This is a genomic window from Mesorhizobium sp. Primo-A (assembly GCF_003997175.1).
Taxonomy (GTDB): domain Bacteria; phylum Pseudomonadota; class Alphaproteobacteria; order Rhizobiales; family Rhizobiaceae; genus Mesorhizobium; species Mesorhizobium ciceri.
Window position 1 is genome coordinate 1 of sequence record NZ_RZTG01000003.1, and the last position, 55514, is coordinate 55514.

Annotated in this window: 60 protein-coding genes and 1 pseudogene (1 of these 61 running past the window's edge); 38 read left to right on the forward strand and 23 right to left on the reverse strand. The window is 61.4% G+C overall.

Annotated elements, in window-relative coordinates:
* The 7 genes and pseudogenes from EOC83_RS05350 to plsY form a co-directional block, all read left to right on the forward strand.
* The coding region (locus EOC83_RS05350; RefSeq protein ID WP_206516552.1) for a 2-oxo acid dehydrogenase subunit E2 at positions 1–299 on the forward strand (299 nt) is incomplete at its 5' end.
* Between the two features lie 149 nt (positions 300–448).
* Positions 449–1084, forward strand: a complete 636-nt coding sequence (locus EOC83_RS05355) for an SGNH/GDSL hydrolase family protein (RefSeq protein WP_013531484.1) — start codon at positions 449–451, stop codon at positions 1082–1084.
* 12 nt (positions 1085–1096) lie between these two features.
* Positions 1097–2542 carry a dihydrolipoyl dehydrogenase gene (gene lpdA / locus EOC83_RS05360; protein ID WP_063168048.1) on the forward strand — a complete coding sequence of 482 codons (1446 nt, stop codon included), beginning with the start codon at positions 1097–1099 and terminating at the stop codon, positions 2540–2542.
* Between the two features lie 89 nt (positions 2543–2631).
* A complete protein-coding gene (locus EOC83_RS05365) occupies positions 2632–2889 on the forward strand; it encodes a GlsB/YeaQ/YmgE family stress response membrane protein (protein ID WP_013531486.1) in 258 nt (85 codons plus the stop codon).
* 138 nt (positions 2890–3027) lie between these two features.
* On the forward strand, positions 3028–3993 hold the full coding sequence (gene lipA / locus EOC83_RS05370; RefSeq protein ID WP_024505190.1) for a lipoyl synthase: 966 nt from the start codon (positions 3028–3030) through the stop codon (positions 3991–3993).
* A 12-nt stretch (positions 3994–4005) separates the two neighbouring features.
* Entirely contained in the window at positions 4006–4461 is a 456-nt protein-coding gene (locus tag EOC83_RS05375) for a type II toxin-antitoxin system RatA family toxin (protein ID WP_013531488.1), read from the forward strand.
* 9 nt (positions 4462–4470) lie between these two features.
* A pseudogene (gene plsY / locus EOC83_RS05380) lies at positions 4471–5134 on the forward strand (glycerol-3-phosphate 1-O-acyltransferase PlsY).
* Between the two features lie 45 nt (positions 5135–5179).
* On the opposite strand, the gene EOC83_RS05385 reads toward plsY, so the two are convergent.
* Positions 5180–5662 carry a CinA family protein gene (locus EOC83_RS05385; protein ID WP_063168047.1) on the reverse strand — a complete coding sequence of 161 codons (483 nt, stop codon included), beginning with the start codon at positions 5660–5662 and terminating at the stop codon, positions 5180–5182.
* The gene (locus tag EOC83_RS05390) at positions 5659–6888 is read right to left on the reverse strand and encodes a bifunctional 2-C-methyl-D-erythritol 4-phosphate cytidylyltransferase/2-C-methyl-D-erythritol 2,4-cyclodiphosphate synthase (protein ID WP_013531491.1); all 1230 of its coding nucleotides are present in this window, start codon (positions 6886–6888) and stop codon (positions 5659–5661) included. The genes EOC83_RS05385 and EOC83_RS05390 overlap by 4 nt, the downstream gene beginning before the upstream one ends.
* Before the next feature lie 243 nt (positions 6889–7131).
* Between EOC83_RS05390 and dusB the strand changes: the two genes are divergently transcribed.
* The 8 genes from dusB to hflX all read left to right on the forward strand — a co-directional run bounded on the left by dusB (position 7132) and on the right by hflX (position 17268).
* Entirely contained in the window at positions 7132–8160 is a 1029-nt protein-coding gene (gene dusB / locus EOC83_RS05395; RefSeq protein ID WP_063168046.1) for a tRNA dihydrouridine synthase DusB, read from the forward strand.
* Positions 8157–9299, forward strand: coding sequence for a nitrogen regulation protein NR(II) (locus tag EOC83_RS05400; RefSeq protein ID WP_013531493.1), 1143 nt, complete (start codon positions 8157–8159; stop codon positions 9297–9299). Before dusB ends, EOC83_RS05400 begins: the two co-directional genes overlap by 4 nt.
* Positions 9296–10756 carry a nitrogen regulation protein NR(I) gene (gene ntrC / locus EOC83_RS05405; RefSeq protein ID WP_024505195.1) on the forward strand — a complete coding sequence of 487 codons (1461 nt, stop codon included), beginning with the start codon at positions 9296–9298 and terminating at the stop codon, positions 10754–10756. Before EOC83_RS05400 ends, ntrC begins: the two co-directional genes overlap by 4 nt.
* A 130-nt stretch (positions 10757–10886) precedes the next feature.
* A complete protein-coding gene (locus EOC83_RS05410) occupies positions 10887–13172 on the forward strand; it encodes a PAS domain-containing sensor histidine kinase (protein WP_063168045.1) in 2286 nt (761 codons plus the stop codon).
* The gene (locus EOC83_RS05415; protein ID WP_013531496.1) at positions 13162–14523 is read left to right on the forward strand and encodes a sigma-54 dependent transcriptional regulator; all 1362 of its coding nucleotides are present in this window, start codon (positions 13162–13164) and stop codon (positions 14521–14523) included. The genes EOC83_RS05410 and EOC83_RS05415 overlap by 11 nt, the downstream gene beginning before the upstream one ends.
* A gap of 98 nt (positions 14524–14621) precedes the next feature.
* On the forward strand, positions 14622–15485 hold the full coding sequence (locus EOC83_RS05420; RefSeq protein WP_027163475.1) for a D-amino-acid transaminase: 864 nt from the start codon (positions 14622–14624) through the stop codon (positions 15483–15485).
* 145 nt (positions 15486–15630) lie between these two features.
* Positions 15631–15876, forward strand: coding sequence for an RNA chaperone Hfq (gene hfq, locus EOC83_RS05425; protein ID WP_006202172.1), 246 nt, complete (start codon positions 15631–15633; stop codon positions 15874–15876).
* Entirely contained in the window at positions 15877–17268 is a 1392-nt protein-coding gene (gene hflX / locus EOC83_RS05430; protein WP_063168044.1) for a GTPase HflX, read from the forward strand.
* A gap of 62 nt (positions 17269–17330) precedes the next feature.
* On the opposite strand, the gene mazG is transcribed toward hflX, so the two are convergent.
* The 7 genes from mazG to cyoA all read right to left on the reverse strand — a co-directional run bounded on the left by mazG (position 17331) and on the right by cyoA (position 24683).
* Positions 17331–18155: a nucleoside triphosphate pyrophosphohydrolase gene (gene mazG / locus EOC83_RS05435; RefSeq protein WP_063168043.1), complete on the reverse strand. Its 825-nt coding sequence runs from the start codon at positions 18153–18155 to the stop codon at positions 17331–17333.
* Between the two features lie 80 nt (positions 18156–18235).
* Positions 18236–19420, reverse strand: coding sequence for an amino acid aminotransferase (locus tag EOC83_RS05440; protein WP_063168042.1), 1185 nt, complete (start codon positions 19418–19420; stop codon positions 18236–18238).
* A gap of 252 nt (positions 19421–19672) precedes the next feature.
* Positions 19673–20380 (reverse strand): SURF1 family protein, encoded by a 708-nt coding sequence (locus EOC83_RS05445; protein WP_063168041.1) that lies wholly within the window; start codon positions 20378–20380, stop codon positions 19673–19675.
* 96 nt (positions 20381–20476) lie between these two features.
* Positions 20477–20857: a cytochrome o ubiquinol oxidase subunit IV gene (gene cyoD / locus EOC83_RS05450; RefSeq protein WP_013531503.1), complete on the reverse strand. Its 381-nt coding sequence runs from the start codon at positions 20855–20857 to the stop codon at positions 20477–20479.
* On the reverse strand, positions 20854–21480 hold the full coding sequence (gene cyoC, locus EOC83_RS05455) for a cytochrome o ubiquinol oxidase subunit III (RefSeq protein ID WP_013531504.1): 627 nt from the start codon (positions 21478–21480) through the stop codon (positions 20854–20856). Before cyoC ends, cyoD begins: the two co-directional genes overlap by 4 nt.
* A gap of 5 nt (positions 21481–21485) precedes the next feature.
* Positions 21486–23498: a cytochrome o ubiquinol oxidase subunit I gene (gene cyoB, locus EOC83_RS05460; protein WP_063168040.1), complete on the reverse strand. Its 2013-nt coding sequence runs from the start codon at positions 23496–23498 to the stop codon at positions 21486–21488.
* 15 nt (positions 23499–23513) lie between these two features.
* Positions 23514–24683, reverse strand: coding sequence for a ubiquinol oxidase subunit II (gene cyoA, locus EOC83_RS05465; protein ID WP_013531506.1), 1170 nt, complete (start codon positions 24681–24683; stop codon positions 23514–23516).
* A 166-nt stretch (positions 24684–24849) separates the two neighbouring features.
* Here cyoA and EOC83_RS05470 point away from each other — a divergent pair, with 166 nt between their 5' ends.
* From EOC83_RS05470 to EOC83_RS05515, 10 genes are all read left to right on the forward strand, one after another.
* On the forward strand, positions 24850–26163 hold the full coding sequence (locus EOC83_RS05470; RefSeq protein WP_024505203.1) for an MFS transporter: 1314 nt from the start codon (positions 24850–24852) through the stop codon (positions 26161–26163).
* Positions 26160–27482, forward strand: coding sequence for an ATP-binding protein (locus EOC83_RS05475; protein ID WP_013531508.1), 1323 nt, complete (start codon positions 26160–26162; stop codon positions 27480–27482). Before EOC83_RS05470 ends, EOC83_RS05475 begins: the two co-directional genes overlap by 4 nt.
* Entirely contained in the window at positions 27472–28005 is a 534-nt protein-coding gene (locus tag EOC83_RS05480; protein WP_013531509.1) for a response regulator transcription factor, read from the forward strand. Before EOC83_RS05475 ends, EOC83_RS05480 begins: the two co-directional genes overlap by 11 nt.
* 157 nt (positions 28006–28162) lie before the next feature.
* Positions 28163–28678 carry a sigma-70 family RNA polymerase sigma factor gene (locus EOC83_RS05485; RefSeq protein WP_174299063.1) on the forward strand — a complete coding sequence of 172 codons (516 nt, stop codon included), beginning with the start codon at positions 28163–28165 and terminating at the stop codon, positions 28676–28678.
* The gene (locus tag EOC83_RS05490; protein ID WP_013531511.1) at positions 28675–29448 is read left to right on the forward strand and encodes an anti-sigma factor; all 774 of its coding nucleotides are present in this window, start codon (positions 28675–28677) and stop codon (positions 29446–29448) included. Before EOC83_RS05485 ends, EOC83_RS05490 begins: the two co-directional genes overlap by 4 nt.
* Before the next feature lie 23 nt (positions 29449–29471).
* The gene (locus EOC83_RS05495; RefSeq protein ID WP_013531512.1) at positions 29472–30188 is read left to right on the forward strand and encodes a Bax inhibitor-1/YccA family protein; all 717 of its coding nucleotides are present in this window, start codon (positions 29472–29474) and stop codon (positions 30186–30188) included.
* 175 nt (positions 30189–30363) lie between these two features.
* Entirely contained in the window at positions 30364–31269 is a 906-nt protein-coding gene (locus EOC83_RS05500; protein WP_013531513.1) for an aldose 1-epimerase family protein, read from the forward strand.
* On the forward strand, positions 31259–31729 hold the full coding sequence (locus tag EOC83_RS33160) for a hypothetical protein (protein ID WP_013531514.1): 471 nt from the start codon (positions 31259–31261) through the stop codon (positions 31727–31729). Before EOC83_RS05500 ends, EOC83_RS33160 begins: the two co-directional genes overlap by 11 nt.
* Before the next feature lie 50 nt (positions 31730–31779).
* A complete protein-coding gene (locus EOC83_RS05510; RefSeq protein ID WP_063168038.1) occupies positions 31780–32442 on the forward strand; it encodes a glutathione S-transferase family protein in 663 nt (220 codons plus the stop codon).
* A 64-nt stretch (positions 32443–32506) separates the two neighbouring features.
* Complete coding sequence (locus EOC83_RS05515; RefSeq protein ID WP_013531516.1) at positions 32507–33163, forward strand: DUF1629 domain-containing protein; 657 nt, start codon at positions 32507–32509, stop codon at positions 33161–33163.
* Positions 33164–33165: 2 nt separating this feature from the next.
* Here EOC83_RS05515 and EOC83_RS05520 read toward each other — a convergent pair whose 3' ends face one another.
* Positions 33166–34077 (reverse strand): agmatinase, encoded by a 912-nt coding sequence (locus EOC83_RS05520; protein WP_063168037.1) that lies wholly within the window; start codon positions 34075–34077, stop codon positions 33166–33168.
* A 375-nt stretch (positions 34078–34452) separates the two neighbouring features.
* Between EOC83_RS05520 and EOC83_RS05525 the strand changes: the two genes are divergently transcribed.
* Complete coding sequence (locus tag EOC83_RS05525) at positions 34453–35262, forward strand: nucleotidyltransferase family protein (protein ID WP_063168036.1); 810 nt, start codon at positions 34453–34455, stop codon at positions 35260–35262.
* Positions 35255–36004, forward strand: coding sequence for a metallophosphoesterase (locus EOC83_RS05530; RefSeq protein WP_013531519.1), 750 nt, complete (start codon positions 35255–35257; stop codon positions 36002–36004). Before EOC83_RS05525 ends, EOC83_RS05530 begins: the two co-directional genes overlap by 8 nt.
* Positions 36005–36043: 39 nt before the next feature.
* Here EOC83_RS05530 and EOC83_RS05535 read toward each other — a convergent pair whose 3' ends face one another.
* The 3 genes from EOC83_RS05535 to EOC83_RS05550 all read right to left on the reverse strand — a co-directional run bounded on the left by EOC83_RS05535 (position 36044) and on the right by EOC83_RS05550 (position 38272).
* Positions 36044–36229, reverse strand: a complete 186-nt coding sequence (locus tag EOC83_RS05535) for a hypothetical protein (RefSeq protein WP_013531520.1) — start codon at positions 36227–36229, stop codon at positions 36044–36046.
* A 401-nt stretch (positions 36230–36630) separates the two neighbouring features.
* A complete protein-coding gene (locus tag EOC83_RS05545; protein WP_063168035.1) occupies positions 36631–37821 on the reverse strand; it encodes an NADH-quinone oxidoreductase subunit D in 1191 nt (396 codons plus the stop codon).
* A gap of 55 nt (positions 37822–37876) precedes the next feature.
* Positions 37877–38272: a hypothetical protein gene (locus EOC83_RS05550; protein ID WP_013531523.1), complete on the reverse strand. Its 396-nt coding sequence runs from the start codon at positions 38270–38272 to the stop codon at positions 37877–37879.
* 251 nt (positions 38273–38523) lie between these two features.
* Between EOC83_RS05550 and EOC83_RS05555 the strand changes: the two genes are divergently transcribed.
* Together EOC83_RS05555 and EOC83_RS32765 are read left to right on the forward strand one after the other, a co-directional pair.
* The gene (locus EOC83_RS05555; protein ID WP_013531524.1) at positions 38524–38751 is read left to right on the forward strand and encodes a hypothetical protein; all 228 of its coding nucleotides are present in this window, start codon (positions 38524–38526) and stop codon (positions 38749–38751) included.
* Positions 38748–39041 carry a hypothetical protein gene (locus EOC83_RS32765; RefSeq protein WP_164745831.1) on the forward strand — a complete coding sequence of 98 codons (294 nt, stop codon included), beginning with the start codon at positions 38748–38750 and terminating at the stop codon, positions 39039–39041. The genes EOC83_RS05555 and EOC83_RS32765 overlap by 4 nt, the downstream gene beginning before the upstream one ends.
* Positions 39042–39096: 55 nt before the next feature.
* On the opposite strand, the gene EOC83_RS05565 is transcribed toward EOC83_RS32765, so the two are convergent.
* The gene (locus EOC83_RS05565; RefSeq protein ID WP_063168034.1) at positions 39097–41004 is read right to left on the reverse strand and encodes a DUF4396 domain-containing protein; all 1908 of its coding nucleotides are present in this window, start codon (positions 41002–41004) and stop codon (positions 39097–39099) included.
* 192 nt (positions 41005–41196) lie between these two features.
* Here EOC83_RS05565 and EOC83_RS05570 point away from each other — a divergent pair, with 192 nt between their 5' ends.
* The gene (locus EOC83_RS05570; RefSeq protein WP_013531527.1) at positions 41197–41625 is read left to right on the forward strand and encodes a hypothetical protein; all 429 of its coding nucleotides are present in this window, start codon (positions 41197–41199) and stop codon (positions 41623–41625) included.
* 107 nt (positions 41626–41732) lie between these two features.
* Here EOC83_RS05570 and EOC83_RS05575 read toward each other — a convergent pair whose 3' ends face one another.
* The 4 genes from EOC83_RS05575 to EOC83_RS05590 form a co-directional block, all read right to left on the reverse strand.
* A complete protein-coding gene (locus EOC83_RS05575) occupies positions 41733–41891 on the reverse strand; it encodes a hypothetical protein (protein WP_013531528.1) in 159 nt (52 codons plus the stop codon).
* A gap of 83 nt (positions 41892–41974) precedes the next feature.
* Positions 41975–42445: a YbhB/YbcL family Raf kinase inhibitor-like protein gene (locus tag EOC83_RS05580; protein ID WP_013531529.1), complete on the reverse strand. Its 471-nt coding sequence runs from the start codon at positions 42443–42445 to the stop codon at positions 41975–41977.
* A gap of 47 nt (positions 42446–42492) precedes the next feature.
* Entirely contained in the window at positions 42493–42699 is a 207-nt protein-coding gene (locus EOC83_RS05585) for a hypothetical protein (protein ID WP_013531530.1), read from the reverse strand.
* Between the two features lie 98 nt (positions 42700–42797).
* The gene (locus tag EOC83_RS05590; protein WP_063168033.1) at positions 42798–44789 is read right to left on the reverse strand and encodes a protein-L-isoaspartate(D-aspartate) O-methyltransferase; all 1992 of its coding nucleotides are present in this window, start codon (positions 44787–44789) and stop codon (positions 42798–42800) included.
* 264 nt (positions 44790–45053) lie between these two features.
* Between EOC83_RS05590 and EOC83_RS05595 the strand changes: the two genes are divergently transcribed.
* The 4 genes from EOC83_RS05595 to EOC83_RS05610 all read left to right on the forward strand — a co-directional run bounded on the left by EOC83_RS05595 (position 45054) and on the right by EOC83_RS05610 (position 49391).
* Positions 45054–47465 (forward strand): phosphoketolase family protein, encoded by a 2412-nt coding sequence (locus EOC83_RS05595; RefSeq protein ID WP_063168032.1) that lies wholly within the window; start codon positions 45054–45056, stop codon positions 47463–47465.
* Complete coding sequence (locus EOC83_RS05600; protein ID WP_082826676.1) at positions 47462–48640, forward strand: acetate/propionate family kinase; 1179 nt, start codon at positions 47462–47464, stop codon at positions 48638–48640. The genes EOC83_RS05595 and EOC83_RS05600 overlap by 4 nt, the downstream gene beginning before the upstream one ends.
* 162 nt (positions 48641–48802) lie before the next feature.
* Positions 48803–49087, forward strand: a complete 285-nt coding sequence (locus tag EOC83_RS05605; protein ID WP_245441362.1) for a hypothetical protein — start codon at positions 48803–48805, stop codon at positions 49085–49087.
* A gap of 91 nt (positions 49088–49178) precedes the next feature.
* Complete coding sequence (locus EOC83_RS05610; RefSeq protein WP_063168031.1) at positions 49179–49391, forward strand: hypothetical protein; 213 nt, start codon at positions 49179–49181, stop codon at positions 49389–49391.
* A gap of 57 nt (positions 49392–49448) precedes the next feature.
* Here the strand turns inward: EOC83_RS05610 and EOC83_RS05615 are convergent, their stop codons facing one another.
* From EOC83_RS05615 to EOC83_RS05630, 4 genes are all read right to left on the reverse strand, one after another.
* Positions 49449–49613, reverse strand: coding sequence for a hypothetical protein (locus tag EOC83_RS05615; protein ID WP_013531536.1), 165 nt, complete (start codon positions 49611–49613; stop codon positions 49449–49451).
* A gap of 164 nt (positions 49614–49777) precedes the next feature.
* On the reverse strand, positions 49778–49978 hold the full coding sequence (locus tag EOC83_RS05620; protein ID WP_013531537.1) for a KTSC domain-containing protein: 201 nt from the start codon (positions 49976–49978) through the stop codon (positions 49778–49780).
* 80 nt (positions 49979–50058) lie between these two features.
* Entirely contained in the window at positions 50059–50505 is a 447-nt protein-coding gene (locus tag EOC83_RS33540; RefSeq protein ID WP_063168030.1) for a GFA family protein, read from the reverse strand.
* A 62-nt stretch (positions 50506–50567) separates the two neighbouring features.
* Positions 50568–50867 carry a PRC-barrel domain-containing protein gene (locus EOC83_RS05630; RefSeq protein WP_013531539.1) on the reverse strand — a complete coding sequence of 100 codons (300 nt, stop codon included), beginning with the start codon at positions 50865–50867 and terminating at the stop codon, positions 50568–50570.
* A gap of 571 nt (positions 50868–51438) precedes the next feature.
* Here EOC83_RS05630 and EOC83_RS05640 point away from each other — a divergent pair.
* The 4 genes from EOC83_RS05640 (at position 51439) to EOC83_RS05655 (ending at position 55106) form a co-directional block, all read left to right on the forward strand.
* The gene (locus tag EOC83_RS05640) at positions 51439–52188 is read left to right on the forward strand and encodes a Crp/Fnr family transcriptional regulator (protein WP_082826458.1); all 750 of its coding nucleotides are present in this window, start codon (positions 51439–51441) and stop codon (positions 52186–52188) included.
* Positions 52189–52578: 390 nt separating this feature from the next.
* A complete protein-coding gene (locus EOC83_RS05645) occupies positions 52579–53196 on the forward strand; it encodes an alpha-ketoglutarate-dependent dioxygenase AlkB (RefSeq protein WP_063168028.1) in 618 nt (205 codons plus the stop codon).
* Positions 53197–53328: 132 nt separating this feature from the next.
* Positions 53329–53769, forward strand: coding sequence for a DUF2231 domain-containing protein (locus EOC83_RS05650; RefSeq protein WP_050580528.1), 441 nt, complete (start codon positions 53329–53331; stop codon positions 53767–53769).
* Positions 53766–55106, forward strand: coding sequence for a sorbosone dehydrogenase family protein (locus EOC83_RS05655; protein WP_013531543.1), 1341 nt, complete (start codon positions 53766–53768; stop codon positions 55104–55106). Before EOC83_RS05650 ends, EOC83_RS05655 begins: the two co-directional genes overlap by 4 nt.
* 26 nt (positions 55107–55132) lie before the next feature.
* Here EOC83_RS05655 and EOC83_RS05660 read toward each other — a convergent pair whose 3' ends face one another.
* Positions 55133–55514, reverse strand: the final stretch of a protein-coding gene (locus tag EOC83_RS05660) for an alpha/beta hydrolase (protein ID WP_063168027.1). It continues 455 nt past the right edge of the window; the window shows 382 of its 837 coding nt (coding positions 456–837); the start codon falls outside the window, past its right edge; its stop codon occupies positions 55133–55135.

Genomic DNA, 55514 nt, shown 5'->3' on the forward strand with positions numbered 1-55514 from the left:
GCGCCCGCAGCCGCAGGCTGAAGCCGGAAGAGTATCAGGGTGGCACCACGGCGGTGTCCAATCTCGGCATGTTCGGCATCAAGGATTTTGCCGCGGTCATCAACCCGCCGCACGCGACCATCCTGGCGGTCGGCGCCGGCGAGGAGCGGGCGGTGGTCAAGAATGGCGAGATCAGAATAGCCACCGTGATGTCGGTGACGCTGTCGACCGACCACCGCGCCGTCGACGGTGCGCTGGGTGCCGAACTGCTGGTCGCCTTCAAGCGCCTGATCGAGAACCCGATGGGCATGCTGGTTTAGGGAAGCGAGAGGGCGGTGCGGATAGTCTTCACCAGCCTCTTCGCTTTCATCATTTCCGGATTCGCCACCGGACTGGCTGCTCGGAAACGGGCGGTCACAACCCATGGATGGCGGGTGAAGCGTGGGTTGATCGACGCGCAGGTGGGTGCATGAAGACGGTTCTTTGTTACGGCGACTCGCTGACCTGGGGCTACAATGCCGAAGGTGGCCGCCATGCGCTGGAAGACCGCTGGCCAAGCGTGCTGCAGGCCGGCCTTGGCAGTGGCGTCGAAGTTATCGCCGAAGGCCTCAATGGCCGCACCACCGCCTTCGACGACCACCTGGCCGGTGCTGATCGCAACGGCGCCAGGCTGCTGCCAACGGTGCTGACGACGCATGCGCCGATCGACCTGATTGTCATCATGCTCGGCGCCAACGACATGAAGCCGTGGATCCACGGCAATCCCGTCGCGGCCAAGCAGGGTATCCAGCGGCTGATCGACATCGTGCGCGGTCACGACTATCCGTTCGACTGGCCGGCGCCGCAGATCCTCATCGTTTCGCCGCCTGTCGTCAGTCGCACCGAAAATGCCGAATTCAAGGAAATGTTTGCCGGCGGCGACGACGCCTCGAAGTTTTTGGCACCGCAATATGCCGCGCTCGCCGATGAGGCCGGCTGCGGCTTCTTCGACGCCGGCAGCGTGGCGCAAACCACACCTCTCGACGGTGTTCATCTTGACGCCGAAAACACGCGAAACATCGGCGAGGCGCTGACACCAGTCGTGCGCGTCATGCTGGAATTGTGAAGGAGAAAACCCGTGGCTGAGAACTATGACGTCATCATCATCGGCTCCGGTCCCGGCGGCTATGTCACCGCGGTGCGTTCCGCGCAGCTCGGCTTCAAGACGGCGATCGTCGAGCGCGAGCATCTCGGCGGCATTTGCCTTAACTGGGGCTGCATCCCGACCAAGGCGCTGCTGCGCTCGGCCGAGATCATGCACTATTCGGATCACCTGAAGGATTACGGGCTGAAGCTCGACGGCAAGGTCAGCGTGGACACATCGGCCGTCGTTGACCGCTCGCGCAAGGTGTCGCTGCGGCTCAATGGCGGCGTTGCCTTCCTGATGAAGAAGAACAAGGTCGACGTCATCTGGGGCGAGGCCAAGCTTTCGAAGGCGGGCGAGATCGTCGTGTCCAAGACGGCCAAGAAGCCGATGGAGCCACAGCCGCCGGTGCCGAAAGGCGTCAAGGGCGAGGGCACCTATACCGCCAAGCACATCATCCTGGCGACCGGCGCCCGGCCACGCGCGCTGCCCGGCATCGAGCCGGACGGAAAGCTGATCTGGACCTATTTCGAGGCCATGGTGCCGAAGGAGATGCCGAAGTCGTTGCTCGTCATGGGGTCGGGCGCCATCGGCATCGAATTCGCCTCCTTCTACCGCACAATGGGCGCCGAGGTGACGGTGGTCGAATTGCTGCCGGCGGTGATGCCGGTCGAGGACGCCGAAGTCTCGAAGTTCGCGCAAAAGCAGTTCGAGAAGCAAGGCATGAAGATTATCCTCGAAGCCAAGGTGACCAAGGTCGAGAAGGGCACGAACTCGGTCACGGCGCATGTCGAGATGAAGGACGGCAAGGTCGAGAAGATCACCGCCGACCGGATGATCTCGGCCGTCGGCGTGCAAGGCAACATCGAGGGCCTCGGGCTTGAGGCGCTCGGCGTGAAGACGGATCGCGGCTGCGTCGTCATCGATGGTTACGGCAAGACCAATGTGCCGGGCATCTATGCCATCGGCGATGTCGCCGGCCCGCCGATGCTCGCCCACAAGGCCGAACATGAGGGTGTCGTGTGCATCGAGAAGATCGCTGATTTTCCTGGCGTACATGCCACCGACAAGCTGAAGATTCCGGGCTGCACCTACTGCAATCCGCAGGTCGCCTCGGTTGGCCTGACCGAAGCCAAGGCCAAGGCAGAGGGCTGGGATATCCGGGTCGGGCGCTTCCAGTTCGCCGCCAATGGCAAGGCGATCGCGCTCGGTGAGGATCAGGGCTTCATCAAGACCATCTTCGACAAGAAGACCGGTCAATTGCTCGGCGCCCACATGGTCGGCGCCGAAGTGACCGAACTGATCCAGGGCTTCGTCGTGGCGATGAACCTGGAGACGACCGAGGAAGAGCTGATGCACACCATCTTCCCGCACCCGACGCTGTCGGAGATGATGAAGGAAAGCGTGCTCGACGCCTATGGCCGCGCGCTCAACGCGTGATAGATTGAAAGCGCTGCTACAGATGGAACCCGGCGGCAAGGTACATCGTTTGCGGATGCACTTTCATCCATCACACAAGGAGAAGGCATATGCACCTGAATGGCGTCGGCTGGATAGCAGCCATCATCATCGGCGGCCTGGCAGGCTGGTTCGCCGAAATGTTCATGAAGAGCAACACCGGCATCTTCATGAACATCGTTATGGGCATCGTCGGCGCGATCGTGCTGAACGCCATTCTGCAGGCTCTCAATTTTGGCCCGTTCGGCGTCGGCTGGATTGCCTATCTGATCACCGGCTTTATCGGCGCCTGCCTACTGATCTGGGCAGGACGCCTGGTGCGCCGCTGACATCACTGAAGAGCTGCCATGCGAAAAAGGCTGTTGCGGCATGCGCCGCAGCGGCCTTTTTCTTTGCGCCGAAAAGTCCTAGATGACGTTATCACAACGAACGCCTGACTGGCGCTCGCCAATGAACCAGGTTTCCCGATGGTCACTGTCCTCGATACGATCGCCAACGCACCGCGCCTGCGGCATCCCGAAAAGGCGCACAAGCCTGATCAGGATGTCCTGCGCAAGCCCGACTGGATACGCGTCAAGGCGCCGATGTCGAAGGGCTATGCCGAAACGCGCGAAATCGTGAAGTCGCACAAGCTGGTGACGGTCTGCGAAGAGGCCGGCTGCCCCAACATCGGCGAGTGCTGGGAAAAGAAGCACGCCACCTTCATGATCATGGGCGAGATCTGCACCCGCGCCTGCGCTTTCTGCAACGTCGCCACGGGCATTCCAACCGCTCTTGACCCGGATGAACCGGCCCGCGTCGCGCATGCGGTCAAGCAGATGGGCCTTACCCATGTCGTCATCACCTCGGTCGACCGCGACGATCTCGCCGATGGCGGTGCGCAGCATTTCGCCGAGGTCATCCGCGCCATCCGGGCGGCGACGCCGCTGACGACGATCGAAATCCTGACGCCCGACTTCCTGCGCAAGGACGGCGCGCTGGAGATCGTCGTGGCGGCCAAACCCGACGTCTTCAACCACAATCTCGAAACCGTTCCGTCGAACTATCTGACGGTTCGTCCGGGCGCCCGCTATTTCCATTCGATCCGGCTGTTGCAGCGGGTCAAGGAGCTTGATCCGTCGATCTTCACCAAGTCCGGCATCATGGTGGGGCTGGGCGAAGAACGGAATGAAATCCTGCAGTTGATGGACGATCTGCGTTCGGCCAATGTCGACTTCATGACCATAGGCCAGTATCTGCAGCCGTCGAAGAAGCACCACCCGGTGATCCGCTTTGTTACGCCGGAGGAGTTCAAATCCTTTGAGACGATCGGCCGGACCAAGGGTTTCCTGCTGGTGGCGTCCAGCCCGCTGACGCGTTCATCGCATCACGCCGGCGACGATTTCGCCAAGCTGCGTGCGGCACGGGAAGCGATTCTCAAGAAATCAGCTTAATCAGCCGGTTTCATGCCAAAATTCGAAGCTACCCGACGCGTATCCCATACACCCGAGCAGATGTTCGCTTTGGTCGCCGATGTTGAATCCTATCCGCAATTCCTGCCGCTTTGCGAAGCGCTGACGGTTCGCTCGCGCAAGGAGCGTGACGGGCGTACCGTTCTCCTTGCCGACATGAGCATCGGCTACAAGGCGATCCGCGAAACCTTCACGACGCAGGTACTGCTGAAGCCCGACGAGAACACCATCGACGTGAAGTACATCGACGGGCCGTTCAAATATTTGAGCAATGTCTGGCGTTTCGAACCCGACGGCGCCGGTTGCGCCGTCCGCTTCTTCATCGACTACGAGTTCAAGAGCCGTATTCTGGGCGCGGTCATGGGAACCATGTTCGATCGTGCCTTCCGCATGTTCGCCGAAGCCTTTGAGAAGCGCGCCGACGTCATCTACGGTACAAAACCGTCTTGAGGCTTGCGCATGCTTTTCTGGATAGCAAGCACCGTTGGACTGGCGATCGCCTATCTCTTCGGTTCAATGCCCACGGGTTATCTGGCGGGGAAGCTGCTCAAGGGCATCGATATCCGGGAGCATGGCTCCAAATCCACCGGGGCAACGAACGTCTTGCGGGTCTTGGGAAAATGGCCGGCGTTGGTGGTGTTGCTGGTGGATGTGCTGAAAGGTGCTGGGGCGATCGTCTTTGCCCGCTGGGTTCATCACGTTGCCGTTGGTTACGCTATCGACCCCGCTTGACCTGCAAGCCTGGGTGCCTTGGGCTGTTTGCCTGGCCGGAATTGCCGTGTTGTTGGGACATGGCCGTTCGATCTGGTTGAATTTCACAGGTGGCAAATCCGCTGCGACGGGGCTTGGCGTGTTGCTGGCTCTGTCTTGGCCGGTAGGTGTGGGGGCTGCGGCGGCTTTTGGTGCTGTGCTGGCTACGTCTCGGATAGTTTCCCTGAGTTCGATGGTAGCGGCGTTGACCGCGATCGCCCTCATCTGTGGCCTGGAGCAACCGTTGGCCTATCGGTTGCTGGTGATTGCGGGCAGCATCTACGTGGTTATGCGCCATCGTGCCAATATTCAGCGGCTGCTGGCTGGGACGGAGCCACACTTGGGGCAAAGCAGCCCGGAATCGAAAACGTAGCCGCAAATCCGGCTTTCGGGTCCGCCCGCCCAACGTTTTATAATCCTATCCGAGTGCTTGCAGGCCCAGTTCCAGCGCTTGCCGGACCGTTTCGCGACGGATGAAATCGCGGCCTTTGTCTGCAAAGAGTTGGTGCTCGGCGACAATCGGTCGGCCGTCCAGCGCAACCCCGAACCAGACCAGGCCGACCGGTTTTTCCGCCGAACCGCCGCCAGGCCCGGCGATCCCGGTAACCGCCAGGGTCAGCCCGGCGCGCGAACGGGTAAGCGCGCCTGTCGCCATTTCGATCGCAGTCTCGCGCGAAACCGCCCCATGCGCATCGAGCGTGGCGGCGGAAACGCCGAGCATGTCCATCTTGGCTTCGTTGGAATAGGCGATGAAGCCGCGATCGACCACGGCGGACGAGCCCGCGATGTCGGTGAGTGCCGCGATGATCATGCCGCCGGTGCAGCTTTCCGCCGTTGCCAGCATGATGCCGCGTTTCTGGCAGGCTTGCAGCAAGGCATTTGCCAGGTCGCTGTTGGTCATTCCGGCACCTCGCCGGGAAACACCACGCTGGCAGTGGCGATCGCCGCAATGCCTTCCTCGCGCCCGACGAAGCCGAGCTTCTCGTTGGTTGTCGCCTTGATCGAGATGCGATCCGCGGAAATTGCCAGCATCTGCGACAGGGCTGCCGTCATCGCCTCGCGGTGCGGGCCGACGCGCGGCGCTTCGCAGATCAACGTGATATCGGCATTGGCGATGCGGCCGCCGCGCTCGCGCACCAGCCCTGCCGCATGCTCGACGAAGATCCGCGATGCAGCGCCTTTCCACTGCGGGTCGGACGGCGGAAAATGCGTACCGATGTCGCCGGCGCCGCAGGTCGCCAGCAACGCATCGGTCAGAGCATGCAGACCGACATCGGCGTCGGAATGGCCGGACAGTTTCTTGTCGTGTGCAATGGCGACTCCACACAGTGTAACATGGTCGCCGGGCTCGAAAGCATGGACGTCGTAGCCATTGCCGGTCCGGATGTCGGGAAAGCGCACACGTTCGCCGGAAAGCCGCTGGTCCGCCATGGCAATATCCCGTGCCCAGGTGAGTTTGACATTGTCCGGCGAGCCCGGAACGATCTTGACCGGAATATGCGCCCATTCGGCGATCGCGGCATCGTCGGTAAAATCCATTTTTCCCAGATGATGGGCTTTCTCGTGCGCGGCAAGGATGGGCCAGAACGGAAAGCCCTGCGGCGTTTGCGCCGCGTGAAGACCGCTGCGCGAAACGGTTTCGCCAACCACGCCGGAGGCCGACTCGCGCTTCAGCGTGTCGGCGACGGGCAAAGCGGGCAATGCGCCCTCGCGCTCGCCGATGGCGGCGATGGTGCGATCTATCAGGTCCGCATCGACAAACGGACGCACGGCATCGTGGATCAGAACCTGCCCCGGCGCGTGGTCTCTAAGGGCAAGCAGGCCGAGCCGGACGGATTCCTGCCTGGTCGCCCCGCCGATAACGGCGCTAACGCGCTCGGCGTTGGTGCCCGCCGCCTGCCGGAACAGTTCATGGTCGTCGGCATGAATGGCGACGACGATCTCGCTGGTCCGCGGGTGGGCCAGAAAAATGTCAAGCGTGTGTGCGATAACGGCAAAGCCGCCAATGTGTTGATATTGCTTCGGTCCGTTGGCCTGTCCGGCGCGCGCACCACGGCCGGCCGCGACGATTACCACCGCGACCTTGCCATCCGCACTCGAAACGTGATTTTCACTTGCGTCAGTCATTGCAGATTGGCTTAGCGCACGATCCCGAAAAGTGTAATCGGTTTTCGGCAAAGATCGTGCGTCAAATATGAATCCCAAAGCGTCCTTTGCGCGTCCCACGGGGCGCGCGGCGCTTTGGCCGCACCCAGTCCCGAAGGCCAGCATTTTTCCGATTGCGCCTTAATGTGGCGTCATTCCGCGTTGCACATTGCGGCCGATATGGCTAGAGAATGTGCAACGAATGAAGATGCTTGGTTTTTGTGCATGGTTAATTTGACCAAATTGGCCGCGCCGCTTAACGTCGGCGGCGTGAAACTCCGCAATCGCGTGTTCCTCGCGCCGATGTCGGGCATTACGGACGAGCCGTTCCGGCAGCGTGCCCACGCGCATGGTGCGGGCTTGGTCGTGTCCGAAATGGTTGCCAGCGGCGAGCTCGCCAAGGGCAGGGCCGGTTTCAACCTGCGCATACGCCACTCCGGCCTGCCCGTCCATATGGTTCAGCTTGCAGGCCGCGAGGCGATGCACATGGCCGAAGGTGCCAGAATCGCCGCCGGCGAGGGCGCCGACATTATCGACATCAACATGGGATGCCCGGCCAAGAAGGTCACCGGCGGTTATGCCGGCTCGGCATTGATGCTGGATCTCGACCACGCACTGTCGCTGATCGACGCCGTTGTCGGCGCGGTCGAGGTGCCAGTGACGGTCAAGATGCGGCTTGGCTGGGACGAAGGCGCGCTCAACGCGCCGATGCTGGCGCGCCGCGCCGAGCAGGCCGGTGTCAGCATGGTGACCGTGCACGGCCGAACGCGCTGCCAGTTCTATCAGGGCAAGGCCGACTGGCGCGCCATCGCCCGCGTCAAGGAAGCCGTGTCCATCCCGGTCGTCGCCAATGGTGACGTCTCTTCGCCGGCGGAAGCGGCCGACATTCTCGATCAATCGGGTGCCGACGCCGTGATGATTGGCCGTGCCCATTATGGCGCGCCTTGGATCGCAGGTGGCGTTGCGGCCGCAGCGACAGGCGAAGCGACGCCAAATATTCCACAGAACCCGACGGCGCTCGCCGACTACATCGTGGCCCACTATGAGGATATGCTGGCGCTCTACGGCGCCGAAAGCGGCCTGCGCCAGGCGCGCAAGCATCTTGGCTGGTATCTTGATCGGCATGCCGGCGGCGTAGCCGACGACAGCCGAAAGGCCATACTGACCGCATTCGAGCCCGCGCGCGTCATTGCCTTGCTGCGCGATGTGTTTTCGCGCGATCCGCAACCTTTGACCCTGCGGAGTGCCGCATGAACGCCGCCGCCGGCCAAGGCGCTGAAATGGCGGATGCCGCCCAGATCGTACTCAACACCATCCGCCGCCCGGTGATCATGATCAGCGAGGAAGGCTTCATCACCTTTGCCAACGCCGACGCGGAGGACTTCTTTCGTTCAAGCGCGACCATGCTCGCCCGCAACACGCTGTCAAAACTCATTCCCTTCGGCAGCCCGCTGCTGACGCTGGTCGACCAGGTGCGCGAGCGCCTGGCACCGGTCAACGAGTATCGCGTCGACGTGTCGTCGCCGCGTCTCGGCATCGAGAAGGTCGTCGATCTCTATGTCGCGCCGGTACCGGAATTTCCGGGCTCGGTGGTGGTTATGTTCCAGGAACGGTCGATGGCCGACAAGATCGACCGGCAGATGACGCATCGGGGCGCAGCGCGCTCGGTCACCGGCCTGGCCGCGATGCTTGCCCATGAGATCAAGAACCCGCTCTCCGGCATCCGCGGCGCTGCCCAGTTGCTGGAACTGTCGGCTTCCGACGAAGACCGTGCGCTGACGCGGCTGATCACCGACGAGACCGACCGCATCGTGTCGCTGGTCGATCGCATGGAGGTGTTTTCCGACGAGCGGCCGATCGACCGCTACCCCGTCAACATCCATGTCGTGCTCGACCATGTGAAGGCCATTGCCAAGAACGGTTTTGCCAAGAGAATCAAGATATTGGAGGACTATGATCCTTCGTTGCCTCCGGTGTTTGCCAACCGCGACCAGTTGATCCAGGTGTTCCTCAACCTGGTCAAGAACGCCGCCGAGGCGATCGGCAGTGACCCGCAGGGCGAGATCGTGCTGTCGACCGCCTTCCGGCCAGGCATCCGTGTTTCAGTGCCGGGCACGCAGGACCGCGTGTCGCTGCCGCTGGAGTTCTGTGTGCGCGACAATGGCTCCGGCGTCTCGGAAGACATCTTGCCGATCCTGTTCGACCCGTTCATCACCACCAAGCCGAACGGCTCGGGGCTGGGGCTGGCGCTGGTCGCCAAAATCGTCGGCGAACATGGCGGCATCATCGAATGCGAATCGACGCCGCGCGGGACCACATTCCGCATCCTGATGCCGGCCTGGAAAGAAGCGCCATACGGCGCCGATGAAGACGGTGAAGGAGACCGCAAATGACCGTTCGCGGCAATATTCTCGTCGCCGACGACGATGCGGCGATCCGCACTGTCCTCAACCAGGCGCTTTCGCGCGTCGGCCACGAGGTGCGCGTCACCTCCAATGCTTCGACTTTGTGGCGCTGGGTGGCGGCGGGCGAGGGCGATCTGGTCATCACCGATGTGGTGATGCCGGACGAGAACGCCTTCGACATGCTGCCGCGCATCAAGAAGGCGAGGCCGGAACTGCCGGTCATCGTCATGAGCGCCCAGAACACCTTCATGACGGCGATCCGCGCGTCTGAAACCGGCGCCTATGAGTATCTGCCCAAGCCGTTCGACCTGACCGAACTGCTCAACATCGTCAACCGGGCGCTTTCCGAGCCGCGACGGCCGAAGATCGATGCGCGGCCGGAAGAGCAGCCCGATGCAATGCCGCTGGTCGGCCGTTCGGCCGCCATGCAGGACATCTACCGCATGCTGGCGCGCATGATGCAGACCGACCTGACGGTGATGATCTCGGGCGAATCCGGCACCGGCAAGGAACTGGTGGCGCGCGCGCTGCATGAATATGGCCGCCGCCGTGGCGGCCCGTTCGTCGCCATCAACATGGCGGCGATCCCGCGCGACCTGATCGAATCGGAACTGTTCGGTCACGAGAAGGGCGCCTTCACCGGCGCGCAGAATCGCTCGACCGGACGCTTCGAGCAGGCTGAAGGCGGCACGCTGTTCCTCGATGAAATCGGCGACATGCCGATGGAGGCGCAGACCCGCCTGCTGCGCGTGCTCCAGCAGGGCGAATACACGACGGTTGGCGGACGCACGCCGATCAAGACCGACGTGCGCATCGTCGCCGCCACCAACAAGGATCTGCGCACCCTGATCAACCAGGGGCTTTTTCGCGAGGATCTGTTCTATCGCCTCAACGTGGTGCCGCTCCGGCTGCCCGCGCTGCGTGAGCGCTCCGAGGATGTGCCCGACCTTGTCCGCCACTTCTTCAAGCTCGGCGAAATGGAAGGCCTGCAGACCAAGCGCATTTCTTCCGGCGGCATCGAGTTGATGAAGCGCTATCCGTGGCCGGGCAATGTGCGCGAACTGGAAAACCTGGTTCGCAGGCTCGCCGCGCTCTATTCGCAGGACGAGATTTCCGCCGAGATCATCGAGGCCGAGCTCAAGACCGGCGAACGTCCCGTGGTGCCGGGTGGCGGCAATCTCATTCCCGACGATTTGTCGATCGGCCAGGCGGTCGAGCACTTCCTGCAACGCTATTTCGCCTCGTTTGCCGGCGATTTGCCACCTGCCGGGCTTTATCAACGCATCCTGTCCGAGGTCGAGTTTCCACTCGTCCTGGCCTCGATGACGGCAACCCGCGGCAACCAGATCAAGGCCGCGGAACTGCTTGGCTTGAACCGCAACACGCTGCGCAAGAAGATCCGCGAACTTGGCGTCAACGTCTACAAATCGTCGCGCCAGGGCTGAGCCTTTGATCTGAACCCGCGCTCTTTTCAGGGGATCGGCTCGCGAAAGATTTCCGTCTCGGTCACACTTGTTGCATAATCGCCACAATGCGTTGCATACATCCGACGCAATCATGGCACTAGACGGCGACATGGCCCCGCAGGCACCGACAACAAACCAACCGCTTTTCAGCGAACCCGGCGCTCGTGACGGGCGCCGGCTGCTTGCGCTGCCAGGCGTGATCGCGGTCGTCGGCGCGCTGATGACGGCGGCGATCTCGTTCACCATCCTCGTTGGCGCCACGCCGATCACACCGAACGAGTCGACGACGCTGGCGTTGATTGCCCTCAACGCGGCTTTCGTCCTGATTCTTATCGCGCTGGTCGGGCGTGAGGTGCACCGCATCCTGATGGCGCGCCGGCATGGCAAGGCCGCTTCGCGGCTGCATGTGCGCATTGTCGCCATGTTCGCCCTGGTTGCCGCCATTCCGGCCATCATGGTGGCCATCATCGCGTCGATCACGCTCGACATCGGCCTCGACCGCTGGTTCGAGATCCGCACCAAGACGATCGTCAATTCGTCGCTGTCGATCGCCGACGCCTATGTTCAGGAAAATGCCCGCAACCTGCAGGGTACGACACTGTCCATGGCCTATGATCTCGATGCGTCACGCACACTCTACGGCCTTGATCGTACCGGCTTTCTCGACCTGATGAACAAGGAAGCCGTGGGCCGTTCGCTGGCTCATGCGGCGCTGATCAAACCTGACGGCTCTTTCGTCATGAGCGCCAAGACCGACACGGATTTTGCCATGCCTGAGCCGCCGGAAGGCGCCGTGGCCAGCGCTGCCGACGGCAAGCCGGTGCTGATCGAGCCGAAAACGCGCAACATCATGGGCGCCATCGTCAAGCTGCGCGAGATCGAAGGGCTCTATCTCTATACCATTCGCCTCGTCGATCCGGAGGTCATCAAGGCGCGGCAGATCGTCAGGTCCAACACCGACGAATATCGGGGGCTGGAAGACAACCGCCGCACCTCGCAGGTGGCCTTCGCGCTGCCCTATCTTTCGCTCACCCTCATCATCATCCTGTCCGCGATCTGGACCGGCATTGCGGTCGCCGACCGTCTGGTGCGGCCCATTCGCCAGCTCATCGGCGCCGCCGACGAAGTGGCGACCGGCAATCTCGACGTCGCGGTTCCGGTCAGGCCCTCGGACGGCGATGTCGCCTCGCTCGGCGATACGTTCAACAAAATGCTTCTCGAACTGAAATCGCAGCGCAACGAGATCCTGTCGGCCAAGGACCTGATCGACGAGAGGCGACGCTTCTCCGAAGCCGTGCTTGCCGGCGTTACCGCCGGCGTCATCGGCGTCGATCCCTACGGCATCGTCACCATCGTCAACCGCTCGGCCGAAGCGATGCTGGCCATATCCGCCAGCGCAGCCCTTGGGCAGAACCTTTCCGCCGTGCTGCCGCATGTCGGCCGCGTCTTCGAAATCGGCCGCAAGTCCGGCAAACCCGTCTATCGCGAGCAGGTGACCTTCTACCGCGCCGGCGCCGAGCGGACCTTCAACGTTCAGATCACCATCGAGGCCGGCGATGACGGCTCGGAGGAAAAGTCCTATGTCGTGACGGTTGACGACATCACCGACCTGGTCCAGGCGCAGCGCTCGTCGGCTTGGGCGGATGTGGCGCGGCGTATCGCCCACGAGATCAAGAACCCGCTGACGCCGATCCAGCTCTCGGCCGAACGCATCAAGCGCCGCTATGGCAAGGTGATTACCGAGGACCGCGAGGTTTTCGACCAGTGCACCGACACCATCATTCGTCAGGTCGAGGATATCGGCCGTATGGTCGACGAATTCTCGGCGTTCGCGCGCATGCCGAAGCCCGAGATGAAGGCCATAGATCTGCGCGAATCGCTGCGCGAGGCCTCGTTCCTGGTCGAGGTCAGCCGCGCCGACATCACCTTCGAGCGGACCTTCGGCAGCGAGCCGCTGAAGGGCACGTTCGACAGCCGGCTGATGGCGCAGGCTTTCGGCAATGTGATCAAGAACGCCGCCGAGGCAATCGACGGATTGGAACAGAAGGATGGTTCGCACGGCATAATCCGGATTCAGGCCGGGCGCCAGAATGGTGTGATTCGAATCGACGTCATCGACAATGGCAAAGGCCTGCCGCGCGAGAATCGCCAACGGCTGCTCGAGCCCTACATGACCACACGCGAGAAGGGCACCGGACTTGGCCTCGCTATCGTCAAGAAGATCGTGGAGGACCATGGTGGCAGGCTGGAACTACACGATGCTCCTGCGGACTTCCACGATGGGCGCGGCGCGATGATCAGCATCATCCTGCCGCCTGCGGCCGCAACGGCTCCGCGCGGCGAAAGCAGGGCGGAAAACGAAAGAGAAACTGAAAAGGTCGGTAATGGCGTCTGATATTCTCATCGTCGATGACGAGGAAGACATCCGTGAACTCGTCGCGGGCATACTGAGCGACGAAGGTCACGAAACCCGCACGGCATTCGATGCCGACAGCGCGCTCGCTGCTATAGCTGATCGCGCGCCGCGGCTGATTTTCCTCGACATCTGGCTGCAGGGCTCGCGTCTCGACGGGCTGGCGCTGCTCGACGAGATCAAGACGATGCATCCGACCTTGCCGGTGGTGATGATTTCCGGCCACGGCAACATCGAAACGGCGGTCTCCGCCATCCGTCGCGGCGCCTATGACTTCATCGAAAAACCGTTCAAGGCCGACAGGCTGATCCTTATTGCCGAACGTGCGCTCGAGACCTCGAAATTGCGGCGCGAGGTTTCCGACCTCAAGCTGCGCAGCGGTGAAACCTTCGATCTGATCGGCATGTCGTCGGCGATGAGCCAGTTGCGTCAGACCATCGAACGCGTCGCGCCGACCAACAGCCGCGTGATGATCATCGGCCCGTCTGGCTCGGGCAAGGAACTGGCCGCGCGCGCCATCCACACGCTGTCGGCGCGCAAGGGCGCGCCTTTCGTGACGCTGAGCGCCGCCAACATCACGCCCGAGCGTATGGAGATCGAACTGTTCGGCACCGAATCGAATGGCGTCGAGCGCAAGGTCGGCGCGCTCGAGGAGGCCCATCGCGGCATCCTCTACATCGACGAGGTGGCCGACATGCCGCGCGAGACGCAGAACAAGATCCTGCGCGTGCTGGTCGAGCAGCAGTTCGAGCGGGTAGGGGGAACCAAGCGGGTCAAGGTCGATGTCCGCATCATCTCTTCCACGTCGCAGAACCTCGAAGCGATGATCGCCGACGGGCGTTTCCGCGAGGATCTTTACCATCGCCTCGCGGTGGTTCCGGTCATCGTGCCGGGATTGGCCGAGCGGCGCGAGGATATTCCCTACCTCGTCGACAATTTCATGAAGCAGATCGCCCGCCAGGCCGGCATCAAGCCGCGCCGCATCGGCGACGACGCGCTGGCCGTGCTGCAGGCGCACAACTGGCCGGGCAACGTTCGCCAGCTGCGCAATAATGTCGAGCGCCTGATGATCCTGGCGCGCGGCGACGACGTCGATGCGCCGATCACCGCTGATCTGTTGCCGGCCGAGATCGGCGATGTCATGCCGCGCACCCCGAATCAATCCGACCAACACATCATGGCGCTGCCGCTCCGCGAAGCGCGTGAGCAGTTCGAGAAGGATTACCTGATCGCCCAGATCAACCGGTTCGGCGGCAACATCTCGAAAACCGCCGAGTTCATCGGCATGGAGCGCTCCGCTCTGCATCGCAAGCTGAAGTCCCTGGGCGTCTAAGCGCGACGTCCGACCAGCCGCGCGTGGTCCAACCATTTGCCGGTTACGCCCGCGGTGGAATCGCATAAGAAAGCCCGAGAATTTCTGAGGGGTCGCCAATGCCGCGCATTGCCTATGTCAACGGGCGCTATGTCACGCACGCCGACGCTGCCGTGCATATCGAGGATCGCGGCTATCAGTTTGCCGACGGTGTCTATGAGGTCTGCGAAGTGGCGCGTGGCTTCATCGTCGACATGCCGCGCCACCTGGCCCGGCTGAACCGTTCGCTGACCGAATTGTCGATCGCCTGGCCGGTCACCTCTCACGTGCTGCCGCTCATTCTGCGTGAGGTGGTCAATCGCAACCACGTCGCCAATGGCCTGGTCTACGTGCAGGTGACGCGCGGCGTGGCCAGCCGCGACTTCGTCTTCCCTTCCGCCGACACCAAGCCTTCGCTGGTGGTAACCGCCAGGAAGGCCGATCCTGCCGCTGGTGCAAAGCGAGCCGAGACAGGCATCGCCGTCATCACCGTGCCGGAGAACCGCTGGGACAGGGTCGACATCAAGACTGTCGGGCTGCTGCCCAATGTCTTGGCCAAGCAGAAGGCAAAGGAAGCCGGTGCGCAGGAAGCCTGGTTCGTCGACACCGAAGGTAACGTCAAGGAAGGCGGCTCGTCCAACGCCTGGATCGTCACCAGGGACGGCGTTCTGGTCACCAGGCCGGCCGAGCATGGCATCCTGCGCGGCATCACCCGCACGACCATGTTCGAAGTGGCGGCCAAGCTTGGCCTGAAGATCGAGGAGCGCGGCTTTTCCGTCGCCGAGGCCAAGACGGCACGCGAGGCGTTCATCAGTTCCGCAACGACGATCGCCATGCCGGTGGTGACCATCGATGGCGACACGGTCGCCAATGGGCACCCCGGCTCAATAACACTTTCGTTGCGGCAAGCCTTTTTTGACATTGCGGAAAAAAGTCCAGCCTGATAACCGCACAGGTGGAATGAACATCAATATATCTCGTTCTGCTTGTCGTTACTGACGACAAGACGGTGTTTGCGAGCTTGACATGCGCCCGTTAATTTGGCGCATTGGCTTGCAAACCGAAGGGGATCGGCGAAAGACAAGAACAATGGCGGAACGATCGCAAAACCTTCAGGACCTGTTCCTGAATTCAGTTCGCAAGAGCAAGAACCCGCTCACCATCTTCCTCATCAACGGCGTGAAGCTGACCGGCGTGGTCACTTCGTTCGACAATTTCTGTGTCCTGCTGCGCCGCGATGGTCACTCCCAGCTCGTCTACAAGCACGCCATTTCCACGATCATGCCGAGCCAGCCGGTTCAGATGTTCGATGGCGAGGAAAGCCAGGGCGCCTGATTGGCACGTGAGAAAGACGCGGACGCCACCGTTCGCGGGAAACCAGCGCATCACCCCAGGACTGAGGCCAAGGGCCCGACCCGGGCCGTGGTCATTGTGCCCGTCCTTACCCGCCACCAGCGCAACGACGACGAGACCAACCGCCCGCGGCTGATGCGTTCGGCTGATGCGCGTCACGACGAGGCCGTTGGCCTTGCCCGCGCCATCAACCTTGATCTGATTCACACCGCGGTGGTGACCGTCAACGATCCGCGCCCGGCGACGCTGCTCGGCAGCGGCAAGGTCGCCGAGTTCGCGGAAATCGTCAAAGAGGGACATGCGGAAGTGGTCGTCGTCGACCATCCGCTGACCCCTGTGCAGCAACGCAATCTCGAGAAAGAGCTGAACGCCAAGGTGCTGGACCGCACCGGGCTGATCCTCGAGATATTCGGCGAGCGTGCACGCACCAAGGAAGGCACGCTGCAGGTCGAGCTCGCCCATCTCAACTACCAGAAGGGCCGCCTCGTGCGTAGCTGGACCCATTTGGAGCGTCAGCGCGGCGGCGCCGGATTCCTTGGGGGCCCCGGCGAAACACAGATCGAATCCGACCGGCGGCAGTTGCAGGAAAAGATCATCAAGCTGAAGCAGGAGCTGGAAACGGTGCGGCGCACGCGCGACCTGCACCGCGCCAAGCGCAGGAAGGTGCCGTTCCCGGTGGTGGCGATCGTCGGCTACACCAATGCCGGCAAGTCGACGCTGTTCAACCGGCTGACCGGGGCGGATGTGCTGGCACAGGACATGCTGTTCGCCACGCTCGACCCGACGCTGCGCCGCGTGCGCCTGCCACATGGCACGCCGATCATCCTCTCCGACACGGTCGGCTTCATTTCGGACCTGCCGACACATCTGATCGCGGCTTTCCGCGCCACCCTGGAAGAGGTGGTCGAGGCCGACCTCGTGCTTCATCTGCGCGACATTTCCGATCCGGACACGGCCGCCCAGGCCGAGGATGTCGAGCGTATCCTTGCAGATCTTGGCGTTGACGCTGGTGATGCCAAGCGGGTGATCGAAGTGTGGAACAAGATCGACCGGCTCGACGAAGGCAACCGGACCCGGCTGCTTGCAGACGGCGCCGATGCCAACAAGGCGCCGCCGATTGCGGTGTCGGCGGTGACCGGCGAGGGCATCGATGCGCTGAAGGCGATCATCGAAACGCGGATGGCGGGCGAACTCGAAGACCTCACCGTGACGATCGAGCCGGCACAGTTCGGCCTTGTCGACTGGCTTTACCGCAATGGCGATGTGGTTTCGCGAAGCGACAATGACGACGGCAGCGCCACCATCTCGCTGAAGGCCACGCAAAGCGCGCGCGAAGAGATCGAAAACAGATTGCGTCGTAAAAACAACGGATAATCCGGAGCAGTTCCAGGAAAAGTGTATAGCGGTTTCCGTCGGGAGTTGCCCGAAAAGAGAGACTACTTCGCGGTCTTTGCTTCCTGCCAGAGCGCTTCCATCTCGGCCAGATCAGCCTTGTCCAGCGTGTTGCCGGCTTTCTCCAAAGCCTGCTCGACATAATGGAAACGTGAGCGGAATTTCTCGTTGGTGCCGCTCAGCGCTGCTTCCGAATCGAGCTTGAGGTGGCGACCGAGATTGACGACGGCAAACAGCATGTCGCAGAACTCGTCCTTGATCGAGGCGGTGTCGCCCTTGGCCAGCGCCTCGCGCAATTCGCCGATCTCTTCCTCGATCTTGTCGAGGATGGGTGCTGCCTCGCTCCAGTCGAAGCCGACGCGGGCGGCCTTCTCCTGAAGTTTCAGCGCCCGGGTCAGCGCGGGCAGGGCGACCGGCACGCTATCCAGAAACCCCTTGCCATTGTCTTCGGGATCGAGACCGCGCGCGAGGCGGGCGCTTCGTTTCTCTGCCTTCTCTTCTGCCTTGATCTTTTCCCACATGCCCTTGGCCATGCCGGCGCTGCGGGCCTTTTCGTCGCCGAAGACATGCGGATGGCGTCGGATCATTTTCGTCGTGATGGCTTGCACCACATCGGGGAAGGCAAACTCGCCGGCCTCCTCGGCCATTTGCGCGTGGTAGACGACCTGCAGCAGCAGATCGCCGAGTTCGTCGCGCAGATCGTCGAGGTCGCCGCGCGCGATGGCATCCGCGACCTCATAGGCCTCTTCGATCGTGTAGGGCGCGATGGTCGAGAAATCCTGTTCGATATCCCAGGGACAGCCGGTCTTCGGCGCCCGCAGCGCCGCCATGATCTCGATCAGGCGCGAAATGTCTTTCGATGGCGTCATAGGGCTGATGCTATCGCGCGGCCGGCCGCGCGGCCAACGCTGTCAGCCGGCGAGAGTGCCTTGTCCACAGGCGAGCCACGTCAGTCGAGCACCGAGACGATCGCTTTGGCGAGGTCGTCCATGCCGTCCTCGGGCAGGCCGGCGACATTGATGCGGCTGTCGCCGACCATGTAGACGCCGTGCTCGGCGCGCAGCCGTTCGACTTGCGCTTCGGTGAGGCCAAGGCGGGAGAACATGCCGCGATGGCTGGCGACGAAATCGAAGCGGTCGGAATTGGATTGCCGGCGCAGGGCTTCGGAGAACTGGACACGGAGTCTCAGCATGCGCAGCCGCATCTCTTCAAGTTCGGCTTCCCAGTCTGCACGCAAGGCGGCGTCCTCCAGCACGATGCGTACGGCTGCTGCCCCGTGGTCCGGCGGCATCGAATACATGGCGCGCGCCGCCGACAGCATCTGGCTCATCGCCACATCTGCCTGTGCGCCGTCCTTGGCCAGGATCATTGCTGCGCCGACGCGGTCGCGGTAGACGGCGAAATTCTTCGAGCAGCTCGACGCGACGACCATTTCCGGAACTTTCGCCGCCAGCAGGCGCAAGCCGAGGGCGTCGGCCTCAAGGCCATCGCCAAAGCCCTGATAAGCGATGTCGACGAACGGCAGCAGCGCGCGCTCGACGACCAGATCGGTAACGGCTGCCCACTGTGCCGCATCCAGATTGGCGCCGGTTGGGTTGTGGCAGCAGCCATGCAGCAGCACGACGTCGCCGCTCTTTGCGGTCCGCAGGGCCGCCAGCATGTCGTCGAAGCGAACAGCACCCGACGCGGCGTCGAAATACGGGTATTCACGGATCTGCAGGCCGGCGGCGCGCATCACCGGCATGTGGTTCGGCCAGGTCGGGTCCGACAGCCAGATGGTTGCGTCCGAACGCGTCCGCTTCAGCAATTCCGCCACCAGCCGCAGCGCGCCGGAGCCGCCGGGCGCCTGTGCGGCGCGGATGCGCGTCATGTCAGCGCCCGGACCGAAGGCGAGCTTGGCCATCACCGTGTTGAAGCCGGTATCGCCGGCAAGGCCGAGATAGGTCTTGGTGTCCTGGGCCTGCAGCAGGCGCTTTTCCGCCTCGCGCACGGCGCGCATAACCGGCGTCTTGCCGTCGCGATCCTTGTAGACGCCGACGCCGAGATCGACTTTGTCGGGGCGCGGATCGGCGCGATAAAGGCCGATCAGGGCCAGGATCTTGTCGGCGGGGGCGGGCTGCAGGGTCTCAAACATCGATAGGGCTCCAATGGCGGCGGAGTGATACGCAAATCGGTCGCGTTTCGCCAGCGGTTTTAGCTAGGTGCTCCAGCCCGAGACGGCTGGGAAGCCTGCCCTGCGCGCTCATGGATGAGGGTTTGAAGGGAAACCTATTGATGCGCGTCGGAAATGACCAGCCGGCACGAGCAGAGCGATCACGCCATCCTCTGCGCCGGCATGAGCGCTTCCGTGCGTAATTTCGGCTTTGCCTCGGCCAGCGGTCAGCGGTCAGCCCCCGCCGGGCCTGTCTTTCACAGCCTGCCGCAACAGCCAGGCGACCGCGCCCAGCACCATCAAGGCCAGCCCGAACCATGTCAGGGCATAGACCAGATGGTTGTTGTGGAACGAAACGACCGTCAGGCCGCCGACCGGCCACCCTCCCGGATTGGGCGTGGCATCGGCATCGATGAAATAAGGAGCGACCTGCCCGATGCCTTGCTTGGCGGCGATCGCCTGTACATCGCGCGAATACCAGCGGTTGGCAGCCGGATCGTTGGTGCGCAGGAAGCCGCCTTTCGGTTCGCTGATGCGCAACAGGCCATGAATTCCGGTGTGATCGCCCGAGGGCTTGCCTGCGAAGCGGGTTGCCGGATCGCGCTTGTCCGTCGGCACGAAGCCCCTGTTCACCAGAATCGTGAAGCCATCATCCGCTCGGAACGGCGCCATTACCCAGAAGCCACCGCCGAGATCGGTGACCGCCTGGACCAGGGTCTCGCGATCACCGAGAAACCGGCCCGTGACGACGAGGCGGCGATACTCGTCATCCCTGGCGTTGATCGCTGGCCAGGCCGAAGGCGCCGGGGCGGCCACGGGTACTGCCTTGAGACGCTGGTCGACACGCTCGATCAGGTCGAGCTTCCAGACGCGGCGCTCCAGCTGCCAGATACCGAGCGCCGAGAACCCTGCGATGCCGATGGCTCCGCAAAGGCAAAGCATCAATAGCGTCCATCTCGAACGCGTAACCCTTTGGCCGTCGCCTGTATTCGGATGCGGTGTCGTCCGCGCCTGTTCGTCCAAAGCCAGGTCCCTCTCTCAGGGTATCTGACTCATGTCATGGCCGGGCATCATGTTGACGTTCAGATGGTACATGACCCAGAGCGAGCCCGTCAGCGCGATCATCACCAGGATGAGGGTGAAGATCAGCGCCATCATGGTCCAGCCGCTCTCCGACCTGGTGTTCATATGCAGGAAGAACACCATGTGGACGATGATTTGCACGACGGCGAAGGCCATGATGGCAATCGCCGACGCCATCTGATTGCCGAGCGCGTTGGTCATGACCAGCCAGAAGGGAACGGCGGTCAGCACGACGGACAGGCCGAAGCCTGTCAGATAGCCGGCCAGCGAGCCGTGATTGACGCCGTGATGCGCGTGGCTGTGGTTGCTGGTGTCTGTTTGGTGCCCGGCGCTCATCGCAACATTCCCATCAGATAAACGAAGGTGAAGACGCCGATCCAGATGACGTCGAGGAAGTGCCAGAACATGCTCAGGCACATCAGGCGCCGCTGGTTCGCGGCGATCAGCCCATGCCTGGAGACCTGCACCATCAGCACCACCAGCCAGACCAGGCCGAAGGTGACGTGCAGGCCATGCGTTCCGACCAGCGTGAAGAACGACGAAAGAAAGCCGCTGCGCTGCGGCGTCGCCCCCTCGTGGATGAAATGGGCGAATTCGTAGAGTTCGATGCCGAGAAAGGCGAGGCCGAACAGGCCGGTGATCACCAGCCACACCTGCATCGGCCTCACTCGCCCTTTCGCCATCTCCAGCATCGCGAAGCCGTAGGTGATGGAGGACAGGAGCAGCATGGTGGTGTTGAGCGCGACCAGCGGAAGATCGAACAGGTCCTTCGGCGCGGGCCCGGCGGCGTAGTTGCCACCGAGCACGCCGTAGACTGCAAACAGCATCGCAAAGATGAGGCAGTCGCTCATCAGGTAGATCCAGAAGCCGAGCATGGTGCTGCTGCCGCTCTCGGCATGGCCGTGGTCGTCTTCCAGGTGGAAGATCGTGTCGTCGATCACCGTGTCGGCGTGTGCCATGGTGCTCATCCCGCCTGGCTGGTGGCTGCGAGCAGGCGTGTCCGCTCGTCCTCGACGCGGGTGACGTCGCTGGACGGAATGTGGAAGTCCCGGTCGTAATTGAAGGTATGCGCGATGGCGTAGCCGATCAGAGCAACGAAGCTCACGATCGCCAGCCACCAGATGTACCAGATGAGCGCCACGGCAAGCACCACGCTCAACCCAGCCAGAATGACGCCGGCTCCGGTGTTGCGCGGCATGTGGATGTCGTGGAAGCCCGTCAACGGACGCTGGTAACCGCGATTCTTCATGTCCGCCCAGGTGTCGAGATCGTGGACGACCGGCGTAAAGGCGAAATTGTAGGCCGGGGGCGGCGACGAGGTTGCCCATTCGAGTGTACGCCCGTCCCACGGATCACCGGTGTCGTCGCGAAGCTGCTCGCGCCGGCGCACGCTGACGAAGATCTGGATGAGGAAGGACAGGATACCAAGGAGGATCAGGAAGGCGCCAAAAGCGGCGATGATGAACCAGATCTGCAGCGAGGGATCCTCGAAGGTGCGTAGCCGGCGCGTTACGCCCATCAGGCCGAGGATGTACAGCGGCATGAAGGCGAACCAGAAGCCGACCACCCAGAACCAGAAGGACATCTTTCCCCAGAACGGATCGAGCCGGAAGCCGAATGCCTTGGGGAACCAGTAGCTGATACCGGCAAACAGGCCGAACAGCACGCCGCCGATGATGACGTTGTGGAAATGCGCGACCAGGAACAGGCTGTTGTGGAGCACGAAGTCGGCCGGCGGAACGGCGAGCAGCACGCCGGTCATGCCGCCGACGGTGAAGGTCAGCATGAAGGCGACTGTCCACATCATCGGCAGTTCGAAGCGGATGCGGCCGCGGTACATGGTGAACAGCCAGTTGAATATCTTGGCGCCTGTCGGGATCGAAATGATCATCGTGGTGATGCCGAAGAACGAGTTGACGCTCGCTCCCGACCCCATGGTGAAAAAGTGATGCAGCCAGACGAGATAGGACAGGATGGTGATGACGATGGTTGCGTAGACCATCGAGGTGTAGCCAAAGAGCCGCTTGCCGCAGAAGGCCGAGGTCACTTCGGAAAATATGCCGAAGGCCGGCAGGATCAGGATGTAGACCTCGGGGTGGCCCCAGATCCAGATCAGGTTCACGTACATCATCGGATTGCCGCCGAAGTCGTTCGTGAAGAAGTTGGTGCCGACATAGCGGTCGAGAGCCAGCAGGGCCAGCACCGCCGTCAGCACCGGGAAGGCGGCGACGATGAGCACATTTGTGCAGAGCGCGGTCCAGGTGAAGATCGGCATTCTCATCATGGTCATGCCAGGCGCGCGCATCTTGACGATGGTGCAGACCAGGTTCACGCCCGACAGCAGCGTGCCGACGCCCGCCACTTGCAGCGCCCAGATATAATAATCGACACCGACATCGGGACTGTAGCCGATACCCGACAGCGGCGGGTAGGCGAGCCAGCCGGTGCGCGCGAATTCGCCGACGAACAGCGACATCATGACGATGACCGCGCCGCCGACCGTCATCCAGAAGCTGAAATTGTTGAGGAACGGAAACGACACGTCGCGCGCGCCGATCTGCAGCGGGACGACGAAATTCATCAGGCCCGTCACCAGCGGCATCGCCACGAAGAAGATCATGATGACGCCGTGCGCGGTGAAGATCTGGTCATAATGATGCGAATTGAGATAGCCTTCCGAACCGCCGAAGGCCATCGCCTGCTGGAGTCGCATCATGATGGCGTCGCTGAAGCCGCGCAGCAGCATGACGATGCCGAGCACCATGTACATCACACCGATGCGCTTGTGGTCGACGCTGGTGAACCATTCGCGCCACAGATAGCCCCAGAGCTTGAAATAGGTCAGCGCGCCGACGAGGGCGATGCCGCCCAGCGCGACGACAATGAAGGTCGCGACCACGATGGGCTCGTGCAGCGGCAGCGACTCGAACGTAAGCCGGCCGAAGATCGCCTTGAGAAGAGCAGGATTGTCGAACATGTCTTGCGTGGCGCCTCAGGAGTTGAAGGGCGACCGAAGCGTGCCGGTTGCGGAAGGTGACGGCAGTCGGATCGACAGGGGCAGTGGCCGTTGCAGACCAGCGCCGACTATCGGCGTCGAGGTCATCGGCGTGGCGGATTGATCAGCCTTCGAAGCGGCCAGTGCTTCTTCGGTCGTGCATATGCTGGCGACATAGGATGGGGCGGGGCCGAATATCGTGCCGCGCCGGGCGAACTTGTCATACAGCAGCGGAAGGGTGTTGCGGATGCCGGCCATTCCCAGACCGCCCTTGGCATCGATCTGCGACATCTCGCTCATGCACATCTTGCCGGGCTCGACGCACATGTTGAGGATCGCCTTGTAGAGATCGCTATCCACCGCCGCATAGTGGCGCACGGGTTGGTTCTCACTGGGCTGTTCGAGCTCAAGATAGCCGTTTCGGTCGAGCTTGCCGCCGCTGTCCTTTGCCTTCGCGATCCATGCCTGGAAACCGGCATCCTCGAGGCCGTGGAACGCGAAGCGCATTCCCGAGAAGCCGGCGCCGCTGTAATTGGCAGAGAACCCTTCATAGTCGCCGGACTTGTTGATGACAGCGTGCAGCCTGGTTTCCATACCCGGCATCGCATAGATCTGGCCGGCCAGTGCTGGAATGTAGAAGGAGTTCATCACCGATGCGGAGGTAATGCGAAAGCTGATCGGCCGGTCGACCGGCGCAGCCAGTTCGTTGACCACGGCGACGCCGTATTCCGGATAGATGAACAGCCATTTCCAGTCGAGCGCGACGACTTCGACCTCAAGCGGGCGCACGTCCGGCGGCAGCGGCTTGCCGGCCGCTACACGTCCGATCGGACGATAGGGGTCGAGCAGATGGGTGCCCATCCAGGTCACCGCGCCCAGGCAGATGATGATCAGAAGCGGCACAGCCCAAATGACGAGTTCGAGATGGGTCGAGTGGTCCCAATCCGGCTCGTAGCGCGCCTCGCGGTTGGACTGGCGGTATCGCCAGGCAAAGAATATGGTGAGAGCCATCACCGGTATGATGACGATCAGCATCAGTGCCGTGGACACCATCAGCAGGTCGCGCTGCTGCTCGGCGACGTCGCCGGCAGGGTTCAGGACGACCATGCTGCAGGAGCCGAGCGATGCCAGCAGGGGCAGCAGGAAAAGGGTACGAAGACGGCTCAATGTATGACCTGTCGGTTGTTCCCCCCAGTGCTAACCGTACCGCGGCGATGAAGGCATTGGACAATTTGTCCAATGCCGCAATGACGCGGCAGGCGTCATCAAAGCATCTGGCCCGCGCACATGGCAAGCGATCGTATGAGACCGCGGCGGGGCGACGGAGAATGCTGTGAGCCCAACTTCGAAGATCGAAGCCGACGCAAGACGGATCAATGCGCGGCATCATGAGGTGAAGCCCGGCGAAATCGCCGTTGGCGTCATCATCGGCAGGACGTCGGAATTCTTCGACTTCTTCGTCTACGCGATCGCTTCCGTCATCGTTTTCCCCAAGCTCGTATTTCCATATGCCGACCCGTTGACCGGCACGCTCTACTCCTTCGCCATCTTCGCGCTTGCCTTCATCGCGCGGCCGATCGGGACGGCGATCTTCACCGCGCTCGACCGCGCCTACGGACGCAGCGCCAAGCTCACCATCGCGCTGTTCCTGCTGGGGACCTCGACCGTGTCGATCGCCTTCGTGCCCGGTTACGACCAGATCGGCCCGGCTTCGGCCTGGCTGCTGGCCATGTTCCGGATCGGTCAGGGACTGGCGCTGGGCGGGACATGGGACGGACTTGCCTCGCTGCTGGCGTTGAATGCCCCCGAAAAGCGTCGCGGCTGGTATGCGATGATCCCGCAGCTGGGCGCGCCACTCGGGCTCATCGTCGCCAGTGCCCTGTTTGCATATTTCGTCGGCAACCTGTCGGCTGAAGACTTCTTCAGCTGGGGTTGGCGCTACCCGTTCTTCGTCGCCTTCGCCATCAACGTCGTCGCCCTGTTCGCGCGGCTGCGCATCGTGGTGACGCCGGAATACACCAAACTGTTCGAAGGCCAGGAACTGGAGCCGACTTCCGTCCGCGAGACGTTGCGCGCCGAAGGGCGCACTGTCGTGCTCGGCGCTTTCGCGCCGCTGGCGAGCTTCGCCCTGTTCCACATGGTGACGGTGTTTCCTCTGTCCTGGATCTTCCTGTTCACGCGCGAGGGACCGGCACGGTTCCTGGTCATCGAGACGATCGGAGCCTTCTTCGGCCTGGCGGCAATCGCGATCTCGGGCGTCGTTGCCGACCGGGTCGGGCGCTGGCCCTTGCTTGGAGGCTCGGCGGTGGCCATTGCCGTGTTCAGCGGTTTCGCGCCACAGCTGCTCGATGGCGGCTTCGTCGGAGAGTCCGTCTTCATGGTGTTGGGCTTCGTCCTGCTCGGCCTGTCGTTCGGCCAGTCTTCGGGAGCACTCGCCTCGAATTTTTCAAAGAACTACCGCTATACAGGTGCTGCGCTGACCTCGGATCTCGCCTGGCTGTTCGGCGCCGGCTTCGCCCCCATTGTCGCCCTGTTCCTGTCCGCCCATTTCGGGCTGATCTCGTCAGGCGCCTATCTGCTGTCGGGAGCGCTATGCACGCTGCTGGCGCTGCGGCTCAACCAGCGCCTGGATCGGACTCCCGCTTGAGTGACCTGCTTGGCCAGGGCTGGGGACCTCCCGGCCCAATGACGCTGCACGACAAGACCAACAAGCAGAATTTTCTGCTTCTGATCCAACTGCGCTGGATCGCGGTCGGCGGTCAGATCGTGACGATCCTGTTCGTCCGCTACGCGCTTGGCATCGGGCTGCCGCTGGTGCCGATGGCAGTGGTGATCCTGCTGCTGATCGCTCTCAACGTCGCCAGCCTGCGCCGGCACAGCAGCCAGGACGCGATCACCAACACCGAGCTGTTTCTTGGACTGCTGCTCGACGTCACCGCGTTGACGGTCCAGCTTTACCTGAGCGGCGGCGCGTCCAATCCCTTCATTTCGCTTTACCTGCTCCAGGTCATCCTGGGCGCGGTACTGCTGGAGACATGGTCGGTCTGGGCGCTTGTCCTCATTGCAAGCACGTGCTTCATCGCGCTGACCACCTTCTACCGTGAGATCAGCCTGCCCGCCGCACACGGTGCCGGGCTGTTCAGCCTGCACATTCAGGGCATGTTCATCTGTTTCGTCCTGGCGGCAACGCTTCTGGTGCTGTTCATCACCAGGGTCCAGAACAACATTCGCACCCGCGACGCTCATCTTGCGGATTTGCGCCAGCAATCGGCGGAGGAGGCTCACATCGTCAGGATGGGCCTGCTCGCCTCTGGCGCCGCGCATGAGCTCGGCACGCCGCTGGCTACGCTTTCCGTCATCCTCAACGACTGGCAGCGCATGCCGGTTCTCGAGGCCGATCCGGATCTGGCGCAGGAAATCCGGGAGATGCAGGGCCAGTTGGACCGTTGCAAGAAGATCGTTTCGGGAATCCTGATGTCGTCGGGCGAATTGCGCGGCGAAGGCACGGTTCGCACCTCCGTCGATGCCTTTCTGGCGGAGCTGGTGGCCGAATGGAAGTCGACACGGCTGCCGCAAGGTTTCGAATACACCAGGCGTTTCGGCGCCAACCAGGAGATCGTCTCCGATCCCGCGCTCAAACAGGTGATGTTCAATGTACTGGACAACGCACTTGAAGCGTCGCCTCTATGGGTCGGTTTGATCGTCAGCCGCCACGCGGACGATCTCATCATCGAAGTTGTCGACGCGGGACCGGGATTTGAAGAAGCCATGCTTGCTGAATTCGGCAAGCCCTACACGTCGACCAAGAACCGGCCAGGTAGCGGGCTCGGCCTGTTTCTGGTCGTCAATGTCATCCGCAAGCTGGGGGGTAGCGTCACTGTAAGAAACAGAACCGAGGGGGGAGCTTCGGTTACGTTGCATCTGCCGCTGGCTGCTCTGTCTCCGCGAGGGCACAATGCCGACTGAACGCACGCTGCTGATCGTCGAGGACGACATCGCCTTTGCCAACGCACTGCGCCGGTCTTTCGAACGGCGTGATTACGAAACGCATAGCTGCCGGAGCGTCGACGGCGTGCAGGCGCTGATCGGCACCGTTGCCTTCCAATATGCCGTCGTCGATCTCAAGCTTGCCAGCGGCTCGGGCCTTGAGTGCGTCAGGGCGCTGCACGAACACGATCCTGAAATGCGGATCGTCGTGTTGACCGGCTTTGCCAGCATCGCCACCGCTGTCGAGGCGATCAAGCTCGGCGCCTGCCAGTATCTCGCCAAGCCCGCCAATACAGACGACATAGAAGCGGCTTTCGGCCAGGTCGAGGGCAATGCTTCGGTGCCGCTCGCCGAGCGGCCAACCTCGATAAAGAACCTCGAATGGGAGCGCATCCACGAGACGCTGGTGGAGGCCGACTTCAACATTTCCGAGACGGCACGACGGCTGGGCATGCACCGCCGGACGCTGGCGCGGAAGCTGGAGAAGAGGCGTGTGAAGTAGGCACGATCCACCGGGCATGGCACATCGTGGCGATGCCGATGATAAGATTGATGCCGGCATCAATCGTTGCATTCGAACGATGTCCTCCAAAGGAAAAAATTGGCAGGGCAGGGATTAAAATCCCCACATGTTCCGTAAACAGGACATGAAACCGCCGATGCCACGCTTTGACATCATAGGACAGCTCGGTTCGCTGCGCCGCTATGCGCGCTCGCTGACGCGCGACAGCACCGACGCCGAGGACCTTGTCCATGACGCGCTGGTGCGCGCTTATGAGCGGCGCAGCACCTTCCGCTCCGGCGGAAACCTGCGCGCGTGGCTGCTGTCGATCGTCCACAACACCTTCATCGACAGGATGCGGGCCCGCAAGTCCGAGGCGTCGCGCGTCGAACAGGCTGGATACCTGGCCGACGGCAGCACGCCGGCACCACAGGAACATTCGGTGCGCCTGGCGCAGGTGCGCCAGGCTTTTTTCAGCCTGCCGGAAGAACAGCGTTCAGCGCTGCACCTCGTCGCTATCGAAGGCCTCTCCTATCAGCAGGCCGCCGATGCCAGCGGCGTGCCGCTCGGCACGCTGATGTCGCGCATCGGCAGGGCGCGCGCCGCGCTGCGCGAGATGGAGGAGCCGGCGAAGGCAAAAAACCACCTCAGGATCGTTGGAGGCCCTTCATGACCGCAACTGTCGATCCCGTGACGGATATCGACCTCGACGCCTATGTCGACGACCAGATCGACGTCACCCGCCGCATCGAGGTGGAGGCATTCTTGTCCGCTCGCCCGGAGGCGGCGGCGCGCGTGATGTCGGATCTCAGGACCCGCGATGAACTGCGCGTGGCGCTTGCCGGCTCCAAAGGTATGGCACGGCCCGCGACCGCCGATGCCGCGCGGCGGCTGGAGAGGGGGCTTGCCCGCGGCCGCATCTTCGGTGTGCTGCAGCGCGCCGCGGTGGTTGCTGTCTTCGTCGCCGCCGGGTGGCTGGCGAACGGTATCATCGGGCCGATGTCGGTGACCAAGGTCGTCGCCTCGCCGCAGCCGCCCGCCTATGTCGACGACGCAGTGCGGGCCCACAGGACCACGCTGGTGCGCGAGAGCATGCCGTCGCAGCCCGAGGCGCCCAACTACAACGCCGGCGAGATTCGCGCCGCGACCGCCATCGTCATGCCGTCGCTGCCCAAGGATTGGAAGGTCCGCGACGTGCAGATCTATCCGTCCCGCTTTGGTCCGAGCGTCGAGATGGCGGTCGAGACGAAAGACATGGGGCTGGTGTCGCTGTTTGCGATCCGGCCTGGAACCTTCGACGTCGTCAAGCCGACGATCGCGCCCTCGGGCGACATCTCATCGGCCTATTTCCAGATCGGCGATGTGGCTTATGCGGTGGTCGGACGAAGCGAGGTCCACGACCTCGACCGCGCCGCAGAGACGCTCGCCAAGACGCTCTACTGATCGATCCACAAAGGAGAACGCAAATGAACACCCCCAATCTGGGATATCGCGTCGCCGCCGGCGCCCAAACCGGAGCCGTCTTCGACGAGGGCCTGCGCCAGCATATGCTGCGCGTCTACAACTACATGGGTGTCGGCCTGGTGGTCACCGGCCTCGTCGCCTTCATGATCTCATCGACGCCGGCGCTCTACGTGCCGATCTTCTCCAGCCCGCTGAAATGGGTGGTGATGCTGGCACCGCTCGCCTTCGTCATGCTGTTCTCGTTCAAGATGCAGACCATGTCCGCGGCGAATGCCCAGGCGATGTTCTGGGCCTTCTGCGCGGTCATGGGCCTCTCGCTCGCCTCCGTGTTTCTGGTGTTCACCGGAACCAGCATCGCGCGCACCTTCTTCATCGCAGCCACCATGTTCGGCGCCACCAGCCTGTACGGCTACACGACAAAGCGCGACCTGACCCAGTTCTCGTCGTTCCTGATCATGGGCCTGATCGGCGTGGTGATCGCCAGCATCGTCAACATCTTCCTCGGCTCGACCGCGCTGCAGTTCGCCATCTCGGTGATCGGCATCGCCGTGTTCATCGGCCTGACCGCCTGGGACACGCAGACGATCAAGGAACAGTATGCCGAGAATTTCGACGCGGAATCGCGCCAGAAACTTGCCGTCTTCGGCGCCTTCTCGCTCTATCTGAACTTCATCAACATCTTCCAGCTGCTGCTGAATTTCACCGGCGAACGCGAATAACGACTATCCGCTGTGGGCAAGAGCGAGGGTTATTGCTCTTGATGCGGAGAGGTGGCCGGAGGGAGATCCTCCGGCCACAATTCGTTCCTGCAGAACCAGGCTGCACCTTGAGTCCCGAAGCGCTTTTGCTAGTCTGCCCACCGCGCCGGCCTTCAACAACGACCCGCGAGGAAATGTGGCACAGGACAGCCAAACGCTTCATGGCGACGGTATCTCGGCGACCATCGTTGCGCAGGGCGCCGAACTGATTTCGCTGCAAGATGTGCGCGGATTCGAATTCCTGTGGCAGGCGGGGCCGGAATGGCGGCGTCACTCGCCGGTGCTGTTCCCGATCGTAGGGCGGCTGGCGGGCGATCATCTGCGCCATCGCGGCCGGACCTATCCAATGACGCAGCACGGGTTCGCGCGCGACAAGCCGTTTGCCTGGGCGCGGAAGGGACCGCGATCCTGCACGCTGGTGCTTGCCGACGACGCCGACACCCGGGCGCGCTATCCGTTCGCCTTTCGGCTTGAAGTGACCTACACGCTGGTCCGCCAGCAGCTTGATGTGACTTTCGACATCACCAACACCGGCGATGAGCCGCTGCCGGCATCGATCGGGGCGCACCCGGCATTCAATTGGCCCTTGCAGCCGGATCTGGCCAAGACGGATTACCGGCTGATCTTTGCCCACGATGAACCGGCGCCGATCCGCCGCCTTAAGGACGGACTGCTGCTGAAAACGCCGCAGCCGACGCCTGTCGAAGGCAACATACTCCCGCTCTCCGAGCGGTTGTTCGACGAGGACGCGGTGATCATGGACCAGCCCGCCAGCTCCAGCGTGCGTTATGCCGCCGAGCGTGGCCCGGCGATCGAGATGTCCTGGCAAGGGGTTCGGGAGTTGGGCGTCTGGTCAAAGCCGGGCGGCGCGCCGTTCCTGTGCATCGAACCCTGGCACGGCCTTGCAAGCCCGGTGGATTTCGATGGTGATTTTGTCGACAAACCAGGCCTGATGCTGATCGCGCCGGGTGCAAGTCGCGTGATGAGCTATCAGGTACGTCTGCTGCCAATAGCCAATTGGAGTGCGCTCAGTGAATTCTGAAACGATCGAGATCTACCATCCACGTGGTGTTTCAAATTTGGGCCAATGGGACATTGGTGGTCTCAAGCTCAAAGTCTATGGTCTCGTCGCAGACAACAGAAAGATCGACGAACCCATGGCGACTCTGGCGCAGTCATTCGTGCGACAGGAGGTTCTGCCGCGTGTGGCGGACGAGGGTGACGAGAATGGCATGGGCTTTGTGATCATTCATCCTGGTGAGCTCGGTGTGTCCATCTTAGCTCACTGGTGGATACAGGGTTCGGTGCTTTGTCAGCACATCTATCGGAAGCTGTATTCCGCAACCGAACCGATGGACACGGTTAAGAGACCTGTTATTGCCTGTGTTTGGGAATTGGCTCTGATGAATGCCGAGCAGGAAGCTTGGCGAAAAACGATGATGAAAGGCGAGCCCAATCCATTGGGATACATGGGCGCTTGGGCTGACTTCGAAGCTGCATAGAGGCTGCTCATGATCGACTATTGCGTGGTCGCCCAGATCGTCGGTGCCCAATGAAGCTGTACTTCAGCCGCAATCCCAATCCTCGATTGGCGGTCGCGATCGCACGCTATCTCGAAACGAAACTGGACTTCGAATTCGCCTCGCCATTCGCTGCCGGGCAAATGGAGAAATTTCGCCGGTTAAATCCCAACCTCTCACTGCCCATCCTTGTGGATGATGAGGGAAAGAGCCTCTGGGAGGCAGACGCCATAGCCTGCAGGCTGTCGCGCCACGCGCATTCGGATTTCTGGCGCACCGGCGATGACGAACCTGAGATGATCCGGTGGCTCAGCTGGGGCAAGGAGCACTTCGCACTCGCTTGCGACACGGTGCATTTCGAACGTGGGACGAAACAGCGGTACGGCATCGGCCCGATCGATCAGAAGCGGGTGGAGGAGGGCCTGAACCAATTCCATACGGCTGCGGCAATACTCGACGCCGTGCTTGCCGAGCGGCAGTGGCTGGTCGGCAATTCGGTTTCCTATGCCGATTTTCGAATGGCGACCTTCCTACCGTTCAACGACGCCGCCAGACTGCCGCTCGACGATTATCCCTCTGTCAGCCGCTGGTACCGTCGACTTGAAGACATCGACGCCTGGCGTGACCCTTTCAAAGGGATGGATGCACCCGAATTGCCGCCGGTGCCGCAAATGGCCGTCGCGGATCAGCGGTGAGAACGCGCGCGAAGAGCAGCGCAGCAGGCCGAGCCTACCAAGGCGATGATGTGCGGGGGACCGGATGAATATCTATGTCCTGAGCGTGATCGAAGGACAGGAATGGGTCCTTCCTCGGCAGGCGGACGACTACCAGCTGTTTTCGACGCTCTGCGGCCGGAAGCAGACACAATGGCATCCGCCCAGGATGGAGATCCTGCGCGAACACGACGACGGTACGCTCCGGCAATATTCAGATTTTCCATGGCTTGGCGAGCATGTGCTCATCCTGCGAGCGAGGGCGTCGAAGTTGCTTCGGCCAACCCTCCAACCATACGGTGAATTCCTGCCGCTTCCTGCTGACGAGCCAATATCGCTCTTCAATGTCACCACCGTGATCGATGCACTGGACGAGGAACGTTCAAAGATCGTTCGCTTTGACGATGGCGGCGTCATGGTGATCGAAAGCCTCGTCCTTCGAGCGGACGCAATCGGCGGTACCGAGATATTCAAGCTGCCCGAGCGTGCCGACGGGGTGCGAACATCCGATATTTATCTGCAGGAGACGATCGTACGCCGGATCGGGGAGCTTGGGCTCAAGGGCATTGCTTTCAACCTGGTCTGGAGCGACGAGCCGGTCGGACGAGGCAGGATCGAATACCCAGGTGTCAAAAAGGGCATTTCAACCGCAAGCTCGCTCACGCGCCTTTGGGCCGCTCTGCGGCGAAGAGCGGGATTTTGACATCAAACCTGCCGGACGACGGTGCCGACCACATTGACAAGAAGGCGCGCGGCGGTCAGCGCTGACAGGCCGTCAATATCGGCCGGAGGATAGAACTCGACAAGGTCGAATCCTGCGATCCTGGCCCGTTTGCCGAGGCCGGCGATCAGGTCGATTACCTGCGTGTAGGTGAGGCCGCCGGGTGTACGCGCCGCCACGCCCGGCATGATGCTTGGATCAAGGCTGTCGCAGTCGAGGGTGACGACGACCCGCGCGGCTTCCGGAATATGCCGGAGCGCGGCTTCGACGCCCTGGGCATGAACCTCGCGGGCGGTCACGAAGCGGCTGCCATAGCGCCGGGCTGCTTCGATTTCGGCGATGCGCGCGCTGCCGACGCTGCGCAGACCGACCTGCACCATGCCGGCGACATGCGGCATCTCGCTTGCCCTGCGCATCGGGCTCGAATAGCCGTGGCGTTCGCCATGAACCTCGTCGCGCCAGTCTATATGGGCGTCGACCTGCAGGACCCAGACCGGCCCGTGCTCTGCAAAGCCGGCGAGGAAGGGAATGGTCATGGAACAGTCGCCGCCGATCAGGATCGGCACAGCCGGCAACGTCAGGATCTCGCGCGTTTTTGCCTCGATCCTGGCCCGGTTGCCGGCATTGTCATGCATGGTGGTCAAGATATCGCCGGCGTCGACGCAAGAGTCCGGCTTGCCGTCGAACAGCGGGCCGCCAAGATCGAAATCCCAGTGCTCGACGAACGCGGCATCGTCCTGGCTGGCAGCACGGATGGCGTTGGCGGCCAAGGCATAGCCGCTGCTGTCCTTGCCGGGATAGGTGCTGCCGTGACCGGCCCCGAAGATCACCGCACGAGGCACGCGGCTATCTGCAAGACGGTCGGGAAAGCCGAGAAAGGGAGGCGAGGGGGTCATGCCTTGATGGTCCTGATGATGGCTTGGCGCACGCCGATCGGGGTGCGGTTAGATCAAGCGCCTCGGCTTCAGCTTTGTACCCGATTGGGTAAGCCCAATAAACTCTAAAACGATCGAGATCGAGCACCCACGGGGTGTTTCAAATTTGGGCCAATGGGACATTGGCGGCGGCATGGGCCGATTCCGAGGCGACATAGAGACTTGCGCGCCGGCGATGACGTTGGGCCGGGCTTGGATCGGCAGGCGCGATCCCGAAATTTCCAGTACGTGACGAGAATGAACCTTTGGCTGGCCGCCCGGTAGCGGAACCAGGCGGGGTTCACGTTGTTACCACAGCGGGCGACTGCCGGTTGCCGGATTCGGAGTCATCGTTTCATGACCAATGGCCCATTGCCTGAAAACGTTCTGGTCTCGCTTCCCATGATTGACGCAAAGGCGGCGCCGACGCTCAAAAATGCCGAGGCGGAGGTATTTTATACCGAAGCAATCCGCGAGCTTGCCGCCACCGACATTCCCTTTCTGGTCGCCGGGACCTACGCGGTAAGCGCCTATACGGGTGTCACCCGCCAGACCAAGGACCTCGATATCTTCTGCAAGGCAGGCGACTACGCGCGGATCCTCGCCCATTTCAAGCAGCTTGGATATGCCGTCGAAATCGAGGACGACCGGTGGCTCGGCAAGGTGTTCAAGGGCACGCATTTCTTCGACGTCATCTTCGGCTCGGCCAACGGCACGGTGCCTGTTGGCGACCTGTGGCTGGAACACGCCCGCCAAACCGAGCTGTTGGGCAGCAGGGTGCGGATCATCGGCCCGACCGAACTCATCTGGTCCAAATGCTTTATCCAGGACAGAGGGCGACACGACGGCGCCGATATCGCTCATACGATTCTCAAGGCGGGCGATCAGATCGATTGGCACCGGCTGCTTTCTTATCTGGAGGTTCATTGGGAGGTTCTGTTGATGCAGCTTATCAATTTCAGATGGATCTATCCGAGCGAGCGGGATCATATCCCGGCCTGGTTGCTCGATGAATTGCTCGACCGCCTCGCCAAGCAACGGCAATTGCCGTCTCCAAGGATGAAGATCTGCCGTGGGCGGCTGCTTTCGCAAACCGACTACGAGATCGACGTCAAGGAATGGGGCTTCGCCGGCGTCGGTGGTGTGGGAGAATTCCGTGATGGCTGATCCCGTCAAGAGCAGCGCGCCCAAGGACGGCGCACGCGCGCTCAAAGTTGCCGCGGTCGGGGATCTCCATGTGCGGGAAGATGCACAAAACTCGTATCGAGACCTCTTCGGCGAGATATCGAGCGAAGCGGACATTCTCGTTCTCACGGGAGATCTGACCAATCTCGGCAAGCCTCGTGAAGCGGAGATGCTGGCCGAGGATCTGCGCAACTGCTCGATCCCGGTTGTGGCAGTCCTCGGCAATCATGACTACGAGTCCGGTGCGGTGGAAGACGTCACGAAGATCCTGCGGCAGGCGCATGTTCACCTCCTCGACGGGCAGACAGTCGAAATCGAGGAGGTCGGTTTTGTCGGCGTGAAGGGATTCATAGGCGGCTTCGGGTCACGCATGCTCGGCTCATTCGGGGAACCGGCGATCAAGACGATGGTCGCGGAAAGCGTGAACGAGGCAATGCGACTTGAAAATGCGATGCGCCAGGTGCGGGCCAAGCGCACGCTGGTGATCCTTCACTACGCGCCGATTGCCGACACCGTCGCGGGAGAACCGCTGGAAATATTTCCGTTTCTGGGCTCTTCACGTCTGGCCGAAACGATCGATCGATTCCAGGTCAGTGCTGTCGTGCACGGTCATGCACATCGCGGTTCTTACGAAGGCCAAACGCCTGGCGGAGCCAAGGTCTACAACGTCGCCATGCATGTGGCCAAACCTGGCGGCCGCCCCTACGCCTTGCTGGAAATCTGATGCCAACGGCTTGCGCCGTCGATGCCCATTGGCCTGGACTCAGTTGGTGGCGTTGATCGACCTCGCCAACTCTTCCAGCTTCCGCGGATCGTTGCCGTGACGGCGCACCAGTTCGCGTGCCTGCCTTGACGGCAAATCGGTCGTGGCGGCCAGCTGTCGCACCTGCTGATCGTCGATGGCGACCTGCGGCAATGTATGGTCGATATCTCCTGACTTGTCCTTCATCACGCTTCTCCTTGGTCGATTTCGACGACAACGGCTCGAAAATCCGACCGGTTCCGAACGATCTGCAACTTTTGCGCCGGCATCCGTGGGCGGACCAACGTGCGCCTGCCTTGAGGGCGCAACGATCTCGATGGCTGTATTCTGCCAGGAACCATGCCACGGCGGACGAGTTGTTCCGACTGAACGGAGATAGTTAGATGCCACAGCCAAGACAGCCAGACCCAAATCGCGATATGCCCGTGCCGCCTCCAACATGGAAGCCGGAGCCGATCGAGGAACCCGAACCGGAAACGCTTCCGGACGAGACTCCGCTGCCCAACCCCGACGAGAATGAAGAGCCTCCCGTCCACGCATGAGAGGGAATTTCTGCATCGCGGGGCAAGCGCGCAACCTGCCGAGGACTAACGATCTATCTCGCCAAACACGATGTCGAGCGACCCGATGATCGCGGCAACGTCGGCGATCATGTGCCCTCGAGACAGGAAATCCATCGCCTGCAGATGGGCGAAAGATGGCGCACGTATTTTGCACCGGTAAGGGACGTTGCCCCCGTCAGAAACCAGATAAACGCCGAATTCTCCCTTTGGCGCTTCAACCGCGGCGTAGACTTCTCCCGCCGGCACGCGATGCCCCTCGGTATAAAGTTTGAAATGCTGGATGGTCGCTTCCATAGAGCGTTTCATCGTGGCGCGCCGCGGCGGCGTGATCTTCTGGTTCGGAATCGCGACCGGCCCCTGGCCTTCGGATGACCGCAGTTTTTCCAGGCATTGCTTCATGATCCGCACCGACTGGCGCATCTCCTCCATACGGACGAGATAACGGTCATAGCAGTCTCCGTTCTTGCCGACGGGGATGTCGAAATCCATGTCAGGGTAACATTCGTATGGCTGTGCCTTGCGCAAATCCCATGCCGCGCCCGATCCGCGTACCATCACGCCGGAAAATCCCCAGCGCCAGGCATCATCCAGCCCGATCACACCAACATCGACATTGCGCTGCTTGAAGATGCGGCTGCCGGTGAGCAGATCGTCGAGGTTGTCACAGACTTTGAGGAACGGATCGCAGAAAGCCCAGATGTCGTCGAGAAGCTTCGCAGGCAAATCCTGGTGCACGCCGCCGATTCTGAAGTAATTCGCATGCATGCGAGCGCCGGAGGCGCGCTCGTAAAAGACCATCAGCTTCTCGCGCTCCGCAAATCCCCAAAGCGGCGGCGTCAGGGCGCCGATATCCATGGCCTGGGTCGTGACATTGAGGAGATGCGACAGAAGCCGGCCAATTTCGCAAAAAAGAACACGGACAAGCTGCCCACGCTTTGGAACTGTTATGTCGAGCAGTTTTTCGGCGGCGAGGCAGAACGCATGCTCCTGGTTCATCGGCGCGACATAGTCGAGCCGATCGAAATAGGGCAGCGCTTGCAAATAGTTCTTGTGCTCTATGAGTTTTTCGGTGCCTCGATGGAGCAAGCCAATATGCGGATCGGCACGCTCGACGATCTCGCCGTCCAGTTCGAGCACCAACCGAAGAACACCATGGGCGGAGGGATGCTGTGGCCCGAAATTGATGGTGAAGTTGCGAACGGCGGCTTCGACCATTGCTGCTCTCCGCGACTGCATTTCGTCGATTCAGTGATGCGTATGGTTCGATGCCTCAAGTCGTCGTCTGAATGATCAGCGTCAGCGTGCCATCGCCATCTATGTTTGCAGCGACAACCTGCGAGGAATTGAGCCCATTCGCTCTCAAAGCCGACGTCGCCTGAGGTGAGGCATCGACGGAGCTTTGCAGGCGAAGCAAATCTTCGGCGCTGGTCTGGTTAATCACGGCATCGGCCTGCGCCTTGATTTCGTCCGGCAAATCCTCGACGGCGACAATGGCGACGCCGGTGAAATTCAAACCGGCAGAGCCTGGATCGGGCGGCGCCAGCTCCGGCTGCGCTTCGCCCTGCGGTGGCGTCACCTGGGGAAGCTGCGGTCCGATAGTTTGGGCGTAGACGGGCTGAATGGTGACCGCCCCGGAAAGCGCGACAGCTATCGTCAACATGCGCATGGTCGCTCCTTGCATTCTTCGAGGGAGATTTTGAAGAAACCCCCATGCTGAGCGATGGTTCCGCAAGGCCGGTCCCACCGGGCGATTTCGCCCCAACTCACCCCAGAGAGACGCCGAAAACCCTGGCCAAGGCGTTCGTCACACGGCTGTCTCCAACCGGTTGGGTAGCTCCGTACGGAATCGTACCATCGATTGATCTGCACCTTGGACAGGATCAAAATGAAGCTGAGGTGACCATGGGAGGGAGCCGCATGAGCATCGCCAGATGGGCAATAAGACCTGTCGGTACCGCCAAGGCGTTTCTGGCAGAAGAGCTTCGAAGTGCGCGATACGGCGACATCGTTTCGGTCAAAGCGGCGATAGAGGCCGCTCGCAGGGACGCGCCTTATTTGCAGGATACAGATGATGAATTGATGGAGACGATCATCGAGCTGGCACGGGAACTGGGTCTGGCCGTCCTTTTTGACTCTCGCGATTGACCGATGAGCCATGGTCGATGCGATTTGGTACGAAATCGACAATTGGCTCATGGTCGAAAATGCGCAATCATTGGGAAATGGGACGACGGCTGGACGACAAACTCGATTGCAAGGCTTGTGGGACCATCCAAATGGACATTCCCGACGACGCCAACGAGTCGACGCCAATTCATTGCAGCAATTGCGGCGCCTTTCTCGGCGAATGGGGTGAATTGCAGGATGATTTCTATCGCCAGGCTCGCGGTACCGAAGCATTCGACTTGCGCAACGGAACCATTATCAAGAAGTAGCGCGCAACAACGCGCCCCCCGATGACACAGGTAAATCCACAGGGGGGTGGCAGATTTAACCGACGTCGATCACGACCATCAGCCCGCCGCCGCCCTTTTCCTCGACATTGTTGTTCGTCGTGTGATGCGGGATGTGGCAATGGATGAGCCACTTGCCGGGACGCCGTGCCTTCCAGACGACGTCATAGCGCTGTCCTGGCCCGACATTGATCGTATCGGCCAGAAAGCGCGCCGAGGGAGGAAGCGTCTCACCGTCACGAGCGACGACCTCGAAGGGTCCGCCATGGATATGCATGGGATGGACGAAGCCATTATTGGTGCCGATGAAACGCACCTTCAGCGTCTCGCCCACCTTCATGGGGATGGCGTCGGTTGCGGGATAGGCCTTGCCGTTGATGGTGAAGAAGTTCGGCATACCGCCTTCCATCGGCATCGAAGGATAGGTCAGTCCATCGCGCACCAGCCATTCCTGAAGTTCGATCACATAGTCGTGGTCAGCCTGAACCTCGTCGGCGGGATTGGCAGGGTCGATGATCAGCGCCCCATAGAGCCCCAGCGCCTGGGTACGGTCCGGCTTGGCATGCGGATGATAGAAATAGGTCCCGTGCTGGGTCGCGGTGAATTCGTAGGAATAGGATTGCCCAGGCTCGATCGGCGGCTGGGTGATCTCGGCGGGCCCATCCATCTGGTTCGGCAGGATCATGCCGTGCCAATGCACCGTGGTCTCCTCAGGCAGGTCATTGGTGACGTCGATGCGAACCTTATCGCCCTGGCGAATGTGGATGCGCGGACCGGGGATCTGGCCGTTGTAGGCATAGGCGTCGACCGCGACATTGGGCAGGATCTGCCAGCGGACCACTGAGGGCCTGAGGTCGAACACCTTGACGCCGTTCTCCAGGCGGAATGGCAGTTCCTGGTCGCCTTTGGCGGCAAGGCCATAGGATGCCGTGACGCGATGCGGATTGGTTGCAGCCATGTCACGCATGGCTTCCGCCGGCGTGTCGCGGCCCATGATCATGCCTTGCGGCATGATCGCCCCGCCGACGTCACGTGCCGAAAGCGTCAGGTTCAGCCAGTTCGCCGGTGCGGCCATGCCAATCGCCAGCGCCAGCACCGAGACCATGCCGAGGGCTGCTATCTGCGGCGTCGTGGCGTCCGTCTCCATCTGATGGCCGTTGCGTTTGGATTTGTGGGATGTGTTGGCGTGGCCTTGTCGTCGATCATCGCCGGCGCGGGCATGATGCGTAGCGTGCTGTTGCTGGGCGGTCGGCTCTCGACTGCTCATTTCGGCCGCCTCCGGGCGCTGCGTCATCAACCCGTGCTTCAGTCCGCGGGCGACCAGCCAGACATTGGCGGGATAAGCAAGTGTGAAGCCGGCAATGACGCCGATCGACATCACGCCCCAGAACAAGAGCTCGGTCGGCTCCATCGCGCGCATGTCGCGCCCCATCATCAGGAAGCTCATGACGGGCGCCATGCCGGCCATCATGAAATTCATCGAGATGAACTCGGGCAGGAAGCTCTTGCGCACATTCTCCCAGTAGGTGCCGCCCATCATCGATTTCATGAACAGCGACTGGAAGATGAACAGGCCGAAGGCGAAACCCGCCAGATATTCGACGATGAGGTCGAGCCACATAGGCAGGCCAAGCGTTGCCGTGATGACCGCCGCGAGAATGATGCCGGTTGCATCGCCGGCAACGCAGTGGATGGTCGAACCGACGCCCTGCTTCCATAGCGGCCTGGTGAAGTCTTCATGCTCGCCCGGTCGTGGCTCCTTGTCTGCAAGCACATAAAGCAGCAGCCCCAATGGACCCATATAGAGGGTCACCAGGATGAAACCCCATTTCATCACCACCGGTTCGGGATTGTTGCGGTATTGATCGAAGCCGACATAGAGCGTCGAGGCGGCGGCAAGAGCGAACCAGACGGCAAGGAAATAGTCGATTGGCTGGATGAACATGGATGCATCCCGTCGCGGATCAGCGGTTTGTCACAAGCAGCCCCCGCCAATGAACGCAGAACGTGTGTTTATGATCCCGCCGGCCCAATCCGGTTGTGTCGAATTCTCCAGCCTGGCGCTCTTGTCGAAGCATTACGGCGCGGTAATTCCCTTGAAGGCGTGGGCGCTTCGCTGCCTCAACAGGAGCTGGCCATGAAACATCAAACACTCGACCAACTGCATGCCGTCGCCAAGATTGAATCGTCGGCTGCATATTCCGCAATGACACGAAATCAGCGCATAGAGCGCTGGGCTGAACTGCTGGAGCGTAATCCCGAGCGATGCCTTGGCGCGTTTGCAGGCACCGAACATCTGCACCCCGAAGCACGTGCAATGATGCGGGGCGAGGGAACCGCAATTTCGGTTGCTTTCGAAGATCCAGTGCTGCGCGCATCGGGTTTGAAAGACGATACCTACGGCGAGGCAAAGCGCTTTTTCGAGCTGAACGACTGGCAGTTGCACGACATCGTCTGCGATTGCCACGTCGGCTCAACCATGAAAGCGCGCTGGGCTGCGACGCGAGTCCGCTCAGCCGTCAGCGGCAGGTTCTTTGCGTGGTTGCGGCAAAGGATAATGCGCTGACCCAGTTGGGGATCGTCGTCGCCCGCTGCGGCTTACGATCCCCTGTCTTGCCGATTGGATGTCTTGCCGATTGGATGTCTTGCCGATTGGATATCTTGCGATGCGGATCAACGCTTGTCCTGGTATAGCCGGTCGGTCGCCCGGTCGCTTTCCCTTCGTTCGGCGGGCCCACGCCGGCGGCGTGCGATAACGGCATAGGCCAACAGCACGATCAGCAACAATGGGCCGCCGGCAACGACGACCAACCACATGATATCTCCAAACATGGCGGCATCTCCTTTCCCAGACAACCGGCAAGGAGGAGAACCGTTCCGCGCAGCAGCAGGGTAATGCCACCTCGGTCATCAACTTACGGATTGCGTTCGTAGGTTCCGATGAGTTCTGCCTGCTCGAGCGAGTGTTTCTGCGCCTCCCGCCAGATGCGCTCGACGCCTGCGCTGGCCGGAATGGCAAGGCTCGGCGTGTCGAGCGCGGCCAGCCGGAAATGGTAATGGTGGACGCCATGTCCGACCGGGGGTTCAGGGCCGTCGTAATAGGCGTTGCCAAAATCATTTGTTGCTTGCCTAAGGGCACCGGGACCTGGCTTGCCGCTTTCCGCCTCGGGAAGTTCCCTTGTCTCCGCGGAGATGTTGAATACCGCCCAATGACCAAACGTTCCGCTCGGCGCATCAGGATCCTGAACGACGAGAACGAGGCTTTTGGCGTCGTCCGGTACTCCAGACCATTTCAGCGGCGGCGATACGTTTTTGCCGTCTCGTGTATATCTTTCGGGAATTGGTCCGCCTTCGGCAAAGGCGGCGCTGCTGAGGGCAAGTGGCATGGTTCACTCCTTCCGGGGAAGTTGATCGCAGCGATGCCAACGGCATGCTATTTGTTGGTCCGCATCTTTTGTCTTGGATCGATCCCGCCAGCAGCGGTCGTGTCGTTCTCGACATCGCCTTCGACCGTGTTCTCGCCTTCAAGCTCGAACTCTTCGCCTTCCTTGATCGTTCCCTTGGAAGTCCCGATACCAGGATTGTTCGCCAAGTCGGCATCGCTCGGTTTTTTCCATTTCGGATGTTTGGTTCCGGTCATGAGAAAACTCCTTCGACGGGATTTCAGTTTAAAAATGCAAGCCAGATGGGCCGTTCCGGTTCCAGGGCTCTGCTTCATCGGCTCGCCGCGCGCGCCGGTTAGAGCCCGAATGGATAGGTGTCGGGAACGCCGGTTCTTGCATGCTCCGGGCCAAGCGGCGTCACTGCCGCGGTTTTGTCGAACCATAGGAACGCGTCGAACTGCTGGGGCAGGGAAGCGTCCGCATAGTGGCTGCCCAGCTCGGTTTCCGGCCGGTAGATTACCCCGATGAATCGCTCCAGCCTACGTTCCAGCAGCCGCTCACGCAGCGTCTTGTCGCGCCCGAGGTCGAGCAGGAACCGCGACACAAGAGAATCGTGGCAAAGCCGTTCGTAGCTGTCGGCGTGCGACGCGCGAACCTGCTTCACCTCCATTTCGCCATCCCAGTCGCTTGCGGCCGCTACAGTGCCGGAATGCGTGCCCATACCGATTAGCGCTGCCTCATCGCCGAAACGCTGCCGGCAGAGCTGACCGATGTTCAGTTCGTCCCTGACGACACCCATCTCGGTAAAGCGGGCATCGCCGATATGGGAATTGTGCGCCCACACCACCGCCTTGGAGTTGGGGCCGCCGGCGTCCAACAAATGTTCCAAGGTCTCGAACATGTGGGTGTCGCGCAGGTTCCAGGACTCCGCACCGCCATAGTACATGATCCGGTAGTAGTGTTCGGCGGACGCGATCAGCCGAGCATTCTGACTGGCGTCGAGAAAGTCGGTTCCGTCCTGTTTTGCATAATCGAGTTGTCTGGCGAGCAAGTCCCGGCATTGTTCCAGCACGGCTTTCTCGCATTTTTTATAGCCGGCGGTGAGCACCGCACGGCCGTAGGTAGACGGTTCGTGTTGCCAGGGCGTCAGGCAACCATACCGTTCGCGTGCAATCTTGGCTGCCTGGGGATCGACCCGGTCGAGATAGTCGAGGACCGCGCCTATGGACCCGCTCATATTGTAGATGTCCAGGCCGTAGAACCCTGCTTGCTCCGAAGGTTCTAGCTTCTCGTTGCGACGGCGCATCCAGTCGGAGAAGGCCGCGACATCGGTGTTGCGCCACATCCACGTCGGAAACCGCTGGAATGGCGCACCGGCGCCTGTTCGCGGCCGACGATGGCGAACGTAGCGGTCGATCGCCGCCGCATCGGGCCAGTCCGCCTCGACCGCGACGATGGTGAAGCCGTGCCGTTCGACGAGCCTGCGGGTGATCGCCGCGCGCGCCCTGTAGAACTCGGACGTGCCATGGCTTGCCTCGCCAAGCAGAACGACGCGCCGGTCGGCGAACCGGTCGAACAATGCGCCGAAGGCCGGATCGTCGAAATCGGGCAGCGGTTCAGCCGCGGCCGCGATCATATCGGGCAGGCTGATCGGATGCGGATGTCGAAGTGGACGACCGACCTTGGTGACGGTGCCGTTTTCCGACCAACCCTGCTCGCCGATGAGAGGGACGAAGCGCACGCCGCCGAAATCCTCCTCGCTGTAGGTTGCGGCACCTGTCCGGGTGACTTTGAGCAGGCGTTGCAAATCGGGGTCGTCGCCGACCGGAATGACGAGCCTGCCGCCGACATCGAGTTGCTCCTGAAGGGCGAGCGGTGCGCCGGGACCGCTGGCTGTCACCACGATGGCATCGAACGGCGCCGCCTGCGGCCAGCCCTTGGTGCCATCGCCTGTCCGGACCTCGATGTTTCGATAGCCGAGTTTTTCAAACCGCCGTTTCGCCGTTTCTGCCAAACCGGGATGACGCTCTATGGTGTAGACCTGTTCGACGATCCGGCTCATCACCGCGGCGGCGTAACCCGAGCCGGTGCCGATTTCGAGCACGTGGTCACCCGGTTTGACGTCCGCCATTTCGATCATGAATGCGACGATGTAGGGTTGCGATATGGTCTGGCCGTCGGCGATCGGCAGCGGCGTGTCTTCATAAGCAAATTCCTCGAAACCGGGTTCTACGAAGGCCTCGCGTGGAACTTCGCGCATCGCCTGCAGAATTTCACGGTCATGGATGCCACGCCGGCCGACGTGGATATTGACCATTCGATCACGGGCACGAGGAAGATCGAGCATTTTTTAGCTCCCTTTGGTGCAACGCTTCGAGGTTGTCCTTCGCGGTAGCTGCCTTGAACCTGGCCTTCGCGATTCCAGTTTCTAACCGCTGGAGGACTTCAAGGTTCCCGCCTATTTGCGGACAGAGCCGCTCGCTCCACCGGGATAGCGACCGGTCTCTTGGCCGCTCGGGTCGCGACACTGTCCCGGACGGCGGCAGTCGGGGGTTGCTCAAGCGCAAAGATGCCCCAGTTATCACCAGCGAACCGAAAGCTGGAGATGTCGATGAACGACAAGGCTGCCGCGACGCCGCAGGCTATCGGCCACGAACGGATCGACCTCATGGACCGTTACTGGCGCGCCGCGAATTACATCTCGGTCGGCCAGATCTATCTGCTCGACAATCCGCTGTTGCGCGAACCGTTGAAGGCCGAGCACGTCAAGCCTCGGTTGCTTGGCCATTGGGGCACGACGCCGGGCCTGAATTTTCTCTACCTGCATCTGAACCGCGTTATCCGCGAACGCGACTTCGATGTTCTGTTTATCTGCGGCCCGGGCCATGGCGGTCCCGCAATGGTCGCCAACACATGGCTCGAGGGCACCTATAGCGAGATCTATCCCGATATCGGGCAGGGCGAAGACGGCCTCAGGAAACTGTTCCGGCAGTTTTCCTTTCCCGGTGGCGTGCCAAGCCATGCCGCGCCCGAGACGCCAGGCTCCATCCATGAGGGCGGCGAATTGGGATATGCATTGGTTCATGCCTTCGGTGCGGCCTTCGACAATCCGGGTCTGGTGGTTGCCTGCGTCGTTGGTGACGGCGAAGCCGAGACCGGTCCGCTGGCGGCGGCATGGCATTCCAACAAGTTCCTGAACCCAGCGTCGGACGGCGCCGTCCTGCCGATCCTGCATCTCAACGGCTACAAGATCGCCAATCCGACGATCCTCGGCCGCATGGACGATCAGGAATTGCGAGACCTTTTCGCCGGCTATGGCTACGAACCGTTCTTCGTCGAAGGCCACGAGCCGCTTGCCATGCACCGGTCCATGGCCGCGACGCTCGACACGGTGCTCGATCGCATCCGTTCCATTCAGGAGCAGGCACGGGCTCCGGGATGGCATGGTCAACGCCCGAAATGGCCGATGATCGTGCTGCGCAGCCCCAAGGGATGGACCGGGCCGAAGGAAGTCGATGGCGAAAAAGTCGAGGGTTTCTGGCGCTCGCATCAAGTGCCGGTATCGAACGCTCGAGGGAATGAGGAGCACCGCAAGATCCTCGAAAACTGGATGCGAAGCTACGAACCGGGAGAGCTGTTCGACGAAAGCGGGCACCTGTTGCCGGAGCTTGCGGCACTTGCCCCGACAGGGACAAGGCGCATGGGCGCAAGCCCGTACGCAAATGGCGGCCTGCTGAAGCGCGATCTGATGCTTCCAGATTGGAAAAGCCTGGCCCTGGAAGTGCCGCGTCCAGGTGGCGTCATTGCCGAGGCGACGCGGATTTGCGGAAGCTATCTTCGCGAGGTGTTCCGCCTCAATGCCGAGGCGCGAAACTTCCGCCTGATGGGGCCGGACGAGACATCCTCCAACCGCCTCGACGACGTGTTCGAGGTCACCGATCGGATCTGGATGGAGCGCATCGAGCCCTATGACGTCCATCTTTCCCGTGATGGTCGCGTCATGGAAGTGCTGAGCGAGCATCTCTGCCAGGGCTGGCTTGAAGGCTATCTGCTCACCGGCCGCCATGGCCTGTTTTCATGCTATGAGGCCTTCATTCATATCGTCGATTCGATGGTCAACCAGCATGCCAAATGGCTGAAGACCTCCGGCGAGCTCGCTTGGCGCAAGCCGATCGCCTCGCTCAATTACCTTTTGACCTCGCATGTCTGGCGGCAGGATCACAATGGTTTCAGCCATCAGGATCCGGGCTTTGCCGATCTGGTCGCCAACAAGAAGGCCGACACGGTAAGGCTCTATTTCCCGCCGGACGCCAACACCCTGTTGTGGATCACCGATCATTGCCTGAGAACCTATAACCGCATCAATGTCATCACCGCCGGCAAGCAGCCGGGACCGCAATGGCTGTCCATTGAAGAAGCCGGAGCGCATTGCAAAGCTGGAGCGGGCATCTGGGAATGGGCCGGCACGGTTGCTCAGCACGAGGAGCCCGATGTGGTCATGGCCTGCGCCGGCGATGTGCCGACCCTGGAAACACTGGCCGCGACAGACATTCTGCGCTCCGCGATCCCCGACCTGAAAATCCGCGTCGTCAATGTTGTCGATCTGATGACATTGCAGTCGAACACGGAGCATCCGCACGGCCTGCCCGACGGGGACTTCGACGCGTTGTTCACGAAAACACGGCCCGTCATCTTCGCCTATCACGGCTATCCCTATCTCATTCATCGCCTGACATACCGCCGCGCCAACCATGACAACATGCATGTGCATGGCTTCCGCGAGGAGGGCACCACGACGACGCCATTCGACATGGTGGTGCTCAATGAACTCGACCGCTACCATCTCGCGCTCGCCGCCATCGAACGCGTGCCGGGACTGGCCGAAAGGGCCGAAGGGCTTGCCGGCGAACTCCACGGCAGGTTGGCGAAGCACAAGGCCTATGTGCGCGAGCACGGCGAAGACATGCCCGAAATCCAGAAATGGAGCTGGCCCGACAAAGCCGCGACAAAGGGGCGCCAATGATGCGTCGGTCGATCCTGGCGCTGAATGCCGGCTCGTCCAGCATCAAGTTTGCGCTTTACGATCTTGTCTCATCACGGGATATGCAACTCGTTTCACGCGGCACGCTGGACCTGGGCGACAAACCCACACTGCGCGCAAAAGCGGCCGACGGAACGGGGCAGTGCGATCGGCCGCTCACCGCCGACAAGCGGCATGACGCGGCCATAGGCGAGATGCTGAATTGGGTGCAGGGCGAAATTGGGGAAAGAAACCTGATCTGCGCCGGCCATCGCATCGTGCATGGCGGAAGCGAGTTCATCGAACCTGTCCGTCTGACCCCAGACATCATCGACGCCATCGACAAACTTACGCCGCTTGCTCCGCTGCATCAGCCTCGCAGTCTCGCGCCCGTCCGTGCAATAGCCGCCTTGCAACCGGACCTGCCACAGGTTGGCTGTTTCGACACCGCTTTCCACCAGACGATCGATCCGCTCGTGCGGCGCTTTGCCCTTCCGCGCCAGTATGAAGAGCAAGGCTTGCGCCGCTACGGGTTCCACGGTCTCTCCTATGAATACATCGCCGGGCGGCTCAGCGAGATATCGCCAATTTTCGCGGCGAAACACACGATCGTCGCCCATCTCGGCAATGGGGCAAGTCTTTGCGCCCTGCACGGGGGCAAAAGCATCGATACCACGATGGGTTTTTCGGCCCTGGATGGCCTCGTCATGGGCACGCGGTGCGGCGCCATCGATCCCGGCGTGCTGTTGTATTTCCTGCTGGAAAGAGGCATCGCGGCGGAAGAACTGCAGGCGATGCTCTACGAGAAGTCGGGCCTGCTCGGCGTATCCGGTATTTCCGGCGACATGAGGACGCTCGAAGCGAGCAATGATCCTCGCGCGCAAGAGGCGATGGCGCTTTTCGCCTTTCGCGCCGCGAGAGAGGCCGCGGCGCTTGCAAACACGATGGGTGGCCTTGAATGCCTGGTGTTCACCGCCGGCATCGGCGAACGGTCCGCGACCATCCGCAAGGCCATATGCGAAAAATTGACCTGGCTTGGCGTGGTGCTTGAAGATCGCGCCAACAACACCCACGCCGAGATCCTCAGTCGTCCCGAGAGCAAGGTGGAAGTACGCGTGATTGCGACCGATGAGGAAAGTGTCGTTGCACGTCACAGCCGCATGGTGATGCAAGCCTGAACGCTCGCCTCGGCATCGGAAAATCGGCTGTCGGTTCGGCCCGATGAAAGCCCGGGCAAGGGTATTCCCTGTACGAAAATTACCAAGCAAGCGGTCGGGGGAACCAACTGCCCATAGAAATATTGTGCGAGCAATCCCGGCTAACCCCGAGATCGTCGGCCGATGATCAGGCCGACAGCCTTACTTCAGGCATTGGCTGAGGAATCCATGTTTACGGACGACGTTGCGGTGAGGCGCCTGAAAATCCTGGTCGAGCAATATGTCGAGACACGCAAGAAACGCCACGATGTGATCTCTACCGCCAAGGCCGGGACCGCAATTCGAGAGGTGATGCCAAGTTGCCCGCTTTCAGGAAAGGCCTTCGATGATCTGATAGCGGCCTGCGCCATCGAGCATGGCCTCGCTGTGCTCTTCGACAATCCGGGGACATCAGGCACTGAAGTCTGAGGCTGGCGCTTCCGATGCTACCGTCGCGATGAGCAGGAGTTCAGTCGGCATGTCCAGGTACTTTTTCGACCTTCGAGATGAGAGCGGAAGCTTGCAGGAGGATCCCGAGGGCCAGGAATTTTCTGATCTCGCGAGCGCTGAGGAAAACGCGATGGCGTCGGCGAAGGAAATCCTTGCCGAAGAGCTGCTGCATGGCAGGCCGCTGCGTACCGGATTGACCTTCGAGATTTTTGACGAGAACCGCAACCTGGTGCTGCGCTTTCCTTTTGCGCTCGCGGCCGAAAAGGCCGGGGCACCCCCTTAATCCCGAATTGCCTGGCCGATCACCTGCAGGGGCCATACAGGTCGCCTCATGCGGATCCTATCCTTCCGCCTTGAAGTTTCTGGCTTCCTTCTCGACCTTGGGGTTGTCCTTGCCATGCTTTTGCATGAGCTCCTTGGCTTGCTTGGGTGAGACGTCGGTGGTCTCTGCCAAGCGCAATGCCTTCTTGTCCTTGCTTTCGGTCTTCTGCTTCTTGGCCGTCATGGCTCTTGAACTCCCTTGAAGCCTTTTCCGATCGATCTTTGCCGGTGCGAACACCTGAGCATGTCCAGATGAACACTTTCGTTGCCTGGCCTGCTTCGATGACGAGACGTCAACGAGACGATGCCGGTCAGGTTCCGTGCATCGCCTGCTCATGTCCAAACTTGTCACGCCACGCGGCGGTACCGATGGCGGTCGCGGATGAACTCATTGAAGAAGCGGCCTTTTGAGGAAGCTTTGGTGAAAGCGGCATAAGTTGCCGGTGCAACATCCTCATATTCGTAGCGTCTGCCGCTCGGCACAAACCAGACCGACAGGATCCTGGTGGCGGGATCGTATTGCGCATTTCGGATCACGGTCGATGGCATGGTCGCACCCGACAGGTCTGCCCGAATAACCCGTTAGCGATCGTCAGGTTCCGCCGATATCCTGGCGTCACGCACCGCGACTACCGGTCGCGCGGGTTGCCGAACTTCGGGTCGCGCTTCCTTGAATATCGGTCGATGCGTGGCAGGCTGTCATCAAACTCGATCCACGGCAGCCTCAGGTCCCAATAGGCATGGGCTTGCGGCCGAAACCCTTCAGGGTTGTCAAAGAAGCCGATCGTCACATAGAACTCGTCCGGCAGGCCTTCGTCGCTATAGCCTATCGAGCTTCCACAGTCTGGGCAGAACGTGCGGGTGACGCCTGGCGTTTGGGAAAAGGCCTTCGGCGTCCCTCTAAGGAGCTGAAATTGCTTCGGCCGGTAACCAACCCAGATCGTCAGCGGACTTCCGATGGCCCGGCGGCAATCGTCGTCGTGATCGTAGCATATCCAGAAAGGCTCTCCGTCCAGGGCTGCGGCGATCCCTCCGCAGAAGCAGGCTCCGGTTTTCGCGCCGCATCGTCTGTCCACCCTGTTGCGCCTAAGAGAGAGCGGCCGAGTGGCCGCTCCCGTTCAAGGTGAAGTCCTTGAAATCATGCATCGTGATGCTCGGGCATGCTCTTGAGCTGATCCTTGGTCCAGTTCGTCACCGCGTGAACGTCGCCGTCTTCATCGCGCATGAATTCCAACTGGCTTGCGGGAACGGCCACCGGCTTGGCGCCAATGCCGAGAAAGCCGCCGACATCGATGACGACCTGACTGGCGGCTCCTGAGCCGTGCACATGCGAAACGCTGCCGACTTTGTTGTCGTCTGCGTCGTAAATCGTGGCGTCTTCGAGAATGTCTGGTGTCAGTTCGGTGCTTGTGAGGCGTACGTGGTTGGTGTGATCCATCTTTCGAGACTCCTGTTGGGTGGAATATTTGAACCTCTCAGCCGAGCAATCGTTCCGAACAATTCCGGGGGCGACGGACGGACGACGCAAGGACGCTAGAAGCCTCAACTCAGCCTCCGTCCGAATTGACTCGCAAAGCTCCGTACGGAAGCGTACAAAAGGAAATCGTCAGCAGCACAGTTGGGGCGCTGACGCTTGGGAGTGACCATCGCTCTTGCCCATCACGAGGCATGGTGTTGCACGGCGAAGGAGCCCGAGCACCCCGGTCTGCCATTGGGCGCGATGACCGCGCTGGCGCGGGATACAGGCGCCACTGAACAACAGATACGCGAAATCATATCGCTCCTCGGGTTCGATCGCGCCTCTATCCTGCGGGAGGCTCGTTTGCTGGCGAAAGATAGTCAGCCAACAAGGCCTTCGAGTCTTCAGCAGTAACTGTCGGTTTCATACCAACGCGCCCGCCCGTCTAGTGCTGCGCGAGACGAAGTCTATGGTTCGTTACCGTCCGCTCGTTCGACGGGCGCGGCCGGCTAAGAGATCCCAGTGCTCTTGCCCAAGGGAAAAGAGTCTCGTGGATTACCAGACACTGCAAGCCAAGAGCGAATTGCTTCGCCGGATGAGCGCGGACGATTTCGCGCGGCTACGTCCGCATCTGGCGAGTGTTTTTCTTGAGTTGCGCGCGCCGCTGGAGACCGCGGGGCAGAAGATCGAAGCCGTCTATTTTCTGGAAAGCGGGCTGGCCTCGGTAGTGGCGAGGACTTCGCCTGCGACCGAAGCCGAAGTCGGAATCATCGGGTTCGAAGGAATGACCGGTTCGGCCCTGGTCATGGGGGACGACCAGGCCAACTTTGATTGTTACGTCCAGTCGACATGCGAGGCTCTCCGGATAGAGGCTGCCCCCTTCGTCGAAGCCCTGGAGGACAGCCCTACATTGCGGTCGTTCCTGTTGCGCTATGTCCAATATTTCCATGTTCAGACAAGCTATACGGCATCGATCAACGCGCGGCAGAGCCTGGAAGTTCGACTGGCAAGATGGCTTTTGATGTGCAGCGACCGCACTGTCGGCGACAGGCTTATGATAACCCATGAATTTCTGTCCATCATGCTTGGTGTGAGGCGTCCGGGGGTTACCGTCGGCCTCCAGATGATCGAAAGTTACGGTTATATCCGAGCGCGCCGCGGAGAGATTACGATCCGCGATCGAGACGGTCTCATGACGTTGGCGCGAGATTCTTACGGTCCACCCGAAACCCAGTACCGCCGGCTGATCGGAGATTTGGGCTCGAAGCATCCCGCGAGGCAGGAGCGGCCTCTCGTTTGAGCGCGCCGGGCCAACAGAGGCTTCTCCGCCACAGAGCCGCCAGCGGACATTTCGAGTGGCCGGCGCGATGATGCCGGTGAGACACCGTTGCCTAAACCCGCGCCGGCCACTGCGGCATGTTTTGGGGATGCCGCGTTGCCAATCTAGTTGCCGACAAGCAACTGGCAACGAAAGCTCACGGTTTGGTAAGAACCGTACGTACATGCACGCAAACTCCCTCGGTCGCGTTCAAGGCATGCTCGCGAAATCCTGAGTTGAATACAGTCCCTCGATAAAATCCGGATTGGCAGGCCCTGTCCGTCGTTGTGGTGACGTCCGCAGGGTGGGTGCAGATTGGCTGGCCAGGTTCCGATATTGCCAGGCGGGCTGGCCTTCACCATCTTAGCTGGGATGGCGACACCCAAATCGAAAACACTCGACTCCGGCTCATCCGGGCTTCAGCACGATCTCTTTGGTGCTGCCGACGACCTACCGGAAGGTTTCTTCTATCAGCCCGAGTTGATCACGGCGCAAGAAGAAACGGAACTCGCCCGGCATCTGGAAGGCCTGCCGTTCGAGGCGTTCGATTTCCATGGCCATCTGGCAAACCGGCGCGTCGTCGGTTTTGGCCTGCGTTACGACTACGACAGACGCCAGGTCGTCGAGGCGCCGCCGATCCCTGACTTCCTGCTGTCCCTGCGCGACAAGATCGCAGCGTTGGCAGGCCGGCCCGCCAACGCCTTCGCGCAAGTGTTGATCAACGAATACCGGCCCGGCGCCTGCATCGGCTGGCATCGAGACAAGCCTCATTTCGAAGACGTTGCGGGTGTTTCGTTGCTGGCGCCTTGCAGCTTCCGGCTCCGGCGGAAGAATGGCACCAAATGGGACCGCCGGACCATCGTCGTCGAACCAAGGTCGGCGTATCTCATGACCGGACCATCGCGCATGGAATGGGAGCACAGCATTCCGGCGGTTGACCTGCACCGCTACTCGATCACCTTGAGGACATTGCGCGCCAACTCCGCATGAGCATCGCGCGCCGAGCCGTTCTGTCGCATTGCCAGCGCCATCACGAGTTCTTGAACGCAAAACGGTTCCGGGAACCTCCCAACCACAAGTTGGTTTGGAGGACAGGTACAGCTTCAAAGGTGGAGAATGTCCATGGCCCGTGCCCGATCCGTGTTGGTGGCAGCCAGGCGTCCGTTCCATAAAACGCCGATGGCGGTCGCAAACGCATGTTTCGTCGGCACATTGCTGACCGACGTTGCCTATTGGCGAAGCGCTGAAATGATGTGGGCAGATTTTTCCGCCTGGCTGCTCCTTGCCGGCCTGGTTGTAGGCGTGCTCGCGGTCCTTGCAGCACTTGTCGATTTGTCTACCGGCCGACTTGCCCGTCAAGCCGGGCCTGCATGGCCATATCTCCTTGGCAGCCTCGTCGTGCTCGTCATATCGCTCTTCAACGCACTGGTGCACAGCCGTGATGCCTGGACCTCGGTCGTGCCGACGGGGCTCATCCTGTCCGCCGTCGCCGTGATCGTTATCCTCTTGCTGGGACTGCTGGGATGGAGCTCCGGCCACACTCAAGTGGAGGTGGTCGAATGAATGTCTCCGCCAGACATATCCGGCGTATCGCGAGCCTCGGTCTGCTGTTCGGATCGATTTTGGCGCTGCCCGCATGCAGCGATAACGAACCGGATCCCACCGATCAGGTCGGAGCAAACCCGACGCTGCCTGAACCTATTCAGTATCTGGTGCCGCCCATGCATGTCGCGTCGGTCGTCGGTTGGAAACAAGACGAGAAGCCGACCGTCGCCAAGGGTTTGCAAATCCAGGCCTTTGCCAAGGGCTTGAGGCATCCGCGCTCGCTTTACACATTGCCGAATGGTGACGTTCTGGTGGTCGAATCCGTGGCGCCGCCCGGTGCCGCGATCAAGCGGCCGAAAGACCTGATCATGGGCTGGATCGAGTCGATGGCGACCTCGGGCGGCGGCACCGAAGGAAGCAACCGTATCACCCTGCTGCGGGATACGAACGGCGATGGTCTGCCCGATGTCCAGGAGGTCTTCCTCGATCATCTCAATTCGCCCTTTGGCGTGGCCCTGGTCGGCAACGATCTCTACGTCGCCAACACCGACGCCATCGTGCGTTATCCCTACACGTCGGGCGACACCAAGATCACCGCGCCGGGCGCCGTGCTGACGCCATTGCCCGGCGGACCTATCGATCACCACTGGACAAAGTCTCTCGTGGCCAGCCCCGACGGGTCTCGGCTGTATGTCGGCATCGGATCCAACAGCAACATCACCGAGAACGGCATCCAGGCGGAAAAGGACCGGGCCGCCATCTGGGAAGTCGACAGGGCCACTGGCCGCTATCGTATTTTCGCGAGCGGCCTGCGCAATCCCAACGGGCTGAGTTGGGAGCCGCAGAGCGGCGCGCTGTGGGCTGTGATCAACGAGCGCGACGAGCTCGGTCCTAACCTGGTTCCCGACTACATGACCTCGGTCAAGGACGGCGCGTTCTATGGTTGGCCGTACAGCTACTATGGTCAGCATGTCGACCCGCGCGTGATGCCGCAGCGGCCGGACCTCGTCGCCAAGGCGATCCCTCCCGACTATGCCTTGAGTTCCCACGTCGCACCTCTGGGCTTGACGTTCTACACTGGAACCAACCTGCCGGAGCTCTATCGCAACGGCGCCTTTGTTGGCGAGCATGGTAGCTGGAACCGCAAGAGCTTCAACGGCTACAAGGTCGTTTTCGTGCCGTTTAAAGACGGTCATCCAGATGGCAAGCCGCAGGACGTCGTCACCGGTTTCCTCGGCAAGGACAACAAGGCGCACGGGCGGCCCGTCGGCGTTGCCGTCGACAAATCCGGCGCGCTGCTGATCGCCGACGATGTCGGGAACACGGTCTGGCGCGTAACTTCCACGAGCCAGTAGGCACCTGCATAACGCTGATCGCTTCACTATCTCGGTGCGAATTCCACCAGCGCCTTGACGAATTCTGCCGGTGCCTCGATCGGCAGGAATTCGCCGCAGTTGGCGATCATGTGACCTTGCAGGTTCTTTGCGCCAGACATCCTCAGACCTTCGAGGTAATCGTCAATCGATCCAAAATCCGCGTCGCCGCGGATATAAAGGATCGGAACTTCGATGCGCGCCGGGGCATTGGCCTCGGCATCCTGCTTGAACGCGCGATACCAATCAAAGCCGGCCTTAAGTGCCTCCGGCCTCGCATAGGCCTGCGTCAACGTCTCCCGCATTTCATTGGTCAATGCTTCGGGACGGCCGGCGAGCAGATCGAAGAAAAAATCGAAGTAGGCGCGTTGATGGCCCGTCACCAGCAAC

Excerpts from the sequence above, each read along its gene's own strand:
- EOC83_RS05355 (WP_013531484.1), top strand. The coding sequence starts at position 449 with ATGAAGACGGTTCTTTGTTACGGCGACTCGCTGACCTGGGGCTACAAT.
- EOC83_RS05365 (WP_013531486.1), top strand. The coding sequence starts at position 2,632 with ATGCACCTGAATGGCGTCGGCTGGATAGCAGCCATCATCATCGGCGGC.
- lipA (WP_024505190.1), top strand. The coding sequence starts at position 3,028 with ATGGTCACTGTCCTCGATACGATCGCCAACGCACCGCGCCTGCGGCAT.
- EOC83_RS05375 (WP_013531488.1), top strand. The coding sequence starts at position 4,006 with ATGCCAAAATTCGAAGCTACCCGACGCGTATCCCATACACCCGAGCAG.
- EOC83_RS05385 (WP_063168047.1), bottom strand. The coding sequence starts at position 5,662 with ATGACCAACAGCGACCTGGCAAATGCCTTGCTGCAAGCCTGCCAGAAA.
- EOC83_RS05390 (WP_013531491.1), bottom strand. The coding sequence starts at position 6,888 with ATGACTGACGCAAGTGAAAATCACGTTTCGAGTGCGGATGGCAAGGTC.
- dusB (WP_063168046.1), top strand. The coding sequence starts at position 7,132 with ATGGTTAATTTGACCAAATTGGCCGCGCCGCTTAACGTCGGCGGCGTG.
- EOC83_RS05400 (WP_013531493.1), top strand. The coding sequence starts at position 8,157 with ATGAACGCCGCCGCCGGCCAAGGCGCTGAAATGGCGGATGCCGCCCAG.
- ntrC (WP_024505195.1), top strand. The coding sequence starts at position 9,296 with ATGACCGTTCGCGGCAATATTCTCGTCGCCGACGACGATGCGGCGATC.
- EOC83_RS05410 (WP_063168045.1), top strand. The coding sequence starts at position 10,887 with ATGGCCCCGCAGGCACCGACAACAAACCAACCGCTTTTCAGCGAACCC.
- EOC83_RS05415 (WP_013531496.1), top strand. The coding sequence starts at position 13,162 with ATGGCGTCTGATATTCTCATCGTCGATGACGAGGAAGACATCCGTGAA.
- EOC83_RS05420 (WP_027163475.1), top strand. The coding sequence starts at position 14,622 with ATGCCGCGCATTGCCTATGTCAACGGGCGCTATGTCACGCACGCCGAC.
- hfq (WP_006202172.1), top strand. The coding sequence starts at position 15,631 with ATGGCGGAACGATCGCAAAACCTTCAGGACCTGTTCCTGAATTCAGTT.
- mazG (WP_063168043.1), bottom strand. The coding sequence starts at position 18,155 with ATGACGCCATCGAAAGACATTTCGCGCCTGATCGAGATCATGGCGGCG.
- EOC83_RS05440 (WP_063168042.1), bottom strand. The coding sequence starts at position 19,420 with ATGTTTGAGACCCTGCAGCCCGCCCCCGCCGACAAGATCCTGGCCCTG.
- EOC83_RS05445 (WP_063168041.1), bottom strand. The coding sequence starts at position 20,380 with ATGCTTTGCCTTTGCGGAGCCATCGGCATCGCAGGGTTCTCGGCGCTC.
- cyoD (WP_013531503.1), bottom strand. The coding sequence starts at position 20,857 with ATGAGCGCCGGGCACCAAACAGACACCAGCAACCACAGCCACGCGCAT.
- cyoC (WP_013531504.1), bottom strand. The coding sequence starts at position 21,480 with ATGGCACACGCCGACACGGTGATCGACGACACGATCTTCCACCTGGAA.
- cyoB (WP_063168040.1), bottom strand. The coding sequence starts at position 23,498 with ATGTTCGACAATCCTGCTCTTCTCAAGGCGATCTTCGGCCGGCTTACG.
- EOC83_RS05480 (WP_013531509.1), top strand. The coding sequence starts at position 27,472 with ATGCCGACTGAACGCACGCTGCTGATCGTCGAGGACGACATCGCCTTT.
- EOC83_RS05485 (WP_174299063.1), top strand. The coding sequence starts at position 28,163 with ATGCCACGCTTTGACATCATAGGACAGCTCGGTTCGCTGCGCCGCTAT.
- EOC83_RS05490 (WP_013531511.1), top strand. The coding sequence starts at position 28,675 with ATGACCGCAACTGTCGATCCCGTGACGGATATCGACCTCGACGCCTAT.
- EOC83_RS05495 (WP_013531512.1), top strand. The coding sequence starts at position 29,472 with ATGAACACCCCCAATCTGGGATATCGCGTCGCCGCCGGCGCCCAAACC.
- EOC83_RS05510 (WP_063168038.1), top strand. The coding sequence starts at position 31,780 with ATGAAGCTGTACTTCAGCCGCAATCCCAATCCTCGATTGGCGGTCGCG.
- EOC83_RS05515 (WP_013531516.1), top strand. The coding sequence starts at position 32,507 with ATGAATATCTATGTCCTGAGCGTGATCGAAGGACAGGAATGGGTCCTT.
- EOC83_RS05520 (WP_063168037.1), bottom strand. The coding sequence starts at position 34,077 with ATGACCCCCTCGCCTCCCTTTCTCGGCTTTCCCGACCGTCTTGCAGAT.
- EOC83_RS05525 (WP_063168036.1), top strand. The coding sequence starts at position 34,453 with ATGACCAATGGCCCATTGCCTGAAAACGTTCTGGTCTCGCTTCCCATG.
- EOC83_RS05530 (WP_013531519.1), top strand. The coding sequence starts at position 35,255 with ATGGCTGATCCCGTCAAGAGCAGCGCGCCCAAGGACGGCGCACGCGCG.
- EOC83_RS05535 (WP_013531520.1), bottom strand. The coding sequence starts at position 36,229 with ATGAAGGACAAGTCAGGAGATATCGACCATACATTGCCGCAGGTCGCC.
- EOC83_RS05545 (WP_063168035.1), bottom strand. The coding sequence starts at position 37,821 with ATGGTCGAAGCCGCCGTTCGCAACTTCACCATCAATTTCGGGCCACAG.
- EOC83_RS05550 (WP_013531523.1), bottom strand. The coding sequence starts at position 38,272 with ATGCGCATGTTGACGATAGCTGTCGCGCTTTCCGGGGCGGTCACCATT.
- EOC83_RS05555 (WP_013531524.1), top strand. The coding sequence starts at position 38,524 with ATGAGCATCGCCAGATGGGCAATAAGACCTGTCGGTACCGCCAAGGCG.
- EOC83_RS05565 (WP_063168034.1), bottom strand. The coding sequence starts at position 41,004 with ATGTTCATCCAGCCAATCGACTATTTCCTTGCCGTCTGGTTCGCTCTT.
- EOC83_RS05570 (WP_013531527.1), top strand. The coding sequence starts at position 41,197 with ATGAAACATCAAACACTCGACCAACTGCATGCCGTCGCCAAGATTGAA.
- EOC83_RS05575 (WP_013531528.1), bottom strand. The coding sequence starts at position 41,891 with ATGTTTGGAGATATCATGTGGTTGGTCGTCGTTGCCGGCGGCCCATTG.
- EOC83_RS05580 (WP_013531529.1), bottom strand. The coding sequence starts at position 42,445 with ATGCCACTTGCCCTCAGCAGCGCCGCCTTTGCCGAAGGCGGACCAATT.
- EOC83_RS05585 (WP_013531530.1), bottom strand. The coding sequence starts at position 42,699 with ATGACCGGAACCAAACATCCGAAATGGAAAAAACCGAGCGATGCCGAC.
- EOC83_RS05590 (WP_063168033.1), bottom strand. The coding sequence starts at position 44,789 with ATGCTCGATCTTCCTCGTGCCCGTGATCGAATGGTCAATATCCACGTC.
- EOC83_RS05595 (WP_063168032.1), top strand. The coding sequence starts at position 45,054 with ATGAACGACAAGGCTGCCGCGACGCCGCAGGCTATCGGCCACGAACGG.
- EOC83_RS05600 (WP_082826676.1), top strand. The coding sequence starts at position 47,462 with ATGATGCGTCGGTCGATCCTGGCGCTGAATGCCGGCTCGTCCAGCATC.
- EOC83_RS05605 (WP_245441362.1), top strand. The coding sequence starts at position 48,803 with ATGATCAGGCCGACAGCCTTACTTCAGGCATTGGCTGAGGAATCCATG.
- EOC83_RS05615 (WP_013531536.1), bottom strand. The coding sequence starts at position 49,613 with ATGACGGCCAAGAAGCAGAAGACCGAAAGCAAGGACAAGAAGGCATTG.
- EOC83_RS05620 (WP_013531537.1), bottom strand. The coding sequence starts at position 49,978 with ATGCCATCGACCGTGATCCGAAATGCGCAATACGATCCCGCCACCAGG.
- EOC83_RS05630 (WP_013531539.1), bottom strand. The coding sequence starts at position 50,867 with ATGGATCACACCAACCACGTACGCCTCACAAGCACCGAACTGACACCA.
- EOC83_RS05645 (WP_063168028.1), top strand. The coding sequence starts at position 52,579 with ATGGCGACACCCAAATCGAAAACACTCGACTCCGGCTCATCCGGGCTT.
- EOC83_RS05650 (WP_050580528.1), top strand. The coding sequence starts at position 53,329 with ATGGCCCGTGCCCGATCCGTGTTGGTGGCAGCCAGGCGTCCGTTCCAT.
- EOC83_RS05655 (WP_013531543.1), top strand. The coding sequence starts at position 53,766 with ATGAATGTCTCCGCCAGACATATCCGGCGTATCGCGAGCCTCGGTCTG.